Origin of the sequence: Arthrobacter gandavensis, from assembly GCF_039528575.1 — a bacterium.
Taxonomy (GTDB): Bacteria; Actinomycetota; Actinomycetes; order Actinomycetales; family Micrococcaceae; genus Arthrobacter_B; species Arthrobacter_B citreus_B.
This window is the reverse complement of the sequence record NZ_BAAALV010000004.1, coordinates 1-55,633: the sequence shown is the minus strand read 5'-3', so window position 1 is coordinate 55,633 and position 55,633 is coordinate 1. Positions and strand designations below refer to the sequence as shown.

Genomic DNA, 55,633 nt, shown 5'->3' with positions numbered 1-55,633 from the left:
GACCGAGAGTTTCCAGGCCAGGTTCGCCGCCATGCAGATCATCAGTCCGATGAAGACGCCACCAATCTCACCGAAGAGGCCAGCTGGAGCGTCCAGCAGGACCAGGACCAGCGCGCCGAGTCCGATGGACACCGCCGACGCCGCCAGGATCGGGGCGCGCTGTGAGCGCACCCCCACGTGGTGGTCGGTAACGGACCCGCGGCCCTTGAGCCAGAGGATGAGGCAGAACGGCAGGCCCACGGTGAAGACGGCTGCGGTGATGCCCTGCAGCCAGGTGACGTCCGGGCTGAGCAGGGGCTGCAGCAGGAGCAGGACTCCCACGAGCACGGCCGGGGCGGTGGTTTCGGTGACGAGGCGTGCCAGCCGCAGGGACGCTGCGGCGGACTGGCCGGCTGCGGCCTGCTGGGTTTCTGGCATCCGACGATTCTACGGTGGGTGGGCTACCCGCCGGCCGGGACCGCCACGAAGCCCAGCTGCTTGTCCACCACGTTCTCCAGCGGAGCTCCGTCGAGGTACGCGCGCAGGTTCGCCTCGAACTGCGCGGCCATCGCAGGCAGGTGCGAACGGGAGTCACCGGAGAGGTGCGGTGTGATCAGCACGTTCTGCATTCCCCAGAGCGGGCTGGACTCCGGGAGCGGCTCCGGCGTGGTGACGTCCAGGACGGCACCGGCAATGTCCCCGGCAGCGAGCGCCGCTTCCAGGTCAGGCTGCACCACCAGGTCCCCGCGGCCCATGTTCACCAGCACCGCGGAGGTGCGCATGGCAGCCAGCACCTTGGCGTTCAGCATGCCGCGGGTGTCATCGGTCAGCGGCGCCACGAGCACAATCCAGTCGTAGTTGCCCGCCACAGCGGCGAAGTCCCCACTGGCATGGATGGCACCAAAGTCCGCATCGCCGTCGCGCGCTGTCCGGCCCAGACCGTCGGTTTCGATGCCGACGGCGCGCAACAGCCGGGCGGTCGTCCGGCCGATGCTGCCGGTTCCGGCGACCAGGGCCCGGGTGCCGGCCAGGTTGGAGACGCCATAGTGCTTCCACAGGTTCTGCACCTGGTTGGCCCGGGCCTGCGGGAAGTTCTTGGCGAAGTAAAGGATTCCAGCCAGCGCGTACTCGGCCATGGCGGCGTCGAAGATTCCGCGGGCGTTCGTGACGGTGACGTCGGAGGCGGCGAGTTCGGGGAACAGCAGCCGGTCCACCCCGGCGGCGGGCAGGTGCACCCATTTCAGGGCATCGGCGCTCTCCCAGCCCTGCTGGAGCCCGTCCGCGAAGTAGTTCCACAGGTACACGATTTCGGTGCCCGGCAGCGCGGCTGCCAGCTCCCCGGCGTCGGCGGCCAGCCGCACGTCGGCGAGCTCCCGTAGGTTTTCAAGCCCCGTGACGTCGCGGTTGCCGGTGAGGATGGTCAGCACTGGTTTAGCCATGCGCTCAGGCTAGGCGATCCCGGCTGCCGGGCCTGAATCCGTTACGCCGATTGGCTCGTCGGCCCGGGTGAGGCGTTCGATGAAGAGGGTCATGACGCGTTGTTGCGCGGTGTTCAGGTGCTCGTTCATGAGCGCGGTCATTGCGTCCGCGCCTTCCTGTTCCCGGATACTGATGTCGAAGTGCTGGAGGGCGTCGCCCCGCTCGGCGAGGAACGCGGTGATGAGCGCAGCCCCGCGTTCGGCCAGCGCGGTGATCTCCGCTTCTGGCGTGTCTGGCGGCAGCTGCATCAGTTCCGTATTGAGCCGGGTGAGCGCCTCGGGTGCGCCGTGCATGGTCTCCGCGAAGCTGGGCATGGCATCGTTCGGGAGCAGCCGTGCGAGCAGGATGGCCACGTTCCGGGAGCCGGGCCCCGGCCCGAGGGCCTCCATCGCGAGGAGTGCTTCTGGTGAGAGATCGGGAGAGGTGCCCCGAGCGATGAGTTTGTCGATGTCTGCGCGGATGCGGGTGAGTTCGGTGATCCTGCCGTCAAGTTCAGTGCGCAGCCCATGCAGGGATTCCTGCCCCTGCTCCTCGGATTCGAGCATCCCTGCGACCTGTTCCAGGGTGAACCCAAGGCCGGTGAGGCGTGCGATGCGCAGCGCGAGCACGAGGTGCCGCGCGGTGTACTGCTTGTACCCGTTGCTGCGCCGCTCCGGGTCAGGCAGGAGCCCGACGTCGTGCCAGTGGCGGATCGACCTGAGTGTCACCCCCGTGAGGTCAGCGAGCTGCCTCGTGCTCCACGCCATGCTCATCCCTCCTGCTCGACTGGTTCCGGTGCCCCTGAATCCGTTGTCTCTATTGTGTCCAACGACTGGAACGCAGGCACGATCAGCGCGATGACGGCGGTGACGGCCATGGCCGCCGCGATCCCGGCCCCTGCCGCGGTGAGCCCGTACCCGGAGGCGATGGCGGCGATCGGTGCAGCGGTGAGGGCGGGGGCGGCGAGCATAAGCGCGTTCTGCGCCCCCAGCACGCGCCCCCGCATCCGATCCGGGGTCGCCTCGATCGTCGCAACACCCAGCACGGCGGACATGGGCGCGTTGGTGAGACCGATCAGCACCGCGGCGGCGATCACCAGCCACGGCGCACCCATCGCCCCCTGCAACCCCGCGATGACCGCAACAAACACCGCCGTCAAGATGCTCGCACCGAGCACAAGCCGGTTCCCAAGCAGGAACCGCCATCCCGCCACCAGATCGGTCACGACACCACGCACCCCGGGTGAACCGCCGTGTCCCGTAGCGCCGGCTATGGCTCCGACCTGCGCAGAGAGCGCGAGGGAGAGCGCTGCGGCGGCGAGGCTCGTTCCCGCGGTGATGAACAGCGTCGTTGAGCTGACCCCGAGCAGGAATACGAGCAAACCACCGGCACCGGGCCCGGCCAGCATGAGCGCCGCTGAGAGTGATTCGCGCACTCCGACCAGCCGGTCCAGTGCACCCGGTTTGCCGCCGTCGAGTTGCACCAGCCGGGGCAGCATCGTCTCCCGTGCGGTCATGCCCGGCATGTCACCAAACGCCCCTATGACGCCGAGCACGATGAACCACGTCAGGTTCAGCCCCCACACTGCATCCACGACCGGAAGCGCGGCTACCGAACCCGCTGAAAGCACGTCGCTGACGATCGACACCGTGCGCCGGTTCACCCGATCCACGATGACCCCTGCCAACACCCCAACGGCCGCGGCGACCGCAGCCGTCACCGACGCGAGGATCCCTGCGGCGAGGATGTCCCCGGTCCTGGCAAGTACCAGCAGGGGGAACAGCACCGACGCGATGCCGTTCCCCAACAGCGACAGGCTGTATGACCCCAGATAGACCAACGTGTTTCGACTCATGCGCCCCATCAGAAACTATGACGTCACGGCACAGTCAAGCCGCCAATCCAGGACCCGTCTCCAGCCCATAGACCGCCCGGACGTTGTCCTCAGTGAGCACCTAAGCTACGTGTGCGGCTGGTGGGAAATTTGGTGACAGGAAAGATGATCTAGTTCGCGGACTGGCGGGTTCTGGCGCCGTGACCCTTTCCTCCGCGCCGGTCTATAGTTTCCGCACACCAACCCCGTCAGGAGCTGCCGTGAATCCGTACGAACCCGTTCCTCCCGCTGCCTTGGAAGACCTTGCCGAACGCCTGGCCCGGTTCCGGCCCGTGCCCGAACCCCGGCTCTTCAACCGCAGCCGTGACTCCCTCGGGTTCGGCGGGGAGCAGCTCGCCGAACTGGTGGAGCACTGGCGGACCGTGTTCGACTGGCCCGCCCAGGAGGCCTGGATTTCGGCACTGTCGTGGGAGCAGACGGAGCTGTCCACCGTGCCGGTGCGGGCGGTGGTGTCCCGGGCGCAGGCCGCCTACGTCTCGCCGTCGTCGCCTGTAGTGCTGCTGCTGCACGGGTGGCCGGATTCGATCCTGCGGTTCCAGCGGCTCTTTCCGCTGCTGACGGACCTGACCTATGTGGCGCCGGCGCTGCCCGGGTATCCGTTTGCTGCACCGGTGCCGGCGGGCGGGATGTCCACGGTGGAGATGGCCGATGCGATTGCTTCGGCGATGTCTGAGTTCGGGTTCGCCCGGTACGTGGTGTCCGCCGGGGATGTTGGCTCGGATGTGGCGGAGGCGCTGGCGGTGCGGCATCCCGACGTCGTGACGGCGCTGCACCTGACCGATGTGTCCCAGTACCACGTCAACCTCGCGCCGCCGCAGGATATGGACGACGCCGAGCGGGAGTATCTGCAGCGGGCGCGGCGCTGGCAGGGGGCTGAGGGCGGTTATGCGCACGAGCAGTCCACGCGCCCTTACACGCTGGCGGCGGGGCTTGGAGATTCACCGGCCGGGCTGGCGGCGTGGATCGGCGAGAAGCTGGTTCGCTGGACCGATTCGGACGGAACGCTGACGAATGCGTTCAGCCTGGATGAGGCGCTGACCTGGATCAGCGCCTACTGGTTCACCGGGTCCATCGGGACGTCGTTTGCTCCGTATGCCGCCGGCCGTCCGACGGGCTGGCCTCGGATCGAGACTCCGACCGTGTTCACACTGTTCCCGAAGGACCTGGTGAACGCTCCGCGCCAGTTCGCGGAGCGGTATTTCAACGTCGCCGGATGGATGGAATTCGAAAGCGGTGGCCACTTCGCTGCGTGGGAGCGTCCGCAGCAGTATCTTGAGGGTGTCCGGGCGGCGGTGAAGCTGGGGTTTGGGTAGGGCGTGCTACGCCGTTTCTGCTGCCGAATACCGGGGCGGCATCGCTCAGACTAGAGACGTCACTCGATCCCGTCCCTGATGATGGGGCAGGTCATGCAGTGCCCGCCGCCGCGGCCGCGGCCCAGCTCGGCTCCGACAATGGGAATCACCTCGACGCCGGCGTTCCGCAGCGCCGCGTTGGTCTGGGTGTTGCGGTCGTAGGTGAACACCACGCCGGGTTCCAGGGCAACGGCGTTGTTTGCGCTGTCCCACTGCTGGCGTTCGGTGGCGTGGTAGTCCCCGGCGGTCTCCACCAGGCGCAGCCGCTTGTAGCCCATGGCTTCGGCCACCACATCCACGAAGCGGCGGTCCCGCTCGTCCCGGATTTCGAGACCGGGGTCCTTGTCCGAAGGGTGGATGGTGAAGGGGTGGATGCCGTCCACGATGGCCGGATGGATGGTGGCCAGGTCCCGGTCAGCGAAGGTGAACACGGTATCCAGGTGCATCGCGGCGCGCAGTTTCGGCATCCCGGCGACCACGATCCGTTCCGCAGCTCCCTCCGCGAAGAGTGCCTGCGCCAGCTGGGTGATGGCCTGCCGGGAGGTCCGCTCCCCCATGCCGAGCAGCACGGTGCCGTTGCCTACGGGCATGACGTCGCCGCCTTCCAGGGTGGCCTGGCTCCAGTCCTGTTCGGCATCGCCCCACCAGATCTTTGATCCGGTGTAGTCCGGGTGGTACCAGTAGATGGCCTGCATCAGCAGGGTTTCGTCGTGCCGGGCCGGCCAGTACAGCGGGTTCAGGGTCAGTCCGGAGCCAATCCAGCAGGTGGTGTCCCGGGTGTAGAGGGTGTTGGGCAGCGGCGGCAGCAGGTACTCGGGCCGGCCCTGGGATTCCCGGATGAGACCGACGTAACCGCTGCGGTAATCCGAGGGAAGGTCCGACGTCGTCAGGCCGCCGATGAGGTACCGCGCCAGTTCCGGTCCGGAGAGTGAGTCCAGGAACGCGCGGGTGCCGGTGACCAGGCCCAGGCCCACGCGGTTGGCGATGATTTTGCGGTCCAGCAGCCAGGTCCGCGCGTCGGGCAGGTCCAGGGTCTGGCCGAGCAGGTCGTGGAGTTCGACGACGTCGACGCCGCGGCTGGTCAGCTTGGCCACGAAGTCCGCGTGGTCGCGCTGAGCGTTCTCCACCCACAGAACGTCGTCGAACAGCAGGTCTTCACGGTTGGTGGGGGTCAGGCGTTCGTGGGCCAGGCCCGGTGCGCAGACCAGGACCTTGCGCAGCTTGCCCACCTCGGAGTGGACGCCGTAGGACGCGGCCGTGCCTGCGGCGGTTGGGGAAAGCATGGGGTTCTCCTTGAGTTGTGAAGCCGGACCTACTGTCCCTGTTCCGCCTGCGTCCGGCGGCGGAGCGCTTCGTTGACGGCAGGGTCGTCCAGGTTGCGCAGCCAGGTGAGCAGTTCCGGCCCGGCGGCAGGATTCGCGGCGACGGCGGGACGTGCAATTGGCTGCTCGGCGGCAAGTTTCTGCAGGCGCTGCGGAGCGGTTCCGGGATCCTCTGCTTCTGCCAAGACGGCAACCTCAGCGGGATCCACACCCCTTGGCCGGCTGGCCGAGGCTCCGGCATTTACGATGTCTGACGCCGGGACGTTCATCAGCGGAGTTGTCCGGCGGGTGGACGGCGTGTTCTCGTCAGCGGGATGTTCCTGCATGTCTTCGTGCACGGGATGCTCCTTTGTAAGTAGCCTTATGAACATCCTTGCAGAAGGAGCCGTGGTCTCCGAATCGGCGGGGGCGTTTCCAGCGACCGCGGGACCGGGGCTTGCCAGACAAGAAAATGCCGGGCCGCCCCTTTAGGGGACGGCCCGGCAGCACTGCGGAAGTCCTAGAGCTCCGTTGTCACCTTCCACGACGAGTGAATCGCGCCGTGGATGTAGTTGACCGCGCCGGCGTCACCAACGACGTCACACGGGATGCCCGCGTCCCGCAGCTCGTCCGCGAGCGGGGCTGCCGACGTCGTGCCGTCCGCGTAGACCACCATGGCAGCGGGTGCGGAGAAGGACTCCTCCCCCACCGTCCATTCCACGGACTTCTCCGTGATGCGGGTGATCACGGCGTTGCGGTGGATCTGCACACCGTGCTTCTTGGCGTCGCTGACGGCGGTCCAGCGGCGCGGCATGGCCAGCGGCAGGCCCAGCTGCTGCTTTTCGTGCAGCAGGGTGACGCGGCGTCCGCGTTCAGCGAGGAATTCGGCCAGTTCCAGGCCCACGAGGGAGCCGCCGATCACCACTACGTCCTTGCCCATGGGCAGCCAGAACTTGGTGAATTGGCGGACGAATTCGGGGCTCTTGGTCACTCCGGAGAGCCTGCCCATCTTGCCCAGGGTGCTGAGCACGGCGCCGGCTTCCTCGGCCGTGGCGGTGCCGAGCATCATGGCGCGCAGGGTGTCGCCGGTCTGCACGATCGGCAGGTCGCCGCCCGGGAAGTCGGGCTTCGGGCGGACTGCGCCGGTGGCCACGATGACATGGTCCGGGTTCAGCGCGCGGATGGTTTCGACGGTGGCCGGGGTGTTCAGTTTGACGGCGATGCGCAGCCGCTTGATCTCGGCCTTGAACCAGCGCAGCAGGCGTTCGTTGTCCGGCGTCGTCATGGTGGAGAACCACATGGTGCCGCCCAGGCGGTCCGACTTGTCGATCACGGTGACGCGGTGGCCGCGTTCGGTGAGCACGCGCGCGCTTTCCAAGCCGGCCGGTCCGGCGCCGACGACGAGCACATGCTTGGCCTGTGACGCGGGCTTTAGCGGGAGCACGGCTTCGTTGCCGAGGGCCGGGTTGACGGCGCAGAACGGGGTGTCGTCGAAGAAGTTCTCGGCGACGCAGAGGTAGCAGTTGATGCAGGGCCGGACTTCGGCGAAGCGGCCCTCACGGAGCTTGTTCGGCAGTTCCGGATCGGCCAGCAGCTGGCGGCCCATGGCCGCGTAGTCGATCTGGCCTGCGGCAATGGCCTTTTCGGAGATCTCCGGGAGCATACGGCCGACGGCGATGACCGGGATGCTGACGTTCTTCTTCACCCCGGCGGCGTTCTCCAGGTAGGCGCCCACCTTGTTGGGCAGCGGGCCGTCGGTGAAGTTGTCGAACGGGTTCCGGCCCCAGCCGGTGACGTGGATGGCATCGGCTCCGGCTTCTTCGAACAGCTTGGAGGCTTCAATGGCTTCGCGAAGGGTGAGGCCGCCTTCCTGGCCGTATTCTTCGCCGGCGACGCGGACCAGGATGGCCAGCTTGTCCCCCACGCGTGCCTTGACGGCGGCGATGACCTCGCAGGCCAGACGGGCGCGGTTGGCGAGGGATCCGCCGTAAGCGTCGGTGCGCTTGTTGTCCCGCTGGTTGAGGAAGACGCCCAGGATGTAGCCGTGGGCGGCGTGGATCTCGATTGCGTCGGCTCCGGCCTTGGCGATGCGTTCGGCGGCGTCGGCCCAGGTCTCGATCAGCCAGTCGATGTCCTCCTGGGTCATTTCCTTGTAGGAGGTCTGCTTGCCTGCGGTGGCGGCGCCCATCTTGCCGAGTTCTTCCCGGGTGCTGTCAACCAGCGCGGACATGTCGTAGCTGTAGTCCGGCTGGTTCGGGGCGAGGACCGCGCGGTCATTGGCGACGTCGACGCGGGCTACCTTGCCGTGGTGCGTGGACTGGATGCAGAGCTTGCTGCCTGCTGCGTGGATCGCGTCGGCGAGGGCTTTCAGTCCGGGAATGTACTTGTCATCCGAGAGCCCGGGTTCCTTCATGGAAGCTGCGCCGTAGGGGAAGGCGATGGCGCAGGCTCCGGTGATGATCAGGCCTGCGCCGCCTTTGGCGCGGGCCACGTAGTGGTCAATCTCGGTCTGTTCGATCTCGCCGTGCTCGGAGACGTTCATGTCCATGGCCGGAAGGACGATGCGGTTGGGGGTTTCCATCGGACCAATACGGCCCGTGGCCATCAGGTGCGGGAAGGTTCTGGTGCTCATGTTTCGAATTTTAGTCGTCTTGTTTACACCGTATACACGGATTCGCGGGTGCTGGGATGTGTTCTGTGCGACAGGTGTGTGCGGCGCCGATGGGAAGTGCGTGGGTGGGGGCGGGCTACTCCTGCGCCTGGGACCGAGCGGCCAAAATGAGTTCGCGCAGGATGTCAGCATGGCCGCAGTGCTGGGCAAGTTCGCGGAGCAAGTGCTGCTGGACCCAGCGCAGCGGCAGCGGACCTCTCCGGTTGCCGGGGAGCAGGGTGTCGCTGTCCATTCCGGCGACTGCACGGCGGGACTGTGCGACGGCCACAGCGTAGTCCGCCAGAACGGACTCGATCGCGTCCGTCTCCTGCAAGTCGAAGGACTCGTCTGGCGTGGCCGGGATGCTCAGTTCCGTCCTCGATGCGCCGGTGACCGCTTCACCGAACCAGACCCCTTCCACGAAGGCCGCATGCTTGACCAGGCCGAGCAGGGTCGTCTTGGACGGGACCAGCCGCCGTCGGGCTTCTTCCTCCGTGAGACCGTCCAGGCTGGCCGCCAGCATGCTGCGGTGCTGGTCTATAAATGTGCTGATTTGGACGTCAAGGGGGGCGAAGTAGGCGTCTCGACTGTCAGGCTTCAACTGGTTCTCCGTTCAAGGGGCAGGCTTTGAAATCTCTGCTCGAGCTGTTCCAGCTGCTCGGATTACCCAGCTTCGTCTGCCAGAGTCCAGATCTGTTTGAGTGGTAGCTCGCGTCGAACCCTTGCAGGGAGCGTAGCGTAGTGCTGCTGTAGCTGCGCGACCACTTCGTCCGCGTCCCAAACGCGAATGGCGAAACGCTGGGAGTCCAGTAGTTTGCGTGCCGGCCGAGTGAGGCCTCCCCAGGCTACGAGCAGCCCCTGATCGGCACCATGAATCGATAGTGAACCGTGCAGCTGCGAAACCGTAGGCGAGTCGACGGGGGTGGCCTGGCTCTTCACTTGGACGATGATGCGGGGTGGTTCCAGTCCCAGGATGCCTTTTCCTGCCACGATGTCGATGCCATCATCTGTGCCTTCCCCGTGTTCCGTGCAGACGTATCCGGCGCTCCGCAGCAGATCCGCGATCAGCCCTTCCATCTTGTGCCCTGAGTATGCCTCGATCAGTCGGCTCGCGATCGAATCTGCGGCATACCTGGCCAGGTCGACGGGCGCGTCTGCGACTTCCTCCTGGGCCTCCACCAGGGCGAGTCCCATTGGCGCCACTGGGGCGGCAATGCTGGAAATGGCTCCGAGCCGAGCACCGGGATCTGAGTTCCCGTTCATGCAGGACCGGAGACGCTGCTCGGCGTCGTTTCTTTGTATTTGGCAAACAGTGGAGAAGGCTCCCAGGGAGTACAGCAAGTCCTGCTTGACCCTGGAACGGGCCAGGTCTGTGACCTTCCACGTCACTTTCCGAACGTGACGCCGCTGAGGGTCGGGTGTGTCGAGATAGCTGTACTCACCGTCAATGGTACCGATAGCTATTTCGGATGTCCTCTTGAGCGGCATCACAACCAGATCGTCGACGTCCATCCGGTTCCGCAGTGCCCAGAGCTGGGCGGCGAAGTTCCGTACCGCTCCAGTGCTGCGATCTGGAATTCCTGCGGCCACCTTGGCAACGACGGCTTCGCGTGTGGTGCAGTCCTCCAGAGACTCGACGTCACCAAAACCTGCACCGGTGTATCCATTTTCCAGAGCCCACTGCTCACGCTCGCCGGAGGCGCCTGCCCGAACCATCCAAGCCGTCATTGATTCCCCCATAGGTACCTGTGACTGTGCAGTCTACGGGCTCCCTCCGCCCACCAGGAACGCTCCTTGCCGCTCACGGCACACAGCATGCTCAAGCAAAGGCGCAGTCCACCATATAATCGGCGAAGACCCGCAAAGGTGTGGACAAGATTTGGAGTGTTTTAAGTGGGGGAAAAGCAGCCATTCGGCATCGCTGTGCTGGACGTGTATCAGAACCAATGGGCTCTATGGCAGGTTTCAGTTGACAGTTTTTCAGGTCGCCTCAGAGCGTCCAAAACAAACGCGGTTGTAAGAGACCGTTTCAACCGAGCCGAGTTCGAGGCGCTGGTCGGAAACCGGCATTTACTCATGACCCCGCGTGCCGAAGTTTTTGTTCCCGAAGGGGCCGTCGACGGGCCTACACGTTTTAGCGGTGAAGATTTTGTCTCTATGAGCGAATCCTGGATCGATCACCTCGATGGTCTCTTTCGAACAGAGAATGAACGGCGTCTGGCCGAGAACAAGGCACAGGCAGAAGCTAAGAAATCCGGTCAGATCACGGGGCCCCTCAAGAAACTCTCACCGCTGCAGGACCCCGGCTGGCCTGGGGCCCCCGACACATCAGCCTGGTCTTCTGATCTTGGGTGTGAACTAGACGCGCGAGCGGAGGCCCTCCGGCTGGCCGATGGATGCGTACGCCTCTTGGATTATTGGCTTGATATTGAAGTAGCGCGAACTAAGAAAAATCGAACATATTTCCATGGGGTCGGGGGGCCCGAAGTCCGGACTTGGCCATCACCAGCCCCAGAAGAAGACTCATCCGTTAATCAGCTTCCGGCGCAGCATACGGATATTGGCTCCACCCCGAGTGGGAGGGAAGGGCATGACGCTCTCGTTCACAGCCATTGATTTTGAGACAGCGAACCGTAGCCGTGGCTCCATCTGCTCGGTGGGACTGGCAAAGGTAGTCGATGGAAGAATCCTAGAAACCCGGTCCTGGATCATATCGCCGCCAGATGGTGGTGGGTTTGATGCGTTCAATTCCGCGCTCCATGGAATCACAGCTGCGGACACCGTCGACGCGCCGGACTGGAACAGTTCCTTGTCAGAGATTCTGGACTTCATCGGTGACGATACTGTCCTGGCCCACAATGCTGGGTTTGATATCGGTGCTCTGCGAGACGCGTGCGACTTCGCTGGCTTGGAATGGCCCGTACTGAACTACACGTGCACGTTGGTCTTGGCTAGGACCATGTTGGATCTTCCGGTCTACAAGCTGCCCTGGGTCACTGAAGCCCTTGGCATCCCTCCTTTTGATCACCATGAGGCCGGGGCCGATGCTCAGGCCTGTGCTCTCGTTGCTATCGCGCTAGCGGAATCCCGTGGTTCCAATTCCGTGACTGACCTTCTTACTGCAGCTGGTGTCCGGCTTGGCCGGGTTGAAGGGATGTCGTGGTTGGGATCCCAAAAAGCCCGTCCGGTTTCTCAACGAACGCCCCGGGCGGCGCTGGTTCCTGGAGAGATCAACCCGGACGGACCAATGGCTGGAGAGGTTGTCTGTTTCACTGGGAGAATCTCGTGGTCCCGCGAGGACGCGCAAGAAATGGTTGTCCGCAACGGCGGCACTTGCAGCATGGGAAAGCCCACCAGAAAGACGACGATCCTCGTCACGGGAGATTACGACGAAAGCAGCTTGCGGCCCGGTATGACGTTCGGCAACAAACTAGCGAGAGCATTCGAGCTCGTCGAACAGGGCCAGAAACTTGAAATCATGACCGAGGACGACTTCCGACAGAAGCTTGACGTTCAGGAAGGACACCGCGATCTCCCCGTTCCGACCGGAGCCTGACAGGGCTTCCCTAGCCTACCCAGAATGCATGCGAATGCTTTTTAGAGCCCTTCGCTCGAATCGCGGGTAGCCGTTTGTTGCATCCCTGACGGATGCGGTCCCTCCACGCGCCGGACTTAGGCAGTTCGTTCTACCCACTGCACAGATAGATCCACGTTCCACAGTTCGAATTCCTCGGCCAAATTCACTAACCGCATCCGGCTGAACGCATAAAGTGTTTCTGCGTTAATCTCCCGGTCTCTACACATCACCAACACGACCTTCCGCGGCCGATCAGGAACCCAGGAGGGGTCGCCGCCGGCGATTTCCACGCGTGTCCGCAGGGCTTCCCTGGCAGATACATCTTGAAGAAGGGTCTGTGTCGACACCGCCGCCTGCGCGAGGAGGTGGCTTAACGGCGAGCTTCTGTCCACATTCTTGACATGAATAAAAACCTGGTCCCTAGTCAGTACGTCGCAAGCTTCAAAGCCGTCCCGGTTAGATTCACACTTGATCAACTTGGCGTCGAGATTCACGCCCCCCAGTGTTTTAGCTATTTCATCGTTGTAATCGGCTTCATGGCCTGCCGCCCACGCTGGTAAGGACTGCAGAGGGGAATCCCGATCGAAAATCAAACGGGTCCTTTCGGTCAGTCGGTCGTTCAACTGACGATCCAGTTCGTACCAGCGCCCATCGTGGAGGCAGTATCGTCCGCCATCTCCGGGCAAGGACGTCTCGAAAACAATCCACCGTTTTGCCGGCAGCAGGGGACTGGCGGCCTCGTCATCGTCAGAGAAAGCCTGCACTTTCATGGAATCAAGGCGCTCGACACGACGTCCAGGTGGCAGTTCGACGAGCGGCTCGAGAAGAGTTTGAAGGCTGGGCTCGCGCTCGTCATCATTGTTAAATCCCCTCGGGGCGCCCGTTATGCGGAAATGGCTGATCGGCACTGCAGCGTCAGCGCTTTCCGTTGGCCACGATAGACCGAGATCGTCTTGCCCGGCAGTGCCGAGCGCTGAATCCAAGCTTTGCTGAAGGAGCTTCCAGCGCGTATCAGCCTTCTTCACAGCTTGGAGTTGCTCGATTTCGCTAAGACGTGAATGTGGGTCCAGAAGCAATAGGGACTCCAGGGTATCCAGGTCTTTTAGCAGCAGCTTTGGATCCCGAGCCAGAGGCAGCTTAATGGCGTCAGCGCCTCTGATTTCTATGGTCTTATCTCCGCGGACGCTGCGAGCGTGCATGCCTTCCAGATCAGCTGGGGCGACTACTCGCGAAATCAAGTCGGCTATGCCTCCGACCCCATACGCAGCGAGATCATCGCCGCCTGGAATGGATGTACGGGCGACTAGAGCGCGCTGATCCAAGCGAGAATGAGTAACCGACTTGAGGTGATCAGGATCTGCCTGCCGAACAGCGATCTTCCGGCCTAGCCCACTAATGATCCGAGACTGTTCCAATGCGTGCAGTCCCATACCAAAGGAGAGTGCCCAAGTATTCTTTGATGCGTCCTTCGCCGGGAGTAGTAGTAGGGCGGCAGCAGTAGACTGCCCAATGGTTGCCAAAGCGGGGTCGTCGATCCACTCGCCTAAGGGCACCGACCAGTTGGTGCGCTCCTTAGGAATACTGCCTTTAAGTAGCACGCCATCCCGCCCAGCAACAGAAACGTCACTGATGTTAAAGTCTTCTTTGGAGCGATAAGACTCGCGGATCTGTCGATTGACGTTGAGGCGTCCCTCCAACATGTAAACGGTCACTGCAAACAGCTCGGCATTTCTGATCACCACTAAACTCCTCCAATGTGAATATGAAATACCGCACTCTTGTGGATAACGCAGGAAGTCTACGTCACTGTCCAGCGGTCTCGACTTTGGTCCCCGGGGTCGCTGATCCTGCCGCTCGCGGAAGACAACCCCGTCCGGTTCGACGTCCGATGGGCCCATACCATCTTGAAGAATGTGTGCTCTGCCACAACCATGAATACTTCCCAACTGACGAAGCAGACGACCCATCAGTTGGCGGGTGCCAAGTTCGTACGACGTCGTCGAATTGATTCTCCGAAATGGATATCTGCCCAACCGCGCGCAGAACGAGGGGCCGCCGGTCGATGGTTGACGTGACTGCGTCCTTGTCACCTTCGCCCGCCTGCCCCAAAGAATGTTTGTGTCCTTCAGAACACATATACATAAAACCCACAGGTTCAGTTGAAGAGCTATTGCGCCACAGCACTAGCCTCGACATAAACATCCGCAGGCATCGCCCGCTGCAACTTCCACACGATGCCGACCGGTTTGGACCCGGAATGCGACATGTAGTCCAACTGCCCGAGGCAGGTGTACGGCATCGTCATCCCGTTCTCATCCCGCTGCCGAGGCCGGGTGAAGAGCAAAACCTTCGAGCCCAGAGACTTGTGGTTGATGTACCGCTGGCCGGTCACGCTCTCCGGCGACGTCGCGTTCTGTGATTCCCAGTGGAACACCTCCGGACTCATCGCATAGTCCTTGTACATGATGGACGCCGCGCGTTCCTTTTCGTCCTTCTCCAGCGTCACGAAGAACGCATCGGTCTTCGTTTCCTCGCACCAGGCAACGCCTTCCCGGTGGCTCGTCTTACCACCCAGCCCGAAGTACCCCAGGGCAGCAAGGACTTCCTCCCGACGGTAGGTAGCGTGCGAATACAACGGGACCTGCTGCAACCCCAGGCCGAGCCCCTTCGGCGCGTAGCCGGAACGCTGAACGCCCAGCGCTGCGAGCTGCCGTATCTCCGCACAGACCAACGGATAGCTGCGCAGGAACTGGAGTCCGGCGTCGTACGATGTGTGCCCTCCCCCGTTGGGCCAGAGCGCAAAGAAGAGCATCCGGGCCAGGATCTGCTCCCTGTCGCTGAGCTCCGCATAGCGGGGTGCATCCTCCGAGACCAGTTTCGTGTAGGTCTCCGCCCGTTCCGGATCATCGATGCAGAGCATCGCCGTCATCCTGCGCAGCAGGTCCTCTTCCAGCTCTGAAGTCTCGTTCAGCTGGGAGGCCAGTACGACGTCGTGCGCTTGGCTGAGATCCACCAGGCCGGCTTCACGGATGAGCGAGGTCCAGGAATCCCCGGTTTTGCGGTACACGTCGGGCAGGTCCCGCCCGGACTCCCGGAGATAATCCTCCAGCAGGTACTCCCCGTAGGACCGGACCTCCGCCACCAGCTGCTTCCGGTTGACGCGGAGCTGTTCCCGGATGTTGTTCAGCACGGTCTGCTGCGCCACCCGGTCCAGGATGATCTGCGAACCGGAGGGCAGGTACGGGAACCCGTCCTCCACGGCCTTCTCCAGTGCCTTGCGCCGGAGGCCGGTGAGGGCCTTCAGCTTGGCATCGAACCGGAACTCCCGGCGCTGCTGGCCGATGTAGTCCAGCACGGTGAGAACTGACTTCTCCTTGGCCCGGCGCAGGCCGCGGCCCAGCTGCTGGATGAAGACAGTCGCGCTCTGTGTGGGCCGCAGCAGCATAATGGTGTCGATCTCCGGCAGGTCGAGCCCTTCGTTGAAGAGGTCGACGGCGAAGAGGCAGTTCAGCTCCCGGTCCCGGAGCTTGCGCAGGGCTGCCGCGCGATCCGCCTCGGGCGTCTCTCCGGAGACTGCCTGTGAGGCGATGCCGGCACGGTTGAAGACCTCGGCCATGTAGTACGCGTGCTGCACCGAGACGCAGAACCCGAGCGCGCGCATGTCGCTGGTGCTCGTGACCTTGTCCCGGAGTTCAGCGATGACCTTGGCGGCGCGGGCGTCATTGCCGGTGTAGAGGGCGTCCAGCTGGGTGATGTCGTAGTTTCCGCGCTTCCATTCCACCTGGCTGAGGTCGACGTCGTCCGCTACACCGAAGTAGTGGAACGGGACGAGGAGATCGGCGTCGAGGGCGTCCCACAGCCTGAGCTCACCGGCGATCCGTCCGCCGAAGAACTGATCGGCTACGTTGACTCCGTCGCCGCGTTCGGGTGTGGCAGTCAGTCCAAGGAGTTCCTGCGGCTGAAGGTGGTCCAGCAGCCGGCGGTACGTGGGAGCTTCGGCGTGGTGGAACTCATCGAAGACGACGACGTCGAACTGAGTCGGGTCGAGCTTGTCCAGTCCCAGCGCGGCGAGTGACTGCACACTGGCGAAGACCTGCTTCCACTGTGACGGTTTGTGGTCGCCAACGTAGAGCTCACCGAACGACCCGCGTTGCATGACGTCCCGGTAGGTGCGCAGCGACTGCTTAAGGATCTCTTGCCGGTGGGCGACGAACAGCAGCGACAGTTCGCGTCCCGCCACCCCGCAGAGCCGCTTGTAATCCAGGGCGGCGATGACGGTCTTGCCTGTTCCCGTGGCGGCCACCAGCAGGTTCCGGTGCTGGTCGTCGACCATTCGGGCGGCGTCGAGGTTCTCCAGCATTTCCTGCTGATGCAGGTAAGGCTGGATCTCCAGTCCCGTGGTGCTGTCTGGGCGGGCGGTCTGGCGGCCGCCGTTGCGAGCCAGCGCGGCGTCGAGGCGGTCGCCGTCGACCTCTGGATCGTAGGGCTGGAAGGCCGGCTGCTCCCAGTAGCTGTCGAAAGTGATCTCGAATTTGCGGAGCAGATCCGGTGTGCCGACGGAGGAGAGCTTCACGTTCCATTCGAGCCCGTCCAGCATTGCGGGAGCACTCAGGTTTGAGCTGCCAACATAGGCCGTGTCGAATCCGGTGTTCCGGCGGAACAGCCAGGCCTTGGCATGGAGGCGGGTGGCGTGTGTTTCGTAGTTGATCCGGACTTCGGCGCCGTACTTAAGGACCAGCTCATCGATCGCGCGCCGTTCTGTGGCCCCCATGTAGGTGCTGGTGATGACCCTGATGGGGATGCCTCGGTCACGGGCATCTTCGAGGGCCGGTTCGAGGAGCCGCAGACCCGTCCAGCGGATGAATGCGCACAGCAGGTCGACGCTGTTGGCGGAACCCATTTCGGCGCGCAGTTCTGCGGCTAGATTGGGGTCGTCCTTGCCGTTGGTGAGCAGCGCTGGCTTGCGCAGTGGCGTGGAGGGTCGTCTGAGCTCGCGGCGTCTCAGGGAATCCGGTGGGAAGAGAGACAGGAGTTGGGTGGGGCCTGGTTCTACAAGGTCTGCGGAAATGCCCGCGAGAATCGTATTGGCAAGCGCCACCCGGTCCTCCGGGTTAGCTTTTGCGAGCACTTCCCGTGCGCGGCCTGCTATGTGTGCCGCCAGAAGTTCCGGTGACTCCTCGTCGGAGACCTGGCCGAATGATGCGCGGAGTCCAGGAGCCATGCCCAGAAGATCCTGCAGCTCTCGTGTGCGCAGCGCCTCATAAAGACCGTGGTCCAGGTCTCGGTTTCCCCCAGGAATATTCACCTCTTTAGGCTACCTGCGGAACACCACAGACTGCTGCCTTACTGCACCGCGCGCAAAGAAACCGTCACCCCGGCGTCCTTCAAGCGGAATCCGTGTGGAAGTAATACCTAAGGTACTCACGCAGGGCGGGGTCACAGACATACACGTAGGTGCCTAAGATTCCACGGGTGAGGAGCACCGCGTAGATGTTTCTCACGTAGTGAAGGATGTCCTCATCGTCGTAGGTGATGCCCCGCTTGGAATTGTTCTCACGTCCCTTTACATCGAAGTACTTGGCGCGATCAAAAACAGTCCTACCACTAGTGGGGTCGTACCGGAGGTCCTCCCCTATGATTACGCCCGCATAGTTTAAGTCATACCCCTGAACGGTATGAATTGACCCAACCTCGTTCTCAGAACCGGGGCGATTGATCCAATCTCTCTGAGTAGAGTTCCAGCGAAGTTTCTCGCCGTCCATTTCGATATCGAACGCAGCCTTGTCAGTTTTACTTCGCCATGGCCACGCATAGCCTGCGACCATACGAGACAAGCCGTACTCGCTGTCTCTCCGAAGTATTTCACGCTTCATTGTTCCCAGATCGGTGAAGAAACGCAGATCGTAACCATCGAAACGTTCCGCAGACTGTGGTGGTGCGCTGCTTAGGATCGCTCGTACATAGCCAACGTAATCCTGGTCCGCAGATATCCTCATTTGCGAACGCAAACGGTATATGCGGCCGTTGGCTGACGCTTCCTCTAGAAGAGATGTGGTCAAGGCTGCGGGAAGATCCGCTGGCCGTACGGTCTGTCCGGCATCTAGCATGAGGATATTGGTTTTACTCTGCTGTCGAATCCAGTCCAGCTGTGTGAGGTTAGGATCATCCCTGCCGAAGAGGTTTTCATTGATTTCCGCAAACTTCTTGTTGAGACTGCCGGAAGCCTGGTTTGCTCGTTGATTCAGGCGGTGGGCCTCATCAACAATAAGCAAATCGAAACGCTCCTTGCTTTCACCGACCTGGAACGGTGTGAGTACAAGATTCTTGTGGAGTCCAGGAGTCAGAGCGAACACTCTTGCAATGGAGTCACGTAGTGATTGCTGAGGTACGACCAGCCCGATCCTCAGGGAGTTCAGCAGCTCGGCATGGCCCGCGGTGAAGAAATCACTGAAAATGGAATCATGGTCGAGCGGATCCTTCGGGTCATGGCCTGCTATGTCCTTCAGTAACTTTATGAGATAGATCGCTACGACCGTTTTTCCCGTTCCAGGAAGACCTTGGACTACGACGGTATTGGATCGGCTCTGTTCAAGGTCTTCGAAGAGTCCTTCCAAGATATCTTCGACGGCCAGCGCCTGATCATGGTTGAGCGCCTTGAACGGAGACAGCTTGAACAGATCGCTGTTGATTATTTCGGGGAGGGTGCGTTGAAAAAGATGCTCCTGCGACCGCAGCATTTCAAACACACGATCGAATGTGTCCTTGTAAGTGGCTCGGTTGTAGTAGTCAGCATCGGTGATGCCGGCGTTGTGATTAAGCACTTTTAGCCGGCCCTCACCCGAGAACATTCGGATCAGAAACGATTCTAGGTCCAGGCACGCGGACTTGTTGAAAGTCGAATCCAGGACGACACGCGCCCACTTCAGCCTTCGCTTATCCGTGGAGGCGAGATGTTGCCGCATCCGACCCTCCGCATTGAGCGATTCCCCCACGTACACTTCGGTGTCGTTGTTCATTACATATACAACGGGCCAGTTTCGGTGGAGGGGGTCTGCTTCTCCCCACGCTCGCACTTCTTCAGATTCGAGAGGGAACCGTTCCAGCCTAAAGCCGGTCATATTTTTCACTTCTGCCACGGGCTTTGGCTACTGGGTACTTCTCCCGGGTCCTCCCGAGTTTTTCCATCACTATTGTGTCGGGATCCAGGTTGAGACGGTCCGCTAACAGCAAACAGTAGGTCAGTACATCCGCCAGCTCGTCCTTGGCAGACGTCAAATCGGCGCCGCCCCACTGGAAACATTCGAGGAGCTCGGCCGATTCAATACTGATACTCTTCGCAAGATTCTCAGGGGTATGAAATTGTTCCCATTCCCGCTCCCTCACAAACTCCCTCAGAGCGCTGAGCACCGCTTTCTCGTCACGCATCCCTAGAATTTATCAGCACCAGACTCTCTGGCGGGACTTCCACTCACCCGACGGCCTCGTGATGGCTTTGTTTGCTCCACTGAAGGCGTTGAACTTTGCGATGCTTGCTCCCAGGTCGGTATGGCTCCACTAAACCCCCACCCGCCGCCGCTCCTCAGCATCCACGCGGTTCTCCTCCAGATAAACCTTCTTCGGCCAGCCCACTGAATCCGGAGCACCGGGAATCACTTCGCCGCGCAGCGTCGCTTGGGCCGTCTCCCGCATACACAGGGTGCTCACCAGGCCGATCACACCGGCAATCGCCATGTACCAGCCCGGCACCAGCTGGTTGCCGGTCGTCTCGATCAACTGGTTGGCGATGGTCTGCGACGGACCGGCAAAGAACGCCGTAGAGAAGTTATAGGCCAGGGCAAAGCCCGTGTACCGGACCGCCGTCGGGAACAGCGCCGGCAGCGTGGAGGACGCCGACGACACCAGGATCACCAGCAGGAAGCCCAGCACAGCCAAGCCCAGGAACTGCAGGATCAGACTCTCCACACCCAGCAGCATGATCGCCGGAACCGACAGCACAATGTAGCCAACAGCCGCGGTCAGCAGCAGCGGCTTGCGGCCGATCCGGTCAGAGAGCGCCCCCACGGGCGGAATCGCCAGCAGCATCAGTGCCATCACGGCCACCAGCATCCAGTTGCCCTGAGCGGTGCTGTGCCCCAGCTGGCCGCTCATGTAGGTCGGCATGTACCTGAGGATCAGGTAGAACGCCACGTTCAGCAGCACCACAAACCCGGCCAGGACCAGCAGCTGCCGCCAGTTCTGCGCCAGCACCCGCCGCAGCGGGGACTTCAGGGTCTCCCGGTGCGCCGAGGCCTCCGCGAACACCGGAGCCTCCACCAGCCGGGTCCGGATCCACAGTGCCGTCAGGCCCAGCGGGATAGTCAGCAGGAACGGCAGCCGCCACCAGCCCTCCAGCATCCCCTCGTCGCCGACGAGCGTGATGGTGGTGGTGCAGACAATCGCCGCGAGAATGAAGCCCACCGTGGTGCCGAACTCCAGGAACGAACCGAAGAAACCACGGCGCTTATCCGGAGCCGACTCCGCCATATACACCGCAGCACAAAACCCATGCTGCACAGAGATAGGGATTGAACCGGCGCCGTCGTCGATTATTTGCACAGAACTTAGGTGCGTGGAGGTCTGGCTCTGGCCGTCCTGCGGACGTGCGTACAGCTGGTGATCCTCATCGGAGGCATGTGCTGCAGTCCCCACGACGGTGAACCTGCTCGACCCTGCGTTCGGCCTATCCCTAGGAGGCCCTCACACCTGGGAATGGTCGAGCAGTGCAGCCAGCGGAACCTCCACCACCTCGCCGTTCAGCACCCGCGCATACCGCTGGCAGGTGAGCTCCGAGAGGGTAAGCCTGATCAGGGTGCCGTGCGCCACGGCGATGATCCGTTGGCCCGGATACTGCGCGGCCAAACTGCGCAGAGCGGTGAGCCCGCGATCCGCCACTTGCTGCTCCGGTTCACCGATACCAAGTGCGGCCGTGATCTGCGGTTCGGTCAGCCCGTTCAGGTGCAGCCCTTCGGCCGGCCCGTAGTCCCGCTCCACCAGCTCCGGAACGGTACCGGCGAGCTGCAGTCCAGCCGCGTCAGCAATACGACGCGCGGTCTGCACGGCACGCAGCAGCGGCGAGGAAACCACCACATCCCACGGCTCAGCGGCCAGCAGCCGCCCGGCCTTGCGCGCCTGGGCGCGGCCCACACCGTTCAGCGGGTTGTCGGTTCGGCCCTGCAGCCGGCGCTCCTGGTTCCAGTCCGTTTCCCCGTGCCGCACCAGGACCAGCCGTGCCGGCAGCGTCTCAGCACCATTCATACGCGCATCACTCACGGCACCCCTCCCCGGAGCACTCACGCCGTCACCAGCGTCCGGCGGCCAGCGGCCGCGTCCCCCGGCGCGGCCCCCGCAGAACCCGCATCCCCCGCGGAATCCCCCGCATCCCCCGCGGCTCCCGACGCAGAACCAGCCGCCTCCCCCGCGAACACATGGGCCCGGAGCACCTCCGGCAGGACCCGGTCCCCCGGCTTGGGCACCCAACCCGTGACATGCGCCCGCAGCGTCCGGCCCTGCCAGTCCACGGAGACATCGAACCCATGCGGGCCGTAAAGCGCGGAGGTCACCACACCGGTCCGTGCCCAGCCGGTGTCGCCGGCGAGGTTCGGGTGCACCGGGTGCAGCAAGAGGTCCAGCGGAGACACCGCGGCGGTAACCGCCAGTGCCCTGTGCCCCAGACCGCCTTCACCCATGCTCGGCCCGGCTTCGAGCCGTTCGCCGGGGATGCTGATGCCCTCGGCGACCGCAAGCCGGCCCTCCGCCCAGGTCCCGTCCAGCAGCACGGCATCGTTTACGAAGGACGCCACAAACGCCGACGCCGGATTCCGCACCAGCTCCTCCGGTGTGCCGACCTGCTCAATCCGCCCGGCCCGCAGCACCGCCACCCGGTCTGCCAGGGCCAGGGCCTCCGCGCGGTCGTGCGTGACGTGCACCGATGTCAGTCCCTGCTCGCTCGTCAGCGCCTTCAGGTCCAGCCGGAGCCGAGCCCGCAGCGGTTCGTCCAGGGAGGACAACGCTTCGTCCAGGAGCAGTGCCTGCGGAGCGCCGACGATCGCCCGCGCCAGGGCCACGCGCTGGCGCTGCCCGCCGGAAAGCGCAGCCGGTGCCCGCTCCCCCAAGCCGTCCAGCCCGACCAGCCCCAGCACGCTGCGCACCCGGGCCTCCGCGGCTTTGCGGGGCACGCCCGCCAGGCGGAGCGGATACCCCACGTTCCGGGCCACGGACCAGTGCGGCCAGATCGCGTGGTCCTGGAACACCATGCCCAGGTTCCGTTTCTCCGGCGGCACCCAGGCGCCCGGCCCCGCCACCGGCTTGCCGCCGAGGCACAGGGTGCCGCCCTCCGGCTGAACAAACCCGGCGATGCTGCGCAGCAGCGTGGTCTTGCCGGAACCCGACGGACCCAGCAACGCCAGGAACTCGCCGTCGTGCACGTCCAGGTCCACGTCCGAGAGGCCAACATGGCCGTTGGCGTAGACGTGGCGCAGGCCTTGAAGGCTGATCGAAGACATTTACTTTCCCTTCCGGAAACGGGTGCGCGCCGTGCGGCGGGCACCCAGGGCGGCGGTCGCGGAGAGCCCCGCGACGCCGACGATCGTGACCAGCAGCGCCAGGGCGGAAGCCGAGTTGTAGTCCCCGGCCTGCTGGAGATTGAAGATGACCACACCCAGCGTCTGGGAGCCGGGCGCCACCAGGAGGATGGAAATGGTCAGTTCGCGCACCGCGGTCAAGGCGACGACGACGGCGCCGCTCACCGCCGCGGGCACGCTCAGCCGCAGCGCGACGTCGCCCAGTGCCCGCAGCGGGCCGGCACCGGAGATCCGTGCGGCCTCGTCCAGGGAGACCGGCACGGATTCCAGCGGTGCACGCACGGATTGGACCACCAGGGCCAGGAACGCCATCACGTAGGCGCCGAGGATCACCCACGGCGTGTTGAAGATGCCCAGCGCCGGGGCAATCAGGAGCCAGGCGACAGCCAGGACCAGGCCCGGCAGTGCCTGCGGCAGCATGGCGGTGACGTCCAGTGCGGCGTTGGAGCGGTGTTTGGTCCGGGTCAGGAGCGCACCGACGCCGAGGCCCAGCACGCCGCAGGCCACCGCCGCACCGAGGGCGAGCAGCACCGAGTTGGCGATGCCGGTGAGCGCTCCGCCGCTGGTGACGGCGCGGGCGATGTTCGCCAGGGTCAGGTTCTCCCAAGTCAGCGGCACGCCCGGAGCGGGCAGCAGTGCCTGCTCGGTCAGTGCCAGCAACGGCAGCACGCAGACGACGGCGGCGGTAAGCCACAGCAGGCCCGCCACCACCCAGCGGGCGGACCCCAGCTGCAGCGGGAGCGCAGCCGCTCCGGAACCGCCCAGTTCGCTGCCTCCGGGCAGCCGGCGCTGCAGCAGCACGGCAGCCAGGCCCAGGATCAGCAGCACCACCCCGATCGCGGCCACGGCGGGCAGCGGATTGGTTACGGTGCCGGAGGCGAGGTAGCGGTACACCAGGGTGGTGAGCGTGGTGTACCGCTCGGGCAGGCCGATCAGCGCGGGAATGCCGAAGTCGGAGAGGTTGGCGACGAGCGTGAGCACAAACGCGGCCACCACGGCTGGGCGCACCAGCGGCAGCGTCACCTGGCAGAAGGTGCGCAGCCCGCCGGCACCGCTGATCCGGGCGGCTTCCTCCAGGCTGCCCGGAACCCGGCGCAGCGCAGCACTGATCACCAGGTAGGCCAGCGGGTAGGAGTGCACAGCGAGCAGGAACACCACTCCGCCGCCGCCGTAGATGTCCAGCAGCGGGCGCGCGGATCCGGTCAGCGCCATCAGCGCCTGGTTCACGGTGCCGGCCGGGGAGAGCAGCGCCATCCAGGACATCGCCCCAATGAACGGCGGGATGAGGAACGGCAGCAGGAAGATCCAGCGCAGCACGGTCCGGCCCGGCAGATCGGTCCGGTCCAGGACGACGGCGAGCAGCGCACCGAACGCGGTGGCCAGCGCCGCTGATCCGGCGGCGGAGGAAACGGAGTTCCACGCTGCAGCCAGGACGTCGGGGTCCGTGAGCACATCGGCGTTGGACGGCTGGGCCCCGCGGAGCACAATGACGCCGAGCGGCAGGAGCACCAGCAGGGCCAGCACGGTCCAGGCCGCCAGCCGGAGCCAGTGCAGTCCGTCGCCCCGGGGCACGTTGCCCCGGACCCGGCCTGCAGTTCCCCGGGCGGCGGGGCTGAGCTGCCCCGCCGCCAAGGAAACGGAATTACTTGAGGAGGTCATTGAACTTCGCGACGGCGCTTGCCTGCTTCTCGGCAATCACCGCGAGGTCCGGGTTCAGCAGCTCAAGGTCGGCGAGGGAGGGCGCGCCCTCGGGGACACCGGCGTCGTCGCGCACCGGAAGGTAGGACTGCGCCACGGCCAGTTCCTGGCCTTCCTTCGAGACCAGGAACTCCACGAACTCGTTGGCGGCGTCCGGGTTCTTCGAGTCAGTGAAGACGCCGGCCGGCTGGGAAACGTACGGAACGCCGTCGGTCGGGTAGGACAGGCTGATGGGCGAGCCCTTCGCTGCCAGTTCGCGGGCCACATAGTCCACCACGATCCCGATGCCCGAGGTACCGGCGGCCACGGCCTGGCCCACCGGGCCGTTGCTTTCCAGCACGGTCGGTTCGTTGCTGATCAGGTTCTTCAGCCAGTTCTCGCCTAGGTCCGGGGTCTCGAGCCAGACGGTGGTGTTGAAGGCGGCGGCACCGGAAACATCCGGGTTCGGCATGGCGATCATGCCCTTGTATTCGTCCTTGGTCAGTTCGGCCCAGGACTCGGGGGCGCTGTCCACCAGCGTGGTGTTGTAGGCGATGACAGTGGGGATGATGCGGGTGCCCACGTAGTAGCCCTCGGCGTCGACAACGTCCTGATTCAGTTCACCGGCGTTGTCGATGTCCAGGACCTGCAGGTCCCCCTCGGCGGCGTACGCCTCGAACGTGGGGACGTCGGCGGCGAGGATAACGTCGGCCTGGATGCCGCCGGTTTCCTTCTCCGTGGCGATCCGGGTCTTCAGCTCACCGGTGCCGGCGCGGAAGACCTCAACGCTGACCTCCGGGTTGACCTCGTTGTAGGCGGCAACAAGTTCATCGATTTTTGCCTGCGGCTCGGAGGTGTACACCGTGAGGTTGCCGGTGGCCCCGGCCGAGGTGCTGGACGCTGAGGGTGCCGGAGAGTTTTCGGCGCCGTCGGCACTGCCGCTGCAGGCGGTCAGGAGAGCAAGCGACGCCAGGGAAACGACGGCGAGGGCGGGGTACTTAGAGCGGTGCAGCAAGGGGTTCTCCTTGGGAAACCGGCAGCAACGGCTGCTGCCGGGAAGGGTGGCCCGGTGCCCGTGCGGGCTCCGGGAAGGGATGGGTGGAACGGGTAGTGCCGGCGGCGGGGACGGCGCCGGGTGGCGGTGTGGAATGGGGGTGCGGTGTGGAACTGGGGTGAGCTGGGGCCTTGAGGCGCACGGCGGGCTTGGTGAACACCACTGCGCCAGTCGGCTGCAGCGGGACCGGCACGGCGCTGAAGCCGCTTTCGTCCAGTCGGATGACGGAGAGCCAGCTGCTGTCCAGGCCCTGCACCGTCTCCGGCGGCGCGAAGAGGTCCTGGCCGTAGGACACGGCCGGGCCGGCCCAGACCGGCACAGCACCCAGCCGGCCGGACACCGCATGGTGGTAGTGCCCGCACAGGACGGCGCGCACGTCCGTGCCGGCCAGCACGCCGGCGAGTTCCGCAGGCCGGGACAGGCCGCGGCCGGCCAGCTGCGGCAGCAGCGAATCGACGGGCGGATGGTGCAGGGCCAGCACGGTGCCGTCGGGGGCAGGCTCGGCCAGGACAGTATCCAGCCAGTGCAGCTGCTCTCCGGTGAGCCGGCCCGCGGGCTGGCCGGGGTTGTCCGAATCCAGCGTGATGAGGCGCAGTCCCCCGACGAAATGCACGTTGTCCCCGGGACCGGGGCCTGTGTCGGTGCGCGAACCCGTGAACGCTTCTGCCGTCCACGCCCGGGTGCCGGGAAGGTCATGGTTTCCGGGCAGCACGATGACCGGGCAGCCCAGCTCCCGGCCGGCGCGGGCGAAAAGTTCGGCGGCGGCAGAGTAGATATCGCCGCCGGAATCGGCGATGTCACCGGTAACCACAACGGCGTCGGGCCGGTAGCGGGCCGCTGCGCGCAGGGCCTCGGCGGTGCGTGCCCACGTGTCCAGGACACCGAACAACGGCTCGTCCGGCTGATGCAGATGTGTGTCCGTGAGGTGGATCAAGGTGTAACCGGGCGCGTTCATGCAGCGGGTATCCCGGTGCCGTGCAGCAGGACGCGGGCCCGGTCCAGCAGGTCCTGGCCCAAACCGTGCCGCAGCAGGTAGGCAGCGGCACCGGTCTCACCTTCGAAGGACTGCTTGGCCAGGTCCTGCAGTGCGCTGTCCAGAACCTCGGGCGGGCTGGCCAGGTGAAGGCGGACAGCGATGGCCATGTCGGCGGGATCGCTGATCTTATCGCCGAGCCGGGCGAGCACCACCTGGCGGAAGGAATGGGGAAGGGCTGCTTCGGTGCGGGAGTAGTCCTCCACAATGGCGCTGCGGGAGGCCCCGGCGACCTCAAGCACCAGCGCGATGACCAGCCCGGTGCGGTCTTTCCCTGCAGCACAGTGGACCAGGACACCGCCGTCGAGGTTCCGGATCACTTCGCCGACGGCGCTGGTCAGTGCCCGGGCACAGTTCTGCAGCAGATGCCGGTAGACGGCTTCGATCGGTTCGGAGACGGGGAGGCTTCCGCGGTAGAGCGGAACGTTTCGCATCTGCGTTCCCGCTGGAACATTGTCCGGAGCCGAGGCGATCTCCATCGGCTCGCGCAGGTCCACCACCGTGCCGATCCCTGCTGCAGCCAGTTCAGCGAGACCGGCAGGGTCAAGGTCGTTCAGGGCTCCGGACCGGAAGAGCATTCCCCGGCGCAGGCCCGGCGTTCCGGTTCCTGCCGCTGCGTCACGGAAATTGAACAATCCGCCGACTGCGGGCGGAATGCCTGCGAGAGCCTGCGGACTGGAGGGCAACTCGGTATTCATGGAACCTCGGGGGCGTGCTCGGGTGGGACTCTCCGAGTTCATCCAGCCAAGGTTAATCAGCAGTGAACACGCGCTGGCGCCCATGCCAACCAAGGGCGAACATTTTTGCCGTCCAGGTCGTTCCCCCGCTGTGCAGACCCGAACGCGGCCGCCAGCGGCACCTTTACGGCCCTAATCCGGCCGCCACCAGCCTCATCACAGGCTGCAGCCATCCGGGCGGCCCCGACGCCGAGCGAAGGCAGCAAGCCAGCCCGCGATTCGCGACGCTCAGCCGACCCACCCCGCAGTTTCCCGCCCGCTGTTACAGGAGTTACCGCTGAGGTCGCACCAGGCAACCCGTTCAACACTCGCTGGGAAACCGCGTCGGCCTGCCGAAGAACCAATCCGGAGGAAAACGAGCCACCAAACGGCAGTGAGGACGGCTAGCGTCCGTGCACCCGCCGGAAGCCATCAGCCTGCACGGTAAGGAGAGTGAAAGCACCGATCAGCCCGATCAGCAGCAGGAACGGACCCATGCTGTACAGGTTGGAAGCGATGACGCCCGGCCTGCCTTCCATCACCCGTCCCGTTGCCGGGTCAACCGAGACGTAGCTAGGCGGATCGAAAGCTCCGGTCAGCCAAGCCGCACCGGTAGCCAGGATCATGGCTACCAGGGCCCATGCCGCACAGAGGTACGGGTTGAACCGGCGCCAGGGTCCATCAGATGCGGACAGGCCGTGGCTGGCGGAGTACCCGCCGGGAACCGACGCCCCGTGGGCACCGTCGGCGCGGCCCGAAGTGCCCGCGTCTTCACCCCATGTGGACCCGTCAGCCCGTGCGGAACCGTTATCGCGGCCGGATGCGCGGCTCCCACCGGCGGCCCGCCCCACAGCAGACGGAACAGTTCCGCCGTCGTCAACAATCTGCACCGACTCCTGAGCCTGGTCACCTGTTGGCCGCGCATACAGCCGGTAGTCGTCCGAGTCTGTGTGATTCCCCATGGCGGCGAGCATACTCGACATCCCCTTGGGCCGGCCGTTCTCCAGGCAGCCTACTCGAGGAAAACTACCTTGCACCCCTACCCCGCCGGGCAAACCCGACCGCAACAGCAAGCAGCAGCACCAGGCCCTTGATCACCTGCTGCCAGGCGGCGTCGACCGACAGGATGGACAGGCCCTGGTTCAGCACACCCATCACAAGGCCGCCGATCACCGCACCCACCACAGTGCCGACGCCACCCTGAACAGACGCACCGCCAATGAACACGGCAGCAATCGCGTCCAGCTCAAACCCGCCACCGGCCGACGCCACGGCACCACCGGCACGCGCCGTGCTCACCACGGCCGCGAGACCGGCCAGGAAACCCATGTTCACGAAGACCATAAAGTTCACCCACCGGGTCTTCACACCGGACATCATCGCCGCGTTCAGGTTCCCGCCCATCGCGTAGATGTGCCGGCCAAAGACGGTCCGGTTCAGCAGGAACGAATACGCCAGCACCAGCGCCGCGAGGATGATCAGGATGATCGGCGTCCCGCGGTTGAAGGCCAGCAGATAGCAGAGGTACATGATCGCGGCAACGGCCACGGCGTTCTTGAACACGAACGACGCCGTCCGCTCCCGCGGGAGGTCCAGCTTCCGCAGGTCACTGCGGGCCTTCAGCTGCTGCACCACCAGCGCCACTGACGCGAGCGCCCCAATACCCAGCGTGAGCAGGTCCGGGGTGCCGGTGGCCGGCAGCGTGCCGTTGCCGATCGCGTTGAACGGCCGGGGCAGGCCGCTGATGGTTCCGCCGGTGAGCAGGATCAGCGCGACGCCGCGGAACACCAGCATGCCGGCCAGCGTCACGATGAACGCGGGTATCCCCACGAACGCCACCCAGAATCCCTGCCACGCCCCGATCAGTGCCCCCACCAGCAGGGAGAGAATGACGGCGGCCCACCAGGGCATGCCCCAGTTGTTCATCGCCAGCGCCGCAATGGCCCCCACTGTCGCGACCACCGAGCCCACGGACAGATCGATGTGCCCGGCGATGATCACCATGACCATGCCGATGGCCAGGATCAGCACGTACGCGTTCTGCTGGATGAGGTTGCTGACGTTGCCCGGATACAGCAGCCGCCCGCCGGTGAGGACCTGGAACAGCAGCACAATCACCACCAGGGCGGCGAGGATGCCGTACTGGCTCAGGTCGATCCGCATCCGTTTCCGGCCGTTGCCTCCGGCGGGCGGCGGGGCCGGTGTCTTGGCCTGTTCAGGAGTAGTTGTGGTCACTGGCCCTGCGCTCCTTCAATTCGGGCGGATTCAGTTTGGGCGGATTCTGGACGGGCTGCCGTCCCTGATCCGGTCCTGGCGGCCGTCATATGCCGCATGAGTTCTTCCTGCGTTGCTTCAGCCCGAGGCACCTCTGCCGTAAGCCGGCCTTCGGCGATGGTGTAGATGCGGTCGCAGAGCCCGATCAGCTCGGGCAGTTCGCTGGAAATGACGATCACGGCTTTGCCCTGCGCGGCCATCTCGTTGATGATTCCGTAAATCTCGAACTTGGCGCCGACGTCGATGCCGCGGGTGGGTTCGTCAAGGATCAGCACGTCCGGTCCGGAATAGATCCATTTGCTCAGCACCACCTTCTGCTGGTTTCCGCCGGACAGGTTCGCCACCACGGAGGCCACGGACGGTGTGCGGATGTTCATTTTCTGCCGGTAGTCATCCGCCACGGCGTATTCGCGGTGTTTGTCGATCACGCCCAGCCGGGCGAGTTTCCCCAGTGCCGCAGCGGACACGTTCACCACCACGGACCCGATCAGGTTCAACCCGTACCGCTTGCGGTCCTCGCTGACGTACGCCAGTCCGTGCCGGATGGCCTCCCCCACGGACCGGGTCTGGATCTCGACGCCGTCCTTATAGACCCGCCCGGACACCCCGGCCCCCCAGGACCGGCCGAAGATGCTCATCGCCAGCTCGGTGCGCCCGGCGCCCATCAGCCCGGCGAACCCGACGATCTCCCCGGCGCGCACGTTAAAGGACACATCGTTGACCACCACGCGGTCGACGTCGATCGGGTGGTGGACGGTCCAGTCCTCCACCCGGAACTTCTCCTCCCCAACCTGCGGGTCCCGGTCCGGGAACTGGCTGTCCAGCGGCCGTCCGACCATGGCACGGATGATCCGGGTTTCAATTTCACTGTTGTCCTCCACCGGGAAGGAGTCGATGGTTTTCCCGTCGCGGATGACGGTGACGGTGTCCGCGATGGCCCGGATTTCCTTGAGCTTGTGCGAGATGACAATGGAGGTGATACCGCCCTCGCGCAGCTGGTCGATCAGCCCCAAAAGGTGCGCCGAGTCGCCGTCGTTCAGTGCCGCCGTCGGCTCATCCAGGATCAGCAGCTTCACTTCCTTGGACAGCGCCTTGGCGATTTCCACCAGCTGCTGCTTGCCGACGCCGAGTTCCAGGATCTTCGTGGCCGGGTTCTCATCCAGCCCAACGCGTTTGAGCAGGGCGGCGGCCTGCAGGTTGGTCTGGTTCCAGTCGATCACCCCGCCGCGCTGCACCTCGTTGCCCAGGAAAATGTTCTCCGCGATGGACAGGAACGGACTGAGCGCCAGCTCCTGGTGGATGATCACAATCCCGTCCCGCTCGCTGTCATTGATGGAGCCGTAGCGGACCTCCTCCCCGTCCAGGGAGATGGTGCCGGAATAGCTGCCGTGCGGGTAGACGCCGCTGAGCACGTTCATGAGGGTCGATTTGCCGGCGCCGTTCTCGCCGCAGATTCCGTGCACCTCACCGCGCCGGACGGCGACGGACACGCCGTCGAGCGCGCGGACGCCGTTGAACTCCTTCACGATGCCGTCCATGGAAAGGATGACGTCCTGATCGATCATTTCTTGCCTGTTCTTTCCGGAGGGTGCGGGGCACGACGGCGGCAGTCGCCGTCGTGCCCCGCGGGGCGGGCTGCCCTAGAGTCCGACGTCGCCGGCCTCCACGAAGCCGGAGTCCACCAGCTTGGACTGGACCTCGTCCTTGACCACAACCTGCGGTTCGAGGATGTAGGTGGGGACCACCTTCACGCCGTTGTCGTAGGTTTCGGTGTCGTTGACGTCCACCTCTTCTCCGTTGACGATCTGCTCGATCATGGTGTCCACCTGGGCGCCAAGTTCACGGGTGTCCTTCCAGACGGTCATGGATTGCTGGTCGCCGAGGATCGCCTTGATGTTCGCGACGTCGCCGTCCTGCCCGGTGATCACCGGCCAGTCGGTGCCCGGCGTGTAGCCGGCACTGGCCAGGGACTGCTCGATGCCCAGGGCCAGGCTGTCGTTCGGGGAAAGCACGACGTCGACCTTGTCGCCGCCGGTGTAGAAGGACTGCAGGCGGTTATCCATTTCCGCCTGCGCATCCGCCGATCCCCAGCCGAGGATGCCGATGGAGGCCCAGTCATCATTCGAGGCCGGGGACTTGCCGGAGGGAACCACCAGCTGGCCGCTCTCCACGTAGGGAAGCAGCACGTCCCAGGCGCCGGAGAAGAAGAACTTGGCGTTGTTGTCATCCGGGCTGCCGGCGAAGGGTTCCAGGTTGTACGGGCCCTCGCCGTCGGCCAGGGCCAGTTGCTCCTCGATGAACTCGCCCTGGAGCTGGCCCACCTGGTAGTTGTCGAACGTGGCGTAGTAGTCCACGGCGTCGGTCCCGTTGATCAGCCGGTCATAGGCGATCACGGTGACGTCCTGGGACTTGGCGTCTTCCAGGACCGGGCCGAGGGTTTCGCCGTCGATCGCTGCGACTACCAGGATCTTGGCGCCGCCGGCCACCTGGTTCTGGATCTGGCTGATCTGCTGGTCGGTCTTGTCGTCGGCGTACTGCAGGTCAACGGTGCAGTCGCGGGCTTCAAGGTTTTCCTTTAGCCCTTCGCCGTCGTTGATCCAGCGTTCCAGGCTGCGGGTGGGCATGGAGATTCCCACGTTGCATTCGACGCCGTCGCCGCCTTCGCTGTCGCTGTTCGTGGTGCCGGCGGGGGCGCAGGCCGCCATGCCTGCTGCCAGGCCGAACGCCAGGAAGAGGGCCGAAACATTCTTTCTTTTGCTCATGGTCGAACCTTTGAAAAGGATCCTGCCGCCGGCAAGGCACTGCACGGCGAGACTACGGGAAACATCCTTGTGACCCGGACGGCTGGATCGAGCGGATACAACGCTGTAGCGCCCCTGTCGATACCCCTACCGACAATTTGTAGGCGAGCACAACATATCCCCGTGACGTGGATCACGGCAAGGGGTTTCCGGAACGTTATCCAAACGCAATGCGGGGGTCTCGTTCGGGCTCCTGTCAATAGGTGCCCTCAGTACTGGCGGGCAGAATCGGCGCTGCCAACGAATCGCAGTCAGCCCAGGTCAATTCCTCCGATTTCGGTTCTCGGGAAAATACCTGTTTCGTACTCTGTCGCGGGTCCTAATTACTCGATGAACCGGAGGTTCGATCGTGAAAAAGACCCTGACTGGACTCACCATTGCGGCCGCATTTGGCTTCACTGCACTGGCAGCTTCGCCGGCCGCGGCGGCTCCGCCCTATGCCAACTGCGACGCCGCTGCTGCTGAAGGCGTTTACAACATTGCCGAAGGCCAGCCGGGCTATGAGCCGAGCCTGGACCGAGATGGAGACGGCGTCGCTTGCGAAGGCCCCACGTCTTCACCCACGCCCCCGTCTCCATCACCCACCACGACGACGGTGCCCCCCGTCAACAATCAGATCGGGAACACCCCCAAGGGCGGAGCCAACACAGGTGCGCCCGCGGACAAGGGCACCGACGCCACCGGCGTTCTCCTCGCCGCTGGTGGCGTAGTCGCCGTCGCAGGCATCGCTGCCGGGCTGCGGCGCAAGTCCGGAAACCACGCCTAGCCTGCGTTGGGACGACACGTAGAATCCCGCGGCAGCGGCCGCCGGAGCCGAATGGTTCTGGTGGCCGCCGCCGCGGCGTTCCTCGTTGGCGGTGCTGGTGATACGAGCACACCCGATGACGCCGGCCCCCGCTACTTTGCCCTAGCCCAGATCCCGGCACAGGCACCGGTTGATGATGCCCTTCGTCCGTTCCCTGCACTTCCGCAAGATGCTCAGCCCGGCACCGGGGCCGCTCCCGCATCGCCGAGCATCGTCTCCCTGCCCACAATCCAGACCAGGTCGGAGCTGATGGAGCTCGGGCTGCTGCCGGATGGAACGCTTGAAGTACCTCCGGCATCTCCCGGATCCCCCGCCGGTTGGTACACGGGTTCACCCGCTCCTGGTGAACCCGGTCCGGCCATCCTGCTGGGCCACGTCAATGCCAACGACGGCGGCCCGGGAGTCTTCGCCCGGCTTCGCAGCCTGGTACCGGGAGACCACATAGCAGTAGAGCGGGAAGACGGGACAGAATCTGTATTCGTCGTCGTTCGGGGCGAGCAATACGCCAAGGACATGTTCCCTACTGATGAGGTTTACGGAAACACCCCGGGTCCTGAACTCCGCCTGATCACCTGCGACGGGTTCGACAGCACCACCGGACTCTGGCAGGACAACTACGTGGTCTACGCGGTCTTGGCCGACCCTGTCTAGAAGCGAACCACAGCACCCCAGCAGGTATCGTTGCTGCCGACGGGACGACGGGGGGTTTGGGCAGATGGCACTACTGGGTGGAAGCGGGATGGGACCGCACCGGACACCAGTCGATGACCGCCGCTGGAATAAGGCGGAGGCGGAATTCAAGAAACTCCACAAGCGGAACTCCCGGACCACCTTTCTGGTTTTGTTGGCAATCTACGTTCCCCTGGGGCTGATCGCCGCTGGCCTGGTCATCTACCTGTTCAGTGATTCCCGGGACCCGATCTACGACGTCGGGACGGTGCTGCTCGGCTTGGGATTCGCCCTCGTATGGGGCCTCGCGCCCCTGCTGTTAGGCGGTGCGCTCTTCGCGGCAACCCAAACCGCGGTGGTTGAACCGTCCAAACGATCCCGGCGCTGGGGTGCGGCGTTGACCGCAGCGGCTGTGTTCCCCGGTGTGCTCCACGTCGGGGTCCTGGTCTGGGTGGTCATCGACGAGGTGGTCAGTCCCACTGCGTCCCTGCTTTATGCCCTGGATCCGGTCATCATCCCGCTGAGGCTGATCATGGTCGCCGTGCCGCTGGTCATGGCACTAGCCCTCCTTCCAAGCATTCGGCGCTCGGACAGGATCCGAAAAGAGCGTGGACAGCGGCCGCGGCATGACGCACCGGCCACACGCCGTAACATCCCCTGACTTCTCCCAGATTCGGGCCATAGGGTTGGTGCTTCGCTCCGGCCACTCCAACCGAAGGAACCGAATGTCACCCGCTGCCACCGCAGAGACCACCAAGACCATCGACGCCGTCACCCTGAAGTCCCTGCTTGAGGAGAATCCGAACCTCACCGTCATCGACGTCCGCAACCCGGCAGAGTTCGAGTCCGTGCACATCGCGGGCTCCCACAACATTCCCCTGCCTCTGCTCTCCGCCCACACCGTTGAGCTGGCCGCCCGGCTGGATGACGGCGTCGTGCTTCTCTGCCAGTCCGGCGTCCGGGCAAAGCAGGCGCACGAACGCCTCGCTGCAGCGGGCCTGCAGGGCGGGCAGGTGCTCACCGAAAGCGTGGACGACGTCGAGAAGGCCGGCGGTTCCGTAGTCCGCGGCCTGCAGGTCTGGGACATGGAGCGCCAGGTGCGCTTCGCCGCAGGAAGCCTGGTGGGACTCGGCCTGCTCGCCGGACGCATCGCCTCGCCGAAGTTCCGGGTCCTGGCCGGCGGAATCAGCGGCGGACTGGTCTTCTCAGCCCTTTCCAACACGTGCGCCATGGGCAAGGCGCTGGCGTACCTGCCCTGGAACCAGGGCGCTTCCGAGCCGTCGTGGGAAGAGATCCAGGCCAACCTCGACCGCTAGTTCGCGCATAACGTCTGCCCGTTCCATTAGGCGGGTTCCCCCTTTAGGAAGGGTCTGACGACAACTGGCACTTTGTGAACGTTCCCCCTGCGGAATCGAAGCCGTTTCTTCATAACATTCCGGATAAGTCTGCTAACACATTTGAGTGTGTCCGACTCCGGAGTATTAGCCCCGCCCATATGCTCATGCGGTCATTCACACACACTCTTTTGGGGGGAAACATGAAGAAAACTGCAGCAGGAGCAGCAATCGCAGCAGGAATAGGCCTGTCGATTCTTTCCGCAAGTCCGGCGATGGCGGCAGTAGGCCCCTTTGCCAATTGTCAGGAAGCCGCAGACGCCGGGTACACGCTGATGCCGGTGGGAGCGCCGGGGTACGCGCCGCAGCTGGACAGCGACAACGACGGCATTGCCTGCAACGGCGTCGACATTCCGTTTACGGTCGGGCCGAACCTCGGGGCCCATGCGTCAGCCGACTACTTCACCAGGAACCAGATTTCGCAGGTCCCTGTCGGCGCCCCCGACACCGGGGTCCCCACGGACGGAGCAGCGATCGATTCCTCGTTCCTGCTGGCTGCCGGAGCCATGGTCATCACGGTGGGCGCCGCTGCCGCAGCCCGCCGCAGGACAGCTGTACCCACGGGCGACCGGTAACCAGTTGGGCGTTCCAGCCACCAGCAACCGCTGCCGGGCCCTCGTCTCCCTGGCAGCGGTTGCCCTGGCATTGCTGACCGGGTGCACCGGGCCTGCCGCTGTGTCCTCCACACCGGCCGCCCCGGCCACTGCGTCGATGTCCACCACCGCGGATTCCCCTGCTGGCGTTCGCTCACCACTGCGCGAATCCGCACCGGTCTCAATCGCCGTTCCTTCGGTCCGTCTCGATTCCACCCTGATCGATCTCGGGCTGAATCCGGACGGCACCGTCGAAGTCCCCGCTACGGATCCCGGCGCACCGGCCGGCTGGTACACCGGATCCCCCACGCCCGGGGAGCTCGGTCCATCCATCATCCTGGGCCATGTCAATGCAACCGGCGGTGGCCCGGGCGTCTTCGCAGACCTCCGGGACCTGGGTTCCGGCGACCTCATCAATGTGTCACGGGCCGACGGAAGTATTGCGGTATTCCGGTTCCGGGAAGGTCATCAGTATTCAAAAGACAACTTCCCCACTTCCCTTGTTTACGGGAACACGGAGGGGCCGGAACTGCGGCTTATTACCTGCGACGGCTACAACCCCGAGACCGGCCAGTTCGACGACAATTATGTGGTTTACGCCCAGCTTGTGGATTCGCGCTAAGAAGGTCCGCACCCGGCACCTTCACTATCCGCCGCTTCCCGCCGGTACCCGCTGGGCGTAAACCCCAGCACCTCGCGGAACACATCCGTTAGATGGGCGTGGTCGGCGTAGCCCAGCTCGGCAGCGACGTCGGCAATCCCCAGGTCCGGATCGGTGCGCAGCCGATCAGCCGCCTCCTGCAGCCGGTAGCGGCGGATCATCGCCAGCGGCGGCAGGCCCACATGCTTCCGGGCAATCCGCTGCAGGCTGCGTACCGAAACTCCCAGCAGGTCAGCGGCCTGGTCCACGCGCGTGAGGGATGGATCCGCCTCGATCAAGTCCTCAAAGTGGTTGGCCAGCAGGCTCTCCGGTGGAGGTGTGGGCAAGGCGGTTTCCACCCAGGCCGACGCCGCCGCAACAGCCGCTGCTCGGCGGGCGCCGCCGTCGTCGTTCGCCTTTGACTCCATCGCGGCGGTGACGGGCGTCCGCAGCCCCGGCAGCTCCAGTGCGGTGCTGGCATCCTTCAGCGCTCCGGGATCCGGACACAGGAACGGAACGGCTGCCGGGCGCAGCAGCAGTCCGAAGGCCCAGCCGGTGCCTTGCAGATCACGGACGGAACGGCGCGTTGCCGGTCCATACAGCCGCACACAGTCCTGCTCGATCACGAGGTTCAGCGCCGGGAAGGGCAGGACTTCCTGCCGGGAGGTCCGTCCGGCTGCCAGGTCCCACTCGGGGATCCAGAACCAGCGGAAGCGGTCCGCCAGCAGTGCCGGCGCGGGTACCCGGTGGAACGAGGGCAGCCGGGCCGGATACAGCGGGCCGCGCCACTGCTGCTGCATCGCTCCTCCTCCACAGGTCGCCTCTCGCCGGGAAAAAACACCCGGTTGTCGCAAATTGCCAAGCCGCCGGGCTGCCTGCGTTCCTAGCCTGATTCCATGACTACAACCCAGAACCACAACAATCGCCCCGGAGTCACCGGCCGGCACACCACCGACGGCATTCCCCGCGGCCTGACCAGTCTCACACCGTTCGTCGCCGTCCCGCGAGCAGCTGAGGCAATCCGTTTTTACCAGGACGTTTTCGGCGCAAGGGTCGTGGACGTGACGGAGATGAACGGCCTAACCGTCCACGCAGACCTGGACCTCGGCAGCGGTCACCTCCAACTCGGCGAACCGAACCCTGAATACGGTTTGGTGAACCCGCCCGAACCGGACACAGCCTGCTATTCGCTTGGCTTCTACTGTTCCGACGCCGATTCCGTGGTGGCACGCGCGGAGGCAGCCGGCGCCGTGGTGCGGGAACCACTGGAAACCTTCGTGTCCGGAGACAGGTTCGCCAGCATCCGCGATCCCTTCGGAATCCGCTGGACCATCATGACCCGGGTCGAGGACCTGTCGGAGGAAGAAAGCGCAGCACGCGTGGCGCAGTGGGCGGCGCAGCAGGGCTGAGCAGGCGTACCACCTGCCGCACCCGCAGGGCGACCGGCGGCGGAGACAAAAACGGTCCCGCGGCGGTGTGCCGCGGGACCGTCCTCCTGGTGATCTGTTCCACCTGCTACGGCAGGCGGAAGTAAACCTCGTCGTTGTTCTCCTCGGCGAGGATCATGCGCATGGCTATTCGGGAATCCTCTCCCAGGGCGCCGTCCGGTACATCGAAGCACCTTTCAACGGTTACGGAGTCCCCCGTGCTGAGCAGTTCCTGGTCAACGCTGCGCTGGCCGAGGCTGCTGGAGCAGCCCAGGACGCTGTAGATCCGGTTGTCGGTTCCGATCAGTTCTGCCGGCAGGTCGAGCCAGGGCCGCCCGTCGCCGCTGCCGTTGTAGACGGCGCTGAAACGGGCAATCACGTAATTGTGGTCAGGCGCGCCGGCATTGGGATCTCGATCCTGCACCTCAGCTGCGGCGTCGCGGTCCAGCTCGGTCAGGGTGACCGTGTAATCCCCCACGGTCACTTCCTCACCGGCTGAATTGGACGGTTCGGAGACAAGGCCGCTGATGTAGGTGTCCGAGTACTCGTAGGAGTAATCCTCCTGTTCAGCTTCCAAGAGCTCCTCTGAATAGTCCTCGGTTTCCGTGTAGGACTCCGTCCCGGCTTCGGTCTCGCTCTCCCAGAGGCCAGCATCCCGCAGCGAACCAACGAAGAGGGAGTTCACGACGATCGCGGCGACGATGGTCACCACTGCAACGGACAGTGCGGCGATGGACAGCGGCTTAGCGATGTTCTTGGCCTTGATGCCCTTGATCAGTGCCGGAATACCCAGGCCCACACTGACGATTGCCAGCGGGAAGGTGATCACGTTCACGAACGGAATCCAGCACACCAGCAGGGACAGAATGCCCAGGACGAGGGCTGCGATCGCCAGCCCCTTGCCGGGTGTGGACGGCGGCGCGTAGTTGCCGTAGGGCTGGCCCTGATACGGCCCCGGCTGTCCGGGGTAGCCGGGCTGCCCCTGATATCCGGGCTGGCCTTGGTAGCCGGGCTGGCCCTGGTAGCCGGGCTGGCCCTGGTAGCCGGGCTGGCCCTGGTAGCCGGGCTGGCCCTGGTAGCCGGGCTGGCCTTGGTAGCCGGGCTGGCCTTGGTAGCCGGGCTGACCGGAGTTCGCGCCCTGGCTCCCGTATGGGCCGGGCTGACCCTGGTAGCCCTGTCCCTGGTATCCGGGGTTGGCGCCCGCATGTCCTTGGCCGCCAGCGGCACCTTGGTTGGCGAAACCCGGGTAACCCGAGGGGTTGGTGAACGGTGCCTGCCCCGGCTGGCCGGGGTGTTCCCCGCCACCGGTGCCGGAGGGCGCGCCGGGAACCGCTGCGTAAGGGTTGTACGGCGGTACCGGAGGGGCCTGGTCCGTGCCATATGGAAGGGACGGGCCGGCATCGAATCCGCCGGGCACTGCAAACCCGGTTCCGTGTGCAGGCGCTGACCCCGGCTCCGGGGTTGTGACGTTTTCAGGTTCCTGGTCCGCCGCTGTCGATGCCTGGCCGGTTTCCGGCGTCGCGCCTGCGGCCTGGCCCGGTTCGACTACAGGTTCAGCTGCCGGTTCCGTGTCCGGTGCCTGGCCAGTTTCCGGCGTCGCGCCTGCGGCCTGACCCGGTTCGACCACCGGTTCAGCGTCCAGCGCCCGCTCGGCTTCCGGCGAGCTGGCCTCGGTGGGGCTGCTGTCCTCCCCGTTGCCGTCGGCACCGGCGTCTTGGTCCCTGGGCTGTCCCTGGTCCCTGTCCATTCTTTTCCCCCAATAGAGTTGTTCGTTTTGCGTTCAGGCGGACCGTCCGGAGACCGCCGCCACCTATCCTAGCCAAGGGCGGCCCGGCGTATTGCCTAGTCACAGCATCCTGGCCGGTGTCCTCCGGCGTGCTGGCTACCCGTAACTCACAACAAAGGCCCGCCCCGCAGCAGCGGAACGGGCCTTGCAGCGAACCCGGGCTATGCCAGGGCGGCCACCGCGGCGTCGTAATCCGGTTCGGTGGTGATTTCGGGAACGAGCTGCGTGTGCAGCACGCTGCCGTCCGCATCGAGAACGACGACGGCGCGGGCCAGCAGGCCCTGCAGCGGCCCTTCAGCCTGGGTCAGCCCGAAGTCCTCACCGAAGCTGCTGCGGAACGCGGACGCGGCAACAACGTTCTCGATGCCCTCGGCGCCGCAGAAGCGGCCGAGCGCGAACGGCAGGTCCTTGGAAACACAGACGACGGCCGTGTTCTCGAGTCCGGCAGCAATCTCATTGAAGCGGCGGACGCTGGCGGCACAGACACCCGTGTCCACGCTGGGGAAGATGTTCAGGACTACCCGGCGGCCGGCGAAGGTCTCGCTGGAGACTTCGGACAGATCGGTTCCAACCAGCGAGAATGCGGGTGCGGAAGTCCCCTCAGCGGGGAGTTCACCGGTGGTGCGGACAGGATTTTCTTTGAATGCGGTAGTTGCCATGCTTTGTGTTTATCACGTTCGTGCTGCCCGGCACGGTTCGGTGACCTGCAGAAACATCCTGCAGCGAGAATCCCGCGAGAAAGTTGCCGTGAAGGGGTTCCCTCCGGCGGTGACGGTGTTTTACTGAAACTGGTTCCTTAAGGCGGGACCAGAACAGGTCCACTTGGCCGGGACCAGTAGGTTCATCGGCCGGACCTTGGAACGACTCCCTGGCCATGGCTGGGGAGCCGTTCCATGTCAGGCACCAGGGCAGGGTTGGGTTACTGCGCGGCCCAGTACACGCGGTCGTCCTGGAATGAAAACAGGCTCTCAACCAGGATCTTTGCGTCGGTCACGGCTTCAGCCGGCACGTCAAAGCAGACCGAGAAGTTCCCCGCGCCGCCGTTGGTCAGCGTGGGAACCTCATGTGCCGGGTTCGGCGCTACGGCTGTGCAGGTGGAGGTTGAATACTGGCGTGCGTCAGAACCCGCAAACTCAGTAGTGAGGTCAACCCAGGGATCGCCTTCCTCGGATCCGTTGTAGACAACGGCCAGATCCACCAGGACGTACTGGCCGGCGGGCGGCGCGTTGAACTGGTTGGCGGCCATGACCTGGTCATTCCCGTTCAGGTTCACTCCGGTAACCGTAACGGTGTACTCACCGATTTCTGCCGAGCTCCCCAGGGCGAGTGCCTCTGCAGCCGCTTCAGTCTGCTCCGGCTCGGCTGCGACCACGCCGTCGGAGCTGTCTTCGATGCTCTCCACCACCGAGTCAATGGCAGCCGAGTACAGTGCCTGGGTAGCGAACACACCGATGATCGAGAGCACGCTGAGGATCAGCCCGGCGATCGGCATGCCCTTCGGAGCCCGGCGCTTCGAGGCCACCACGAGCGCCGCGATGCCGAAACCGAGACCGGCAAGCCCAACGAACAGGAACACGTTGTTGAGCACGGGAACCCAGCAGAGCGCGAACGCGACGATGCCCAGGACCAGGGCCGTGACGGCCAGGCCTTTCCCGGGCCTGGCGGGCGGAGCCTGGAACGGAGCCGGTGCCGGAGCTGGCGGGTAAGTTTGGTTTTCCATTGCGAATCCCCCATAGGATGCGATGCCTGGCGACCCGCGGGGCCGCCGCAGGACACTCTTTGTCCTGCGCCGCCCACCCTAGGTGCCGCCTCTGACATCGCTTTCCGACCCTGCCCCGGAGCGGCTTCGAGCACCGCGGAACCCGTCAGCTACTCCCCGGTGACGCCGTCGAGCAGTTCCCGGATGATGTCCAGGTGGCCGCAGTGCCGCCCGGTCTCTTCGACCATGTGCACCAGTACCCAGCGCAGGTTATGCTCCGCACTGTGCTCGGCTTGGCACATGTCCTCAAGGCCGTACCTGGCAGCAACCTCACGGGACTCGGCACAGGCTGCCTGGTAGTCGGCGATGATTTCGGCGAGGCTGTCCTGCTCCGTCACGCGGAATTCGGCGTCGGGATCGTCGCTGCTCCAGCGGGTGGGAATTCCTGTCTGGCCGTCCAGCTGCGCGCGGAACCACCAGCGTTCGACGTCGGCAAGGTGGCGGAGCAGACCGGACACCGTGAGAAGGGAGGGCAGGACGCGGCGCGCGGCATCGGCGTCGCTGAGGCCCTGGGCCTTGTGCACAACGCTGGCTCGCAGATAGTCCAAGAAGCCGTTGAGGGTTCCGCGCTCGTCAGCGGCGTCGGGCGGATCGATTCGTTCGTCTGTGAGCATCCGCCCAGCGTAGCGGCGCTTTATCCGCGCCGGAAAAGCCCCGCCGTCATAATCCTGCGAGCCGCAGGACAAGGGCCAGGAGCATCAGCACCACTCCGGCTCCCGCTACGATCCATGCGGCCGTTCGGGTGGTGAGGCGCATCCATGACTTCCGTCGTGTCGCTGCGGAGTACAGCCCGGTGATCAGCAGGATGAGTCCTGTCATTCCCACGTATCCCGGGGCTCCGTTGTCTTCCCCCTGGGCCAGGACAAAGAGGAGCAGAACCAGTCCCACGGCAAAACTCGGCCAGTGGAAACCCGTCTCATGCCGTATTCCTGCGGCATGGCTGTGATCCATTGAGCTCATGGTCCGTCCTTTCCCGCTGCAGCGGCGTCCGGGAGGTGCGCCCGGGAAGAAGGAGCCACGCTACTCCCCCTGCCCCGCGCCGTCTCCGGGAGTCCCCTGTGAAGTTCCTGAATGGGCTTCCGGGACGCCGCCGAAAAACTTCCCAAACCCCCTTGCCGACGAGGCACCACGGGCGTACCTTCTTGGGTAATCAACCACATGGTTGTTCAACAAATGGGTTGGATACCGGCATGGAAGCGGCAACAGCCCACACCGCACCGTTGAAAAACCAACAGATCGAACTGCGACGCGAACGTTGGCCCGTACATGACCGAAGCCCCAGAAGACGTCCTGCTGGACAGGGCCTTTTTGGCCCTGGCCGATCCGGCACGACGGCGGATCATCGCCAGGCTTTCCCGGGGCCCGGCCACGGTCAACGAACTCGCGGAACCCTTCGAAATCAGCAAGCAGGCGGTTTCGAAGCACATCCAGGTCCTCGAGCAGGCACAGCTTGTCACGCGAACCCGTGACGCCCAGCGCCGGCCCGTCCACCTGAACCCCGCACGGCTGGAGGCACTTACTGCCTGGATCGACCGCTATCGGCTGGTCACCGAAGGGCAGTTCCGCAGCCTGGATGCTGTGCTCCACCAACAGGCCGCCGAGCGCGGCCGGCAGTCAAAGGACCAACACCAATGACCAACGAACTGCAGCTCTCCGTCCCCGACGGCGTCCCCTTCATCGACTATTCACGGGAGATCGATTTCCCCGTCGCGGATGTGTTCCGTGCCCACGCTGATCCGGATCTGGTCAGCCAGTGGCTGGGCCCGCGCGGGATGAAGATGGAAATGGACCACTACGACTTCACCACCGGCGGTACCTACAAGTACACGCACACGGGCCCCGAGGGCATCCCGTACGACTTCACCGGCATCTTCCACACCGTCCGGGAGAACGAGTTCGCGATCCAGACCTTCGAATTCTCCGGCTATCCCGACGTCGTCAGCCTCGAGTTCAATACCTTCGAGGACCTGGGGGACGGCCGCACCCGGATCACTGTCCATTCGGTCTATCCCACCCAGGAAGCACGGGACGGCATGGCAGCCTCCGGCATGGAGGAGGGCATGACCGATTCCTACTCCCGGCTGGAGGAACTGCTTGCCAGCCGGGCGGACGTCAAGACCCCGCAGGAGGCGTCATGACCAACGCACTTCACGTCACCCTTCCCGACGGTGCCCCGTACATCGACTACGTCCGCGAGTTCGACTACCCCGCACTGGACGTCTTCCGCGCCCTCGTCACGGCGGATTCGTATGCCCGGTGGGTGGGACCAGACCACCTGGACACCCGCATCGAGGCCTTCGAGGCGACCCCGGGCGGGTCCTACCGTTTTGTCCAGAGCGACGACGACGGCGAGTACGCCTTCCGCGGCGTCTTCCACAACATCCGGCCCGGCGAGTTCATCCTGCAGACCTTTGAATACGAGGGGTATCCGGACCAGGCAAGCCTTGATTTCCTGCGATTCGAAGACCTGCCCGGCGGACGGTCCAGGCTCAGCGGCCATTCGGTCTACCCATCGGTCCAGACCCGGGATAGCTTCGTGTCCTCGGGCATGGAATCAGGCATGGCTGCCGGCTACGACAAGCTCGAGCAGCTGCTCGCGTTCTCCACGGCCTGATTCCCTACGACCATCTTTGGAGGAACCATGGATTGGACCCTGGAAGTCATCCGCGTACCGGTCAGCGACTTGGACCGCAGCCTCGCGTTCTACTCCGACCAGGTTGGATTCGACCTGGACCACCACACCGTCAACGAGCACATGGCGTTCGCGCAGCTCACTCCCCCAGGCTCCGGCTGCTCGATCGTCATCGGCACCCTGCCGGGCGAGGAGCAGATGGAACCCGGGTCCCTGAAGGGGCTGCAGCTGGTGGTTCCGGATGCCCGGGCAGCGCACGAGGAGCTGCTCTCCCGCGGCGTTCAGGCCAGCGACGTGACCGTCATGGATGAGCGCGACGGCGGCACGCTGTTCGGCTTCTCGGATCCGGACGGCAACACCTGGATGGTGCAGCAGATCAGGGCCCGGGCCGACCATCCGCTGATTCCCTACAGTGCGCGCCCGCAGCTGGGAGAGGGAATCTAGGCTTCGGTTGCGGAACCGAGCGGCGCCGCATCAGCCCGCCAAGGCTGATGCGACCCGCTCGATTCCATAGTCGAACGCCCGGTCCAGGTCCCCGCCCAGCCGGAAGGCTCCAGCCAGCTCCATGGTGATGAACCCGGTGAGCCATGCCGTCATGAACCGTGCAGCCTCCAGCGCATCGGCGTCGCCCACCGCGTCGCGGGCCGCGGCCAGGACCGGTTCGCTGGCCCTGGCCAGATCCTCGGCGGAGGCCGTGCGCGTCTGGATCAGCCGGAATCCCTCCGGGTGCTCGTGTGCGAAAGACCGGTAGGTGCGGGCCAAACCGGCCAGCGAATCCTGGCCCTGCATCCGTTCCCGCAGATCTTCAAGCGTGGCCGCAGCAATCATTCCCAGCAGTGCGTTCCGGTCCTTGACCCGCTTGTACAGCGACGGAGCCCGGACACCTACCCGGTCAGCCACCGCGTTCATGGTGACACGGTCCGGCCCGCCTTCTTCCAGGGCGGTACGGCCCGCGGCAACAATGGCTTCGAGGGAGGTTCGCTGCGGCGTTGGCATGGCTCTCCTGGCAATTCGTTTGGCTATTGACATTAGCCATCATAGCTAATTATGTTAGCCATGTAACCCGGACATGCCGGGTAGGCACAAGGAGACAGCCATGAAGCTCGCACCCAATCTGCAACGGATCGGCAATGACATTGTTGCCGCCTACCTCGTGGTGGCCGACGGCGGCATCACCGTCGTGGACGCCGGACTCCCCGGGCACTGGCGGGACCTGGAACGCGAGCTCGCTGCCCTGGACCGGAACCTTGAAGACATCCGGGGCGTAGTGCTGACCCACGGCGACTCCGACCACATCGGCTTCGCAGAGCGGCTTCGCCTGCAGACCGGCGTGCCGGTGTACATCCACGCGGCAGACGCGGCGCGGGCACGGGGAACGGAACGCTACAAGCCGGCGCCAGGGTCTGCGGGCGGCATGCGTCCCGGTCCCGCCGCGAAGTTCCTCGGCTATTCCCTGCGCAAGCAGGGCTGGCGCACTACCTACCTCACCGACGTCATTCCCGTCGCGGACGGCGACGTGCTGGACCTTCCCGGGTCGCCGCGAATCATTGGACTCCCCGGCCACTCCCCCGGCAGCGTGGCAGTCCATGTTCCGGAAGTGAAAGCGCTGTTCGTCGGCGACGCCCTCACTACCCGCAACGTACTCTCCGGCCGGACCGGGCTGCAGCCCTCACCCTTCACCGATGACCCCGCCCAGGCCCTGGAGACGCTGGACCGGCTCACTCCGCTGCCGGACGTTGACTGGGTCCTGCCCGGCCACGGCACGCCGTGGAACGGCCCGGTCAGCGATGTGGCCGGCTCCGTACGCGCCGGGGCCAAAGCAGGACCGAAGGCCTGAGCGGTCAGCGCCCTTTTCCGTGACCGGGGCCGTTGCCCGGACCGTGCCCGTGGCCGTTCCCGTGGCCCGGGCCGTGCCCGTGGCCGTGGCCGTGGCCTGCGCCGGGGCTCCAGGTGCGGTCGTTCACGAACTCGGCCGGCTGGTACTTAATGAAATCGGCGTTTCCAAGTCCGAGTGACTCGGCGCGGCGGTCCAGCTGCTGTGGCTCGGCCAGGTTGGCCCAGCGTCCGGTGTCCAGCCGCTCGTCCATGGCCAGTACGGCCGCCACCCGCTCGGCGTCCGTGAAGGTGCAGTGCCCTGTGCGCTCGACGAAGGACTGCCGCAGCAGCGGCGTCGCCCGTGCTTCGCGAACGGTTTCCTCATATTCCTCCATGTATTCCACCGGGGCCAGGATGTCCGCGAGGGTGTGCATGGTCAGCACCGGGATCTGCAGGTCGCCCTGGGGTGTGGAGGTACGGTCCATCCACTCGAGCGCACCTTCGTCCGGCGCGATATCCGCTGTCGCTGTCAGGGTGTGCAGGTCACGCTTCAGTTCCAGTCCGGCGGAACGGTAGAGAGCTTCCACCTGCTGGCGCTTAGCCGATTGCTGCAGCAGCGTCCCGTAGTCCACGCCCTGGTTCCAGCCGCTGTCGCCGTCCGCGGCGGTGACGATCGAGACCCGCGATCCCACCACGAACGGAATGGTCTGCAGCAGCCAGTTGTATTGGGCTTCCTGCTGGGCCGCGAAGTCCCGGGATCCGGGAGCAGCGTCCCCGCTGAACCAGGTGGGAGTGTTCATCAGCGCTGCTGCGAGCGCTAGCCGGGCCCGTCCCTCGTCGGTGGCCTGTGCCTTCTGCACGGCCTGCATCAGTGCAGTAATGGTCACGCCCGCTTCTGCCGGTGTGCGGAACCCGGTCAGCTGGAGTTCCTGACCGGGCAGCAGCAGCTCCGCGAGCGCGTGCACGCCGTCGAGCTGGTAATTGTTCAGGTTGATGCCGCCGCCCAGCAGCCCGCAGGTGCTCACGGCCCCGTCCACGCCGCTGTTCGGCGTTTCAGCGATAAGACTGCTGACCAGCCCTCCCATGGAAGTCCCGAAGGCAATGGTCCTCTCGGGTTCCCCCGCCGCGGCGGAGAACGCGGCCAAGGTGTCCAGCTGATCCTGCACTGCCGTGCCCAGCGCCCAGCCGGCGGTGGCGTACGACGACGCCGCAACCGCAAAGCCGCGGTCGGTCAGCGCCTGCGCGGTCGAGTCGAACCCGGGGTCCCACGCCGGGTTATCCGGTCCGGGGCGGAACCCGTGGCTGTAGAGCACCAGCTTCCCGTTCCAAGCGGCGGGCATTTCCGCAGCCCAGGTGGCTCCATTGGCCAGTGTTCCGCCAAGTTGGGTTACCGGTTCGGCAACTGTCTCCGCTGCCGTGGCCGTCGCCGGTGCTGCCACCAGTGCCAGGGACAGGGTTATCCCCAGGGTTTTTAGTTTTCGCATGCGATGTTCCGATCCTTCCTGCGCCGTTGCAGTTCGTCGCCCCGCTGCGGCCATCCTTCACGACGGCGGGAGAACAGGCAAGGAAAACTGCAGGTCCGGATCAGGAAGTTGCCCCGCCTAGAGCACGCCGATGTCCTCGTTCCACAGCGAGGGGTAGTCCGTCATGAACTCCTCCATCAGGAGGGCGCAGGCCGGGTCGTCCAGGACGTCCACCTGGACACCGCGCTGGCGCAGCAGGTCCTCGGCTCCGCGGTAGCTGCGGTTCTCGCCTATGACGACGCGCGGGATCCGGTACAGCAGGATCGCACCGGTGCACATTTCGCACGGGGAGAGCGTCGTGACCATGGTGGCCCGCGCATAGGAACCGGCGGGAAGCCTGCCGGCATGTTCCAGGCAGTCCATTTCAGCGTGCCGGATCACGCTGCCCAGCTGCTGGCGGCGGTTGTGTCCGGTGGCCACGATGGTGCCGTCAATGAACATGGCCGCGCCTATGGGAATGCCCCCTTCTTCCCTGCTCTTCCGGGCGGCGTTCAGGGCAGGCAACAGCAGCTCCGATGTCATTTCCCCACCCTAGGACGCTGCGTTCCGGTGCGGAAGGCCCCGCTCTCCCCAGCAGCCCGCCGCCTCCTCCTGGACCGTTCCTCAGGCCGCCCCGGCGCGGGCCGCTGCCACCTTCTCCCGGACCGCTGGCGCCACCTCGGCGCCGAACCGCGTGATGGCACCGGCGTCGTCGGTCGCGAGGATGAACCCCGAGATTCCGTGCAGCAATGCCATTTCGGTGATCTCCTCCACCCACTGGGCCACAGGTCCCTGCAGGAGCCCTCTTCCTGCGGGCTCGAACGAGCCGCTGATGTTCAGCAGCCGGCGCACCGCGGCAGGATTCCTGCCGGCGGACGCAGCGGCGTCGTCAATCGCGGCGTTCAGCGGCACCAGCTCGGCGGGCCCGCCGCGCAGGTAGCCCAGCGAGGGCAGCCAGCCGTCCGCTGCCGCCCCGGTGAGCCGCAGCATGCGCGGCTTATAGGCACCAAGCCAGATGCCGACGTCGTGGGCCGGCGCCGGTCCCCGCTTGGCACCAATGACCCGGTGGATTTTGCCGTCCACGCGCAGCGGAGTGGTGCTGGCAGTGTCCCAGACACCGCGGATGATGCGCATTGCCTCCTCGAGTCCCGTGACGGCGTCCCCCGCTGACAAACGCTCGCCGCCGGCAGCAACAATCGCGTCCCAGAATGCTCCGGTTCCCAGCCCGAGTTCGAGCCGCCCGTTGCTGAGGAGGTCCAGGCTCGCGGCGCTGCGGGCCACCACCACAGGCTGGCGCAGTGGCAGGTTGAGCACGTCCGGCACCAAACGGATCCGGGAAGTGTGTGCCGCTGCGTAGGAGAGCAGCGTCCAGGTGTCCAGGAACCGCGGCTGGTACGGGTGGTCCTGGAACGCGGCCAGGTCCAGCCCTGCCGATTCTGCCGTGACGGTGAGCTCCACGGCCTGCCGGGCTGGAGCGGCCACCGGGGTGATGAAGGCTCCGAAGAGCAGGTCGCGGCCATAGTCGGGCATGTTCGTAACTCCTTCACAGGAAGCTGCGCGCCGGTAGTGGCGGCCAGTCTAGCCCCGGGTGCGCCGATGCGCTCCGGGGTTTGTAGGCTGGAGGACGTGCCTTCTCTTACCCCCGCTTCCGCCGGTGCCGGCCGCTTTGCCCCGAGCCCGTCCGGCGAACTGCACGTCGGCAATCTGCGGACGGCCCTGCTCGCCTGGCTGTTCGCCCGCAGCAGCGGACGCCGGTTTATCCTCCGGGTGGAGGACCTGGACCGTGCCCGGGCCGGGGCGGAAGAGATTCAGCTGCGTGACCTTGCCGCGGTCGGCTTGGACTGGGACGGCGAGGTGATCCGGCAGTCCGACCGCACTCCGGTGTACCTGGATGCCATTGCCAAGCTCCGGGCCGAAGGCAGGGTTTACGAGTGCTTCTGCACCCGCGCGGAAATCTCCGATGCACCGCGGGCCCCGCATTCCCCGCCCGGGGCATATCCCGGAACCTGCCGGCACCTCTCCGGGGCTGAACGCGAACGACGCCGGCGCGAACGCCCGCCGGCGCTCCGGCTGCGCGCCGATGTGCAGGAATACACGGTCCATGACGCCGTTCTCGGGACGTACACCGGAGTGGTGGATGACCTGGTGCTGCTGCGCAACGACGGCGTGCCGCCCTACAATCTGGCGGTCGTCGTCGATGATGCAGCGCAGGGAATTGACCAGGTGGTCCGCGGGGACGATCTCCTCTCCTCCACACCCCGGCAGGCGTACCTTGCGTCCCTTCTTGGATTGCCTCCGGTGGAGTATGTCCATGTTCCACTGGTCCTTTCCGAGAGCGGCAAGCGGCTGGCAAAGCGCGACGGCGCGGTCACCCTGAGCGCCCTTGCAGAGCTGGGGATTTCCGCACCGGAAGCGGCCGGAATGATCCTGGAGTCGCTGGGACTTCCCGGCACTCTTCCGGAAGCGCTGGAGGTTTTCGACCCGGCCCGGCTGCCGCGTCAGCCGTGGATCTTCACCCCGCCGTCGGCGTCGTCCGCCTCCTAGGGGCCTCTGGTGTGCTGTGCCTGATTGGGTGTTAACTGGGGCGCATGCCACTTACCGGTGAATACGCCCCCAGCACCTCCAAACGCTCCCGCGACCAGGTGGAGGAGATCGAGTCCTCCGGCGGCACCCGCGGCACAACCCTGGGAGGCCGCCCAGTGGTGGTGCTGACCACCAAGGGTGCCAAGAGCGGGAAGCTGCGCAAGACGCCGCTGATGCGGGTGGAGCACGACGGCGATTACGCGGTGGTTGCCTCCATGGGCGGCGCGCCGAAGCATCCGGTCTGGTACTTCAACATCAAGGCCCATCCCCGGGTGGAACTGCAGGACGGCCCGCAGAAGTGGGACATGACGGCCCGCGAAATCACCGGCGAAGAGAAGGCAGTGTGGTGGGAGCGTGCGGTGGAGGCTTACCCGCCGTACGCCGATTACCAGGCCAGGACCGACCGGGAGATTCCCGTGTTCGTGCTCGAGCGGATGGAAGTCGCCTAGCCTGTTTCTCCGGTTCCGGCGGGCAGGTCCAGCTGCATCCAGCTGACATCGTGCAAGACGCCATGTTTCCAGCCCACGCGGCGGAATACGCCAACGGGCGTGAAACCCAGTGCGGTATGCAGCCTTTCGCTGGCTGGATTGGGCACGGTCATGCCCGCCACCACGGTTCGGAAACCCAGTTGCCCCAGGCGCTGAAGCAGTGCTTTGTAGAGTGCTGCCCCCAGCCCCCTGCCCGTAGCTGACTGCGCCAGGTAAACGCTGGTTTCTGCTGTCCTGTGGTAGGCCGCCCGGCTCCGCCAGCTTCCGGCATACGCGTAGCCGGTCACCTCGCCGTCGTGCTCTGCCACCAGCCACACATGCCGTTCCTGCGCTGCGGCAATCCGCTGTGCCATGTCCCCAGCCGTTGGCGGCTCCGTCTCGAAGGACACCGCTGTCTCCAGGACGTAGTGGGTGTAGAGAGCGGCGCAGGCGGCGGCGTCCGCGGCTGTTGCGTCCCGGATGGTAGCTGGCATGGCCCTGATGCTATCGAACTCCAGCAACAAAAGTTAGGGGAGCTAATTGTACGTTTGCGTATTGATCTTGTGAAGGGCAAAAGATGCCGTTCCATGAATTTGAAGTGGAATTGTGATTCCGGGACGGTTTTTTGTACGGTGAAAGCGGGGGGATGAGCCACCTAGTGACCGCAATCTACGAAAGGTCTCATCCTGTGAATAAAACCAAGAAATCACTGAGTATCATTACCCTTTCGGCCGTTATTGGCGCAGGCGGCGTTGGTACCGCAGCCGTAGCGGCTCCCTCGCTGGCTCCCGCCGTAACCGTGGAGCCCGGAGCCGCCACCAGCTCGAAGGAGCAGGTCCTGGTCGAAATCTTCGCGGAAATCAACACTTTCCGCACCGCACAGGGACTGGCTCCGGTGCAGTACAACCCCGTGGTTTCCCAAACGGCCCAGGGCTGGTCGGACCAGATGGCGTCCTCTGGGGTATTCGAACACAACCCGGACTACGCCGGCTCGCCGGACCTGGCGGGCTGGAGCAAGGCCGGCGAAGTTATCGCGTCCCGCTCGGATCACAGTGCGCAGGGAATTGTGCAGCAGTGGATCAACTCGCCCGGACATAATGCCATTCTCAGCGATCCGGATTTGAATACGCTTGGAATCGGCGTGACCTTTAGCGACGGGGACCAGGCACTGTACGCAGCGGCGAATTTCTTCCACTATTCACCCGACCATCCGGCCACCGTTCCTGCACCGGGGGCTGAGGCTTCGCCTGCTCCCGAACCGGCGCCCGCGCCTGAGCCGGCACCCGCGCCGGAGCCCGCTCCAGAAACTGAACCGGTTATTAATCCGGCCCCGGCCCCGGTCCCTGCTCCTGCTCCAGCGCCCGCACAGCCCGAGCAGTCCGGAACCGGCGCTCCCCAGCCGGAACGGGATGGGAAGGACTGTTGGCCGCACGGCGACCGTGGAGAGAGCCGCGGCGGATGGAACGATCCAGGGCGTGCGGGAGATCCGCACACAGGCCAAACTGCGGGCTGGCAGCACGGTGGGCAGCATGGCGATCATGGTCCACGCGGCGGCCATCATGGCGGCGGACGTTAGCCGGACGCCTTACCGTCGGTAACCGGTCCACGCGATTCGCTCATCGAGGGCGTACCCTGCCGTGCAGGGTACGCCCTCGAGTGCTGTCCGTCTGGGGTCCCCACTCCGTGACCAGGCGGCCCGCAACGTGTCCCTGCTCAGGCTGTTTTGTGCTCAGCCTGCTTTAGAGCGCTACGGTCCGCGTAAACCAGAGCCGGTAGCGGAAGCCGCCGATCCGGAGCGTGAAGACCGGCGCATCAACCTTGGCCCGTCTGGTAGGTTCCACCGTTCGGGACAGCGTGTCCTTGCGCCGCTGCTCGTGCCTTAGCCGTTCCGCGGCGTGCAGCCTCTCCGCGTAGTCCAGTTTTGCCAGTTCGATTTCAAGCAGGCCCATGTCCGTCTTTCCTCAGCGTCTTATCCGCGGCCGGCTGCTCGACTGGTTCGAATCGTTTGCCGGGAACAGCCGATGCCCGTCTCTTTCACGGGGTTATTCGGTTCTCCTGCCGGTGCGGAACTACCTCCACGCTAGGCGCGCCTGGACAAGCATTCGACGGACTTCAGGACAGGTTGGGTCCGCGATAAAACGCCATGCGGACACCTTTGGTCCGCATAGGGTTCGCCTAGGACGGGCACCCTCCGAGCCGCGTCAGGAAGTGCAGCCGACGCCGTCGCCGTCGCCGTCGAACTTCGGGTCCCAGCCCGGATCCCCGGGACGGATGGGAGCTGCGCCCGCAGCCTTGACGGCCGCGCAATTGGCGTAGACCGGCGTCGTGCTCCCCTGGTCTCCAGCGTCTTGCGCCGTGCCTGCGCCCGAAGCGGGAGCGGTCCGTGGTGCGGTTCCCTCGCGGGCCGGGACGGGTTCGTCCGGGCAGGACGCCAGGACTGCGGCAATTGCGTCGTGCTCCGCCTGCGTCATCCAGAGCCGGTATTCAGCTTTGACCGCCGTCTGGCGTGCGACGTACTCGCAGCGGAAGGCCTTGTTCGACGGAAGCCAGGTGGCGGCGTCGGAATCCGATTTCGCACCGTTGGCTGGGCCGTCTGCGGCGAAGAGATTCAACGGATCGTTCGCGAGCTGGCGGCGTTCGTCCGCGGTGAGCTGCTGCGCTCCCTTCTGCCAGGCGTCCGAGAGCGCGACCACGTGGTCGATCTGCACGGCGGTGCTGGTGGTGTTTCCCCGGACAAAGCTGATCACGGTGCCGGTGTAGGGGTCCGCGAAGGTGCCCGAGGCGACCATGCAGTCCTTGGTTCCCGGCTTGAAGGTCTCTTCTGTCAGGTCCCGCGCAAGAATATCGTTGCGGGTGTCGCAGCCGTTGTGGTCGACGTCGGCCCAGGCAGGGCCGAACTCCTCGCGGCTGTAACCGGTCTTCGGTGCCCTGCCCTTGATCGGGATGCCGCCGAGCTGCTCGAGGGCGGTTCCGGCCTGGGGCTCTTGGAACGTCACCTCCGCCGGCGGCGGCGATGCGGCAGAAGATCCGGTGTCCTGCGGAACGCAGGCTGTGCCGAACAGGATTAGCGGAAGGGTAGCGGCGGAAAGCAGGGCGGAGCGCAGGTATTTCATCGCCGTCAATTATCCGGGCAGGAAGCTGCATTCCCGTTTAGGCTCGCTGGCTGCCCTTCCGCTCCTGCCGGTGTGCCGCGTAGATTCGCAGGAGGACACCACCCTCACAAGGAGATTCTTATGGCCACCGGCAAGAACGGTTCACGGTCCGGCGCAAAGGCCGGGGAAGGGCTGGCGGAAGAGCTCGCCGAGCGCGCGGCAGACTCCGACGGCGAGGGGAGCCGGGTCTCGGTCGCCGAGGACTATGCTGCCGAACTTGATGAGCTCGGTGAACTGGATTCGAACGCCGGCAAGGTGCGGGACAAGGGCGACGACGCCGCTTGGCGGCACAACTACCCCTACGACAAGAAGCTCAGCCGGCGCAGCTACGAGCGGCAGAAGCGACAGCTGCAGATAGAGCTGCTCAAGATGCAGCTATGGGTCAAGGACACCGGCCAGAAGATGCTCATCATCTTCGAGGGACGCGACGCCGCCGGCAAGGGCGGTGCAATCAAGCGTTTCAACGAACACATGAATCCCCGCGGTTCACGGGTGGTGGCGCTGGAGAAGCCGACCGACCAGGAGCGCACGCAGTGGTACTTCCAGCGCTACATCTCCCATCTGCCCAGCGGTGGGGAGATCGTGATGATGGACCGTTCCTGGTACAACCGTGCCGGCGTCGAACGCGTCATGAACTATTGCACGCCGGCCCAGTACCTGGAGTTCATGAGGGAGGTTCCTGAGCTGGAGCGCATGCTCGTGAATTCGGGCGTACTGCTGCGCAAACTCTGGTTCTCCGTGGGCCGCGCCGAACAGCTGGCGCGGTTCGCGGCACGGGAAACGGACCCCGTGAAGCAGTGGAAGCTCTCCCCCACCGACCTTGCGAGCCTGGACAAGTGGGATGACTACACGCAGGCGAAGGAAGCCATGTTCTTCTACACGGACACGGGCGACGCGCCCTGGACGGTGGTGAAGTCGAACGACAAAAAACGCGCCCGGCTTGAAGCCATGCGCTATGTCCTGGCCAGCGTCGACTACCCCAACAAGGACGCGAGTGTTGCGCGTGCTCCCGATCCGCTGATCGTGGGTCCGGCTGCAAGCCATTATGAGGAAGGCGAAGAACCGGACGGCCTGTTTCCGGTAGTCAAGCCGCAGTCCTGAGCCTGCTTTGCCTAGAATGAACAGGTGACTGCCACCCCGGAATCCGCATGAGTTCGCGCCTGCATAGCCTCGTCATCGAATCTTTGGGGCGGCGGATCGTGTCCGGCGAGCTCCAAGCCGGAGACACGATGTTCTCAGAGCACCTCGAGGCCGAACTGAATGTTTCCCGTTCCGTGGCCCGCGAAGCCGTCCGGGTGCTGCAGTCCCTGGGGCTCGTGGAGACCGTGAAACGGGTTGGGATCCGGGTTCTGCCGGAGACTTCGTGGAACGTTTTCGATCCGTACATTGTCCGCTGGCGCCTTGCTGCGAAGTCGGGCAAGGGTGCCCAGCTTCGTTCGCTGACGGAGCTGCGTTCCGCCGTCGAGCCTGCCGCCGCTGAGCTGGCGGCGCAGTACGCTCCCGAGGACATGGCTGCTGAGCTCATGGCCGTTGCCGCGAAGATGCGGGCCGTGGGCCGGGCGGGCGACCTGCAGCAGTTCCTGGAGCTGGACATCCACTATCACGCGCTGGTTCTCGCTGCTTCGGGGAACGAGATGTTCGGGAAAATGCAGTCCATGATCGCCGAGGTGCTGCGCGGGCGGACGGACTACGGCCTCATGCCGTCGCACCCGCATGAGGAAGCGCTGCAGTGGCACGTCGACGTCGCCAACGCCATCCAGTCGGGCAACCCGGATGCCGCACGCGAAGCGATGGACCAGATCATGCGCCGGACCAAGTCTGAAGTCGAGAGCGTCTGGAGCGATGAGCCCCGCATCTTCACTCCGCCGAAGCGGCCGGGGGCTGTGGAGGGGTAGTTGCTGTCGGGGTCGCCGGGGTCTGGTGCTGCGTGCTGGAACCGCGGGCAGGAGCCGCGCGGGCGGCGTGGGCGGTGCGGGCGGCGCGGGCGGCGCGGGCGGCGCGGGCCGCAAGCGGTGCGGGCACCG

The 55,633-nt window shown here is 65.0% G+C and carries 57 protein-coding genes (1 of these 57 cut by a window edge); 20 read left to right on the top strand and 37 right to left on the bottom strand.

Going from position 1 to position 55,633, the window contains the following annotated elements; genetic code table 11:
• The 4 genes in view from ABFX29_RS11570 to ABFX29_RS11555 are tightly spaced (at most 23 nt apart) and all read right to left on the bottom strand, a layout consistent with a single transcriptional unit that may run on beyond the window.
• Positions 1-417, bottom strand: partial view of a phosphatase PAP2 family protein gene (locus ABFX29_RS11570; protein ID WP_152229372.1) — the 5' portion only. It extends 195 nt beyond the left edge of the window; only the first 417 of its 612 coding nucleotides appear in the window; its start codon is at positions 415-417; its stop codon lies off the left edge, out of view.
• A gap of 23 nt (positions 418-440) precedes the next feature.
• The gene (locus ABFX29_RS11565; RefSeq protein ID WP_152229373.1) at positions 441-1,418 is read right to left on the bottom strand and encodes a D-2-hydroxyacid dehydrogenase; all 978 of its coding nucleotides are present in this window, start codon (positions 1,416-1,418) and stop codon (positions 441-443) included.
• Between the two features lie 9 nt (positions 1,419-1,427).
• Positions 1,428-2,204 carry a helix-turn-helix domain-containing protein gene (locus ABFX29_RS11560; protein ID WP_211372430.1) on the bottom strand — a complete coding sequence of 259 codons (777 nt, stop codon included), beginning with the start codon at positions 2,202-2,204 and terminating at the stop codon, positions 1,428-1,430.
• A 2-nt stretch (positions 2,205-2,206) separates the two neighbouring features.
• Positions 2,207-3,292 carry an MFS transporter gene (locus ABFX29_RS11555; protein ID WP_152229375.1) on the bottom strand — a complete coding sequence of 362 codons (1,086 nt, stop codon included), beginning with the start codon at positions 3,290-3,292 and terminating at the stop codon, positions 2,207-2,209.
• Positions 3,293-3,531: 239 nt separating this feature from the next.
• Here ABFX29_RS11555 and ABFX29_RS11550 point away from each other — a divergent pair, with 239 nt between their 5' ends.
• Positions 3,532-4,644 carry an epoxide hydrolase family protein gene (locus ABFX29_RS11550; protein ID WP_152229376.1) on the top strand — a complete coding sequence of 371 codons (1,113 nt, stop codon included), beginning with the start codon at positions 3,532-3,534 and terminating at the stop codon, positions 4,642-4,644.
• A 59-nt stretch (positions 4,645-4,703) separates the two neighbouring features.
• Here the strand turns inward: ABFX29_RS11550 and ABFX29_RS11545 are convergent, their stop codons facing one another.
• From ABFX29_RS11545 to ABFX29_RS11525, 5 genes are all read right to left on the bottom strand, one after another.
• Positions 4,704-5,966 carry an arginine deiminase gene (locus ABFX29_RS11545; RefSeq protein ID WP_152229377.1) on the bottom strand — a complete coding sequence of 421 codons (1,263 nt, stop codon included), beginning with the start codon at positions 5,964-5,966 and terminating at the stop codon, positions 4,704-4,706.
• Positions 5,967-5,995: 29 nt separating this feature from the next.
• Positions 5,996-6,343: a variant leucine-rich repeat-containing protein gene (locus ABFX29_RS11540; protein WP_152229378.1), complete on the bottom strand. Its 348-nt coding sequence runs from the start codon at positions 6,341-6,343 to the stop codon at positions 5,996-5,998.
• A 161-nt stretch (positions 6,344-6,504) separates the two neighbouring features.
• Positions 6,505-8,616, bottom strand: coding sequence for an FAD-dependent oxidoreductase (locus ABFX29_RS11535; protein ID WP_152229379.1), 2,112 nt, complete (start codon positions 8,614-8,616; stop codon positions 6,505-6,507).
• 115 nt (positions 8,617-8,731) lie between these two features.
• Positions 8,732-9,235, bottom strand: coding sequence for a DinB family protein (locus ABFX29_RS11530; protein ID WP_246167732.1), 504 nt, complete (start codon positions 9,233-9,235; stop codon positions 8,732-8,734).
• 62 nt (positions 9,236-9,297) lie between these two features.
• Positions 9,298-10,362: a restriction endonuclease gene (locus tag ABFX29_RS11525; RefSeq protein ID WP_170287811.1), complete on the bottom strand. Its 1,065-nt coding sequence runs from the start codon at positions 10,360-10,362 to the stop codon at positions 9,298-9,300.
• 165 nt (positions 10,363-10,527) lie between these two features.
• On the opposite strand from ABFX29_RS11525, the gene ABFX29_RS11520 reads away from it, so the two are divergent.
• Both ABFX29_RS11520 and ABFX29_RS11515 read left to right on the top strand, forming a co-directional pair.
• A complete protein-coding gene (locus tag ABFX29_RS11520) occupies positions 10,528-11,250 on the top strand; it encodes a hypothetical protein (protein WP_170287812.1) in 723 nt (240 codons plus the stop codon).
• Positions 11,225-12,190: an exonuclease domain-containing protein gene (locus ABFX29_RS11515; protein WP_170287813.1), complete on the top strand. Its 966-nt coding sequence runs from the start codon at positions 11,225-11,227 to the stop codon at positions 12,188-12,190. Before ABFX29_RS11520 ends, ABFX29_RS11515 begins: the two co-directional genes overlap by 26 nt.
• Positions 12,191-12,306: 116 nt before the next feature.
• Here the strand turns inward: ABFX29_RS11515 and ABFX29_RS11510 are convergent, their stop codons facing one another.
• The 15 genes from ABFX29_RS11510 to chvE form a co-directional block, all read right to left on the bottom strand.
• A complete protein-coding gene (locus ABFX29_RS11510; RefSeq protein WP_346038492.1) occupies positions 12,307-13,950 on the bottom strand; it encodes a DUF6119 family protein in 1,644 nt (547 codons plus the stop codon).
• A gap of 428 nt (positions 13,951-14,378) precedes the next feature.
• The gene (locus tag ABFX29_RS11505) at positions 14,379-17,516 is read right to left on the bottom strand and encodes a DEAD/DEAH box helicase (protein WP_275124653.1); all 3,138 of its coding nucleotides are present in this window, start codon (positions 17,514-17,516) and stop codon (positions 14,379-14,381) included.
• A gap of 79 nt (positions 17,517-17,595) precedes the next feature.
• Entirely contained in the window at positions 17,596-19,347 is a 1,752-nt protein-coding gene (locus ABFX29_RS11500; protein ID WP_338079139.1) for a DNA/RNA helicase domain-containing protein, read from the bottom strand.
• Complete coding sequence (locus ABFX29_RS11495; protein ID WP_152229383.1) at positions 19,316-19,636, bottom strand: nucleotide pyrophosphohydrolase; 321 nt, start codon at positions 19,634-19,636, stop codon at positions 19,316-19,318. The genes ABFX29_RS11500 and ABFX29_RS11495 overlap by 32 nt, the downstream gene beginning before the upstream one ends.
• A 129-nt stretch (positions 19,637-19,765) precedes the next feature.
• Complete coding sequence (locus tag ABFX29_RS11490) at positions 19,766-20,899, bottom strand: MFS transporter (RefSeq protein ID WP_246167734.1); 1,134 nt, start codon at positions 20,897-20,899, stop codon at positions 19,766-19,768.
• Between the two features lie 48 nt (positions 20,900-20,947).
• Positions 20,948-21,520 (bottom strand): histidine phosphatase family protein, encoded by a 573-nt coding sequence (locus ABFX29_RS11485; RefSeq protein ID WP_152229384.1) that lies wholly within the window; start codon positions 21,518-21,520, stop codon positions 20,948-20,950.
• A 20-nt stretch (positions 21,521-21,540) separates the two neighbouring features.
• The gene (locus ABFX29_RS11480; protein WP_152229385.1) at positions 21,541-22,752 is read right to left on the bottom strand and encodes an ABC transporter ATP-binding protein; all 1,212 of its coding nucleotides are present in this window, start codon (positions 22,750-22,752) and stop codon (positions 21,541-21,543) included.
• The gene (locus tag ABFX29_RS11475) at positions 22,753-24,489 is read right to left on the bottom strand and encodes an ABC transporter permease (protein ID WP_152229386.1); all 1,737 of its coding nucleotides are present in this window, start codon (positions 24,487-24,489) and stop codon (positions 22,753-22,755) included.
• Complete coding sequence (locus ABFX29_RS11470; protein WP_246167736.1) at positions 24,473-25,522, bottom strand: ABC transporter substrate-binding protein; 1,050 nt, start codon at positions 25,520-25,522, stop codon at positions 24,473-24,475. Before ABFX29_RS11470 ends, ABFX29_RS11475 begins: the two co-directional genes overlap by 17 nt.
• Positions 25,506-26,516: a metallophosphoesterase gene (locus ABFX29_RS11465; protein ID WP_152229388.1), complete on the bottom strand. Its 1,011-nt coding sequence runs from the start codon at positions 26,514-26,516 to the stop codon at positions 25,506-25,508. The genes ABFX29_RS11470 and ABFX29_RS11465 overlap by 17 nt, the downstream gene beginning before the upstream one ends.
• Positions 26,513-27,292, bottom strand: coding sequence for a tyrosine-protein phosphatase (locus ABFX29_RS11460; protein ID WP_170287815.1), 780 nt, complete (start codon positions 27,290-27,292; stop codon positions 26,513-26,515). The genes ABFX29_RS11465 and ABFX29_RS11460 overlap by 4 nt, the downstream gene beginning before the upstream one ends.
• A gap of 422 nt (positions 27,293-27,714) precedes the next feature.
• Positions 27,715-28,272, bottom strand: a complete 558-nt coding sequence (locus ABFX29_RS11455) for a hypothetical protein (protein WP_152229390.1) — start codon at positions 28,270-28,272, stop codon at positions 27,715-27,717.
• Positions 28,273-28,336: 64 nt separating this feature from the next.
• Positions 28,337-29,545 carry a multiple monosaccharide ABC transporter permease gene (mmsB, locus tag ABFX29_RS11450; protein ID WP_420831139.1) on the bottom strand — a complete coding sequence of 403 codons (1,209 nt, stop codon included), beginning with the start codon at positions 29,543-29,545 and terminating at the stop codon, positions 28,337-28,339.
• Entirely contained in the window at positions 29,542-31,149 is a 1,608-nt protein-coding gene (gene mmsA, locus ABFX29_RS11445) for a multiple monosaccharide ABC transporter ATP-binding protein (RefSeq protein ID WP_152229391.1), read from the bottom strand. The genes mmsB and mmsA overlap by 4 nt, the downstream gene beginning before the upstream one ends.
• 75 nt (positions 31,150-31,224) lie before the next feature.
• Positions 31,225-32,346, bottom strand: coding sequence for a multiple monosaccharide ABC transporter substrate-binding protein (gene chvE / locus ABFX29_RS11440; protein WP_152229392.1), 1,122 nt, complete (start codon positions 32,344-32,346; stop codon positions 31,225-31,227).
• 388 nt (positions 32,347-32,734) lie between these two features.
• Between chvE and ABFX29_RS11435 the strand changes: the two genes are divergently transcribed.
• The 6 genes from ABFX29_RS11435 to ABFX29_RS11410 all read left to right on the top strand — a co-directional run bounded on the left by ABFX29_RS11435 (position 32,735) and on the right by ABFX29_RS11410 (position 36,468).
• Positions 32,735-33,151, top strand: coding sequence for an excalibur calcium-binding domain-containing protein (locus ABFX29_RS11435; RefSeq protein ID WP_246167737.1), 417 nt, complete (start codon positions 32,735-32,737; stop codon positions 33,149-33,151).
• A gap of 6 nt (positions 33,152-33,157) precedes the next feature.
• Positions 33,158-33,841, top strand: a complete 684-nt coding sequence (locus ABFX29_RS11430; RefSeq protein ID WP_246167738.1) for a sortase domain-containing protein — start codon at positions 33,158-33,160, stop codon at positions 33,839-33,841.
• Between the two features lie 190 nt (positions 33,842-34,031).
• Positions 34,032-34,520, top strand: a complete 489-nt coding sequence (locus ABFX29_RS11425; RefSeq protein ID WP_152229394.1) for a hypothetical protein — start codon at positions 34,032-34,034, stop codon at positions 34,518-34,520.
• Between the two features lie 64 nt (positions 34,521-34,584).
• Entirely contained in the window at positions 34,585-35,175 is a 591-nt protein-coding gene (locus ABFX29_RS11420; protein WP_152229395.1) for a rhodanese-like domain-containing protein, read from the top strand.
• A 221-nt stretch (positions 35,176-35,396) separates the two neighbouring features.
• A complete protein-coding gene (locus ABFX29_RS11415; RefSeq protein ID WP_246167739.1) occupies positions 35,397-35,828 on the top strand; it encodes an excalibur calcium-binding domain-containing protein in 432 nt (143 codons plus the stop codon).
• Between the two features lie 4 nt (positions 35,829-35,832).
• On the top strand, positions 35,833-36,468 hold the full coding sequence (locus tag ABFX29_RS11410) for a class F sortase (protein WP_246167741.1): 636 nt from the start codon (positions 35,833-35,835) through the stop codon (positions 36,466-36,468).
• On the opposite strand, the gene ABFX29_RS11405 is transcribed toward ABFX29_RS11410, so the two are convergent.
• Positions 36,465-37,286 carry an AraC family transcriptional regulator gene (locus tag ABFX29_RS11405; protein ID WP_152229398.1) on the bottom strand — a complete coding sequence of 274 codons (822 nt, stop codon included), beginning with the start codon at positions 37,284-37,286 and terminating at the stop codon, positions 36,465-36,467. The genes ABFX29_RS11410 and ABFX29_RS11405 overlap by 4 nt on opposite strands.
• 96 nt (positions 37,287-37,382) lie before the next feature.
• Between ABFX29_RS11405 and ABFX29_RS11400 the strand changes: the two genes are divergently transcribed.
• Complete coding sequence (locus ABFX29_RS11400) at positions 37,383-37,895, top strand: VOC family protein (RefSeq protein ID WP_152229399.1); 513 nt, start codon at positions 37,383-37,385, stop codon at positions 37,893-37,895.
• Positions 37,896-38,001: 106 nt separating this feature from the next.
• Here ABFX29_RS11400 and ABFX29_RS11395 read toward each other — a convergent pair whose 3' ends face one another.
• The 5 genes from ABFX29_RS11395 to ABFX29_RS11375 all read right to left on the bottom strand — a co-directional run bounded on the left by ABFX29_RS11395 (position 38,002) and on the right by ABFX29_RS11375 (position 42,418).
• The gene (locus tag ABFX29_RS11395) at positions 38,002-39,660 is read right to left on the bottom strand and encodes a hypothetical protein (protein WP_170287816.1); all 1,659 of its coding nucleotides are present in this window, start codon (positions 39,658-39,660) and stop codon (positions 38,002-38,004) included.
• A 200-nt stretch (positions 39,661-39,860) separates the two neighbouring features.
• A complete protein-coding gene (gene tpx, locus ABFX29_RS11390; RefSeq protein ID WP_152229400.1) occupies positions 39,861-40,358 on the bottom strand; it encodes a thiol peroxidase in 498 nt (165 codons plus the stop codon).
• Between the two features lie 260 nt (positions 40,359-40,618).
• A complete protein-coding gene (locus ABFX29_RS11385; RefSeq protein WP_152229401.1) occupies positions 40,619-41,419 on the bottom strand; it encodes a DUF4190 domain-containing protein in 801 nt (266 codons plus the stop codon).
• Between the two features lie 149 nt (positions 41,420-41,568).
• On the bottom strand, positions 41,569-42,072 hold the full coding sequence (locus ABFX29_RS11380; protein ID WP_152229402.1) for a DinB family protein: 504 nt from the start codon (positions 42,070-42,072) through the stop codon (positions 41,569-41,571).
• A gap of 46 nt (positions 42,073-42,118) precedes the next feature.
• Positions 42,119-42,418, bottom strand: coding sequence for a hypothetical protein (locus ABFX29_RS11375; RefSeq protein WP_152229403.1), 300 nt, complete (start codon positions 42,416-42,418; stop codon positions 42,119-42,121).
• 306 nt (positions 42,419-42,724) lie between these two features.
• On the opposite strand from ABFX29_RS11375, the gene ABFX29_RS11370 reads away from it, so the two are divergent.
• From ABFX29_RS11370 to ABFX29_RS11355, 4 genes are read left to right on the top strand one after another with little or no spacing between them, the layout of a single operon-like run.
• Positions 42,725-43,093 carry an ArsR/SmtB family transcription factor gene (locus ABFX29_RS11370; RefSeq protein ID WP_152229404.1) on the top strand — a complete coding sequence of 123 codons (369 nt, stop codon included), beginning with the start codon at positions 42,725-42,727 and terminating at the stop codon, positions 43,091-43,093.
• Positions 43,090-43,596 (top strand): SRPBCC family protein, encoded by a 507-nt coding sequence (locus ABFX29_RS11365; RefSeq protein WP_152229405.1) that lies wholly within the window; start codon positions 43,090-43,092, stop codon positions 43,594-43,596. The genes ABFX29_RS11370 and ABFX29_RS11365 overlap by 4 nt, the downstream gene beginning before the upstream one ends.
• Positions 43,593-44,072: an SRPBCC family protein gene (locus ABFX29_RS11360; RefSeq protein WP_152229406.1), complete on the top strand. Its 480-nt coding sequence runs from the start codon at positions 43,593-43,595 to the stop codon at positions 44,070-44,072. Before ABFX29_RS11365 ends, ABFX29_RS11360 begins: the two co-directional genes overlap by 4 nt.
• 27 nt (positions 44,073-44,099) lie before the next feature.
• The gene (locus tag ABFX29_RS11355) at positions 44,100-44,534 is read left to right on the top strand and encodes a VOC family protein (protein ID WP_152229407.1); all 435 of its coding nucleotides are present in this window, start codon (positions 44,100-44,102) and stop codon (positions 44,532-44,534) included.
• Between the two features lie 30 nt (positions 44,535-44,564).
• On the opposite strand, the gene ABFX29_RS11350 is transcribed toward ABFX29_RS11355, so the two are convergent.
• The gene (locus tag ABFX29_RS11350) at positions 44,565-45,086 is read right to left on the bottom strand and encodes a TetR/AcrR family transcriptional regulator (protein WP_152229408.1); all 522 of its coding nucleotides are present in this window, start codon (positions 45,084-45,086) and stop codon (positions 44,565-44,567) included.
• Positions 45,087-45,186: 100 nt separating this feature from the next.
• On the opposite strand from ABFX29_RS11350, the gene ABFX29_RS11345 reads away from it, so the two are divergent.
• Positions 45,187-45,927, top strand: a complete 741-nt coding sequence (locus ABFX29_RS11345; protein WP_152229409.1) for an MBL fold metallo-hydrolase — start codon at positions 45,187-45,189, stop codon at positions 45,925-45,927.
• 4 nt (positions 45,928-45,931) lie between these two features.
• Here ABFX29_RS11345 and ABFX29_RS11340 read toward each other — a convergent pair whose 3' ends face one another.
• From ABFX29_RS11340 to ABFX29_RS11330, 3 genes are all read right to left on the bottom strand, one after another.
• Positions 45,932-47,389 carry an alpha/beta hydrolase family protein gene (locus tag ABFX29_RS11340; protein WP_211372431.1) on the bottom strand — a complete coding sequence of 486 codons (1,458 nt, stop codon included), beginning with the start codon at positions 47,387-47,389 and terminating at the stop codon, positions 45,932-45,934.
• Positions 47,390-47,506: 117 nt separating this feature from the next.
• Positions 47,507-47,950, bottom strand: a complete 444-nt coding sequence (locus ABFX29_RS11335) for a nucleoside deaminase (RefSeq protein WP_152229410.1) — start codon at positions 47,948-47,950, stop codon at positions 47,507-47,509.
• 81 nt (positions 47,951-48,031) lie between these two features.
• The gene (locus tag ABFX29_RS11330) at positions 48,032-48,937 is read right to left on the bottom strand and encodes an LLM class flavin-dependent oxidoreductase (protein WP_152229411.1); all 906 of its coding nucleotides are present in this window, start codon (positions 48,935-48,937) and stop codon (positions 48,032-48,034) included.
• Positions 48,938-49,033: 96 nt separating this feature from the next.
• Here ABFX29_RS11330 and gluQRS point away from each other — a divergent pair, with 96 nt between their 5' ends.
• A complete protein-coding gene (gene gluQRS, locus ABFX29_RS11325; protein WP_246167744.1) occupies positions 49,034-49,951 on the top strand; it encodes a tRNA glutamyl-Q(34) synthetase GluQRS in 918 nt (305 codons plus the stop codon).
• A gap of 44 nt (positions 49,952-49,995) precedes the next feature.
• Positions 49,996-50,439 (top strand): nitroreductase family deazaflavin-dependent oxidoreductase, encoded by a 444-nt coding sequence (locus ABFX29_RS11320; protein ID WP_152229412.1) that lies wholly within the window; start codon positions 49,996-49,998, stop codon positions 50,437-50,439.
• Here the strand turns inward: ABFX29_RS11320 and ABFX29_RS11315 are convergent.
• Entirely contained in the window at positions 50,436-50,951 is a 516-nt protein-coding gene (locus tag ABFX29_RS11315) for a GNAT family N-acetyltransferase (RefSeq protein ID WP_152229413.1), read from the bottom strand. The genes ABFX29_RS11320 and ABFX29_RS11315 overlap by 4 nt on opposite strands.
• A 194-nt stretch (positions 50,952-51,145) precedes the next feature.
• Here ABFX29_RS11315 and ABFX29_RS11310 point away from each other — a divergent pair, with 194 nt between their 5' ends.
• The gene (locus ABFX29_RS11310; protein WP_170287817.1) at positions 51,146-52,033 is read left to right on the top strand and encodes a CAP domain-containing protein; all 888 of its coding nucleotides are present in this window, start codon (positions 51,146-51,148) and stop codon (positions 52,031-52,033) included.
• Positions 52,034-52,196: 163 nt separating this feature from the next.
• On the opposite strand, the gene ABFX29_RS11305 is transcribed toward ABFX29_RS11310, so the two are convergent.
• The gene (locus tag ABFX29_RS11305) at positions 52,197-52,406 is read right to left on the bottom strand and encodes a hypothetical protein (RefSeq protein WP_152229415.1); all 210 of its coding nucleotides are present in this window, start codon (positions 52,404-52,406) and stop codon (positions 52,197-52,199) included.
• A 252-nt stretch (positions 52,407-52,658) separates the two neighbouring features.
• A complete protein-coding gene (locus ABFX29_RS11300) occupies positions 52,659-53,570 on the bottom strand; it encodes a GmrSD restriction endonuclease domain-containing protein (protein ID WP_152229416.1) in 912 nt (303 codons plus the stop codon).
• Between the two features lie 120 nt (positions 53,571-53,690).
• Between ABFX29_RS11300 and ppk2 the strand changes: the two genes are divergently transcribed.
• Both ppk2 and ABFX29_RS11290 read left to right on the top strand, forming a co-directional pair.
• Entirely contained in the window at positions 53,691-54,710 is a 1,020-nt protein-coding gene (gene ppk2 / locus ABFX29_RS11295; RefSeq protein ID WP_152229417.1) for a polyphosphate kinase 2, read from the top strand.
• Between the two features lie 47 nt (positions 54,711-54,757).
• The gene (locus tag ABFX29_RS11290; RefSeq protein WP_152229418.1) at positions 54,758-55,504 is read left to right on the top strand and encodes a FadR/GntR family transcriptional regulator; all 747 of its coding nucleotides are present in this window, start codon (positions 54,758-54,760) and stop codon (positions 55,502-55,504) included.
• Positions 55,505-55,633: the final 129 nt, after the last annotated feature.

Excerpts from the sequence above, each read along its gene's own strand:
- ABFX29_RS11480 (WP_152229385.1), bottom strand. The coding sequence starts at position 22,752 with ATGTCTTCGATCAGCCTTCAAGGCCTGCGCCACGTCTACGCCAACGGC.
- ABFX29_RS11415 (WP_246167739.1), top strand. The coding sequence starts at position 35,397 with ATGAAGAAAACTGCAGCAGGAGCAGCAATCGCAGCAGGAATAGGCCTG.
- ABFX29_RS11515 (WP_170287813.1), top strand. The coding sequence starts at position 11,225 with ATGACGCTCTCGTTCACAGCCATTGATTTTGAGACAGCGAACCGTAGC.
- ABFX29_RS11565 (WP_152229373.1), bottom strand. The coding sequence starts at position 1,418 with ATGGCTAAACCAGTGCTGACCATCCTCACCGGCAACCGCGACGTCACG.
- ABFX29_RS11300 (WP_152229416.1), bottom strand. The coding sequence starts at position 53,570 with ATGAAATACCTGCGCTCCGCCCTGCTTTCCGCCGCTACCCTTCCGCTA.
- ABFX29_RS11315 (WP_152229413.1), bottom strand. The coding sequence starts at position 50,951 with ATGCCAGCTACCATCCGGGACGCAACAGCCGCGGACGCCGCCGCCTGC.
- ABFX29_RS11525 (WP_170287811.1), bottom strand. The coding sequence starts at position 10,362 with ATGACGGCTTGGATGGTTCGGGCAGGCGCCTCCGGCGAGCGTGAGCAG.
- ABFX29_RS11545 (WP_152229377.1), bottom strand. The coding sequence starts at position 5,966 with ATGCTTTCCCCAACCGCCGCAGGCACGGCCGCGTCCTACGGCGTCCAC.
- ABFX29_RS11460 (WP_170287815.1), bottom strand. The coding sequence starts at position 27,292 with ATGAATACCGAGTTGCCCTCCAGTCCGCAGGCTCTCGCAGGCATTCCG.
- ABFX29_RS11305 (WP_152229415.1), bottom strand. The coding sequence starts at position 52,406 with ATGGGCCTGCTTGAAATCGAACTGGCAAAACTGGACTACGCGGAGAGG.
- mmsA (WP_152229391.1), bottom strand. The coding sequence starts at position 31,149 with ATGATCGATCAGGACGTCATCCTTTCCATGGACGGCATCGTGAAGGAG.
- ABFX29_RS11495 (WP_152229383.1), bottom strand. The coding sequence starts at position 19,636 with ATGCGTGACGAGAAAGCGGTGCTCAGCGCTCTGAGGGAGTTTGTGAGG.
- ABFX29_RS11560 (WP_211372430.1), bottom strand. The coding sequence starts at position 2,204 with ATGGCGTGGAGCACGAGGCAGCTCGCTGACCTCACGGGGGTGACACTC.
- ABFX29_RS11420 (WP_152229395.1), top strand. The coding sequence starts at position 34,585 with ATGTCACCCGCTGCCACCGCAGAGACCACCAAGACCATCGACGCCGTC.
- ABFX29_RS11465 (WP_152229388.1), bottom strand. The coding sequence starts at position 26,516 with ATGAACGCGCCCGGTTACACCTTGATCCACCTCACGGACACACATCTG.
- chvE (WP_152229392.1), bottom strand. The coding sequence starts at position 32,346 with ATGAGCAAAAGAAAGAATGTTTCGGCCCTCTTCCTGGCGTTCGGCCTG.
- ABFX29_RS11335 (WP_152229410.1), bottom strand. The coding sequence starts at position 47,950 with ATGACATCGGAGCTGCTGTTGCCTGCCCTGAACGCCGCCCGGAAGAGC.
- ABFX29_RS11345 (WP_152229409.1), top strand. The coding sequence starts at position 45,187 with ATGAAGCTCGCACCCAATCTGCAACGGATCGGCAATGACATTGTTGCC.
- tpx (WP_152229400.1), bottom strand. The coding sequence starts at position 40,358 with ATGGCAACTACCGCATTCAAAGAAAATCCTGTCCGCACCACCGGTGAA.
- ABFX29_RS11320 (WP_152229412.1), top strand. The coding sequence starts at position 49,996 with ATGCCACTTACCGGTGAATACGCCCCCAGCACCTCCAAACGCTCCCGC.
- ABFX29_RS11455 (WP_152229390.1), bottom strand. The coding sequence starts at position 28,272 with ATGGGGAATCACACAGACTCGGACGACTACCGGCTGTATGCGCGGCCA.
- ABFX29_RS11405 (WP_152229398.1), bottom strand. The coding sequence starts at position 37,286 with ATGCAGCAGCAGTGGCGCGGCCCGCTGTATCCGGCCCGGCTGCCCTCG.
- ABFX29_RS11355 (WP_152229407.1), top strand. The coding sequence starts at position 44,100 with ATGGATTGGACCCTGGAAGTCATCCGCGTACCGGTCAGCGACTTGGAC.
- ABFX29_RS11400 (WP_152229399.1), top strand. The coding sequence starts at position 37,383 with ATGACTACAACCCAGAACCACAACAATCGCCCCGGAGTCACCGGCCGG.
- ABFX29_RS11385 (WP_152229401.1), bottom strand. The coding sequence starts at position 41,419 with ATGGAAAACCAAACTTACCCGCCAGCTCCGGCACCGGCTCCGTTCCAG.
- ABFX29_RS11395 (WP_170287816.1), bottom strand. The coding sequence starts at position 39,660 with ATGGACAGGGACCAGGGACAGCCCAGGGACCAAGACGCCGGTGCCGAC.
- ABFX29_RS11350 (WP_152229408.1), bottom strand. The coding sequence starts at position 45,086 with ATGCCAACGCCGCAGCGAACCTCCCTCGAAGCCATTGTTGCCGCGGGC.
- ABFX29_RS11365 (WP_152229405.1), top strand. The coding sequence starts at position 43,090 with ATGACCAACGAACTGCAGCTCTCCGTCCCCGACGGCGTCCCCTTCATC.
- ABFX29_RS11380 (WP_152229402.1), bottom strand. The coding sequence starts at position 42,072 with ATGCTCACAGACGAACGAATCGATCCGCCCGACGCCGCTGACGAGCGC.
- ABFX29_RS11290 (WP_152229418.1), top strand. The coding sequence starts at position 54,758 with ATGAGTTCGCGCCTGCATAGCCTCGTCATCGAATCTTTGGGGCGGCGG.
- ABFX29_RS11340 (WP_211372431.1), bottom strand. The coding sequence starts at position 47,389 with ATGCGAAAACTAAAAACCCTGGGGATAACCCTGTCCCTGGCACTGGTG.
- ABFX29_RS11535 (WP_152229379.1), bottom strand. The coding sequence starts at position 8,616 with ATGAGCACCAGAACCTTCCCGCACCTGATGGCCACGGGCCGTATTGGT.
- ABFX29_RS11370 (WP_152229404.1), top strand. The coding sequence starts at position 42,725 with ATGACCGAAGCCCCAGAAGACGTCCTGCTGGACAGGGCCTTTTTGGCC.
- ABFX29_RS11330 (WP_152229411.1), bottom strand. The coding sequence starts at position 48,937 with ATGCCCGACTATGGCCGCGACCTGCTCTTCGGAGCCTTCATCACCCCG.
- ABFX29_RS11360 (WP_152229406.1), top strand. The coding sequence starts at position 43,593 with ATGACCAACGCACTTCACGTCACCCTTCCCGACGGTGCCCCGTACATC.
- ABFX29_RS11555 (WP_152229375.1), bottom strand. The coding sequence starts at position 3,292 with ATGAGTCGAAACACGTTGGTCTATCTGGGGTCATACAGCCTGTCGCTG.
- ppk2 (WP_152229417.1), top strand. The coding sequence starts at position 53,691 with ATGGCCACCGGCAAGAACGGTTCACGGTCCGGCGCAAAGGCCGGGGAA.
- ABFX29_RS11375 (WP_152229403.1), bottom strand. The coding sequence starts at position 42,418 with ATGAGCTCAATGGATCACAGCCATGCCGCAGGAATACGGCATGAGACG.
- ABFX29_RS11475 (WP_152229386.1), bottom strand. The coding sequence starts at position 24,489 with ATGACCTCCTCAAGTAATTCCGTTTCCTTGGCGGCGGGGCAGCTCAGC.